This window comes from Niallia sp. FSL W8-1348, from assembly GCF_038006745.1.
In the GTDB taxonomy this organism is placed as follows: domain Bacteria; phylum Bacillota; class Bacilli; order Bacillales; family Cytobacillaceae; genus Niallia; species Niallia alba.
Genome location: NZ_JBBOVV010000001.1, coordinates 3,322,914 through 3,380,584 on the forward strand (window position 1 = coordinate 3,322,914; position 57,671 = coordinate 3,380,584).

Sequence of the window (57,671 nt, forward strand, 5' to 3'; positions counted from 1 at the left end):
GAACAAAATAGGTATATACCTAACCACCCATATTTACCAGCACTTCATTACAAGAAGGCAATGGAAAATAAGGAAGAAAATATCGAAAAAGTTTTTCATTATAATAATTGGAAAAATAGTTGGACGAATGGAGTTTTTCCATATCATCATTATCATAGTAATGCACATGAAGTTCTTGGGATTAAAAAAGGCTCTGCTTTACTACAAATAGGAGGGGAAGGAGGCTCTAAGCTTATTGTAAAGAGTGGAGATATCTTGCTACTTCCAGCTGGAACTGGTCATAAGAAATTATCAGCTTCACCAGATTTTCAAGTCATCGGTGCCTATCCCAGTGGGGAAGATTATAATATCAAAAAAGATGTAGAGGAAGATTTAAACGGTGTACAAGAGGAAATAGAAAACGCAATTTTTCCTGAAGCGGATCCAGTCTATGGGGAAAGTGGTCCACTTGCAAAGATGTGGAGACAAAAATAATTAGCATAAAATGTTGATGGGACCCTTAGTAATGTGAGTATTAAGACCTAATCAGGGAGGAGGGTTCCACAATGATGGGTTTTAAAAAATCTTTACTTATATACATATTTTAGGTAATGTAAAGATAGATAGTTACATTAATTTAAAGGTGGGAGAACAGCGACAATGGTTTATAAACAAATCGTAGAAAAATGGACAAGTTTTGCAGGATTAGAAGCTAACTTAAAAGCGCAACTAACAGAATTACAAACATCTGATAAGTTGCTGGAGGACAGTTTTTATAAGCACCTAGAATTCGGTACTGGTGGTATGCGTGGAGAATTAGGGCCTGGTATTAATCGCATGAATATCTATACTGTTCGTAAGGCAGCTGAAGGATTAGGGAAATACATAGTAGAACAAGGGGAAGAAGCGATGAATCGTGGGGTAGCTGTTGCATATGATTCCCGTCATCAGTCTCCAGAATTTGCATTAGAAGTTGCGAAAGTAGTCGGTAAGCTTGGAATTAAGTCCTATGTATTTGAAGAGCTTCGTCCTACACCTGCATTATCTTTTGCTGTAAGATACTTAAATACATTCGCGGGAGTAGTGATTACCGCTAGTCACAATCCTCCTGAGTACAATGGATTTAAAGCTTACGGAGAAGATGGTGGACAACTTCCTCCTGAGGCTGCAGATATCATTATTAAATATGTAAATGCAGTCGAAGACGAGCTAACGATAGAGGTTTTAGAAGAAAAAGAACTATTAGAAAAAGGCCTATTAACATATATTGGTGCAGATGTGGATGCTGCCTATGTTGAACAATTAAAAACGATCCAATTAAATCGTTTGCCAGAAGCAAAAGATTTAAAAATTGTCTTTACTCCACTACATGGTACAGGAAACAAGCCAGTTCGTGCAGGATTAGAAGCATTTGGATTTGAAAATGTAACAGTCGTAAAAGAACAAGAATTACCTGATTCTAACTTTTCTACAGTAAAATCGCCAAACCCAGAAGAGCATGCAGCTTTTGAAATTGCGATTCGTTATGGAAAAGAAATCGATGCAGATGTTCTCCTTGCTACAGATCCAGATGCAGATAGACTAGGGGTTGCTGTGAAGGATTTAAGTGGCGAATACACCGTTCTTACAGGAAATCAATTAGGTGCATTAATGCTAGAATACTTATTATCCGAGAAAAAAGCGAAAGGGATCCTGCCAGAAAATGGTGTGGTTATTAAAACAATCGTTACCTCTGAGATTGGCCGCACGATTGCTAAGTCCTATGGCATTCCAACAATCGATACATTAACAGGATTCAAATTTATTGGCGAAAAAATTCAAGAATTTGAACAAACACATGAGCATACTTTCCTTTTCGGATATGAAGAAAGCTATGGCTATTTAATCGGTGATTTTGTTCGTGATAAAGACGCTGTTCAATCTGCTATTTTTGCGGCAGAGGTTGCTGCTTATTATAAAGCAAAAGGCTTAACGCTTTATGAAGGATTACTAGAAATTTTTGAAAAGTATGGCTTCTATCAAGAAGGTTTAGAGTCATTAACGTTAAAAGGAAAAGATGGAGCAGAACAAATAGCTTATATTATGGATACATTCCGTAAGGCTCCAATCAAAGAAATAAATGGCTTAAATGTAGTTGCAGTAGAAGACTATTTAACAAGTCAACGTCAAGAAGGTCTAACAGAAACATTGATTGATTTACCTAAATCCAATGTGATCAAATACTATTTAGAAGACGGTTCTTGGTTCTGCTTGCGCCCATCTGGAACTGAACCAAAGGCAAAGTTCTACTTTAGTGTGAATAGCCCTTCCTTAGAAGAAAGTTCTAGTAAACTAGAAGCATTGAAGACAGGCGTAATGGAGCAAGTGAACGCTGTAATCGATGGATATAACAAATAATTCATCAGATTAATAATAAAAAACTCCTTCAAGGAATGTGTTAGTAAAGAGAAGTCATTCTCAGTCTAGACATTCTGAAGGAGTTTTTTATTGGAAAAATTTAAAAATGCAAAAATTGAGTTTTAGAGCGTTTTATTGCCCTAAAGTTCAAAAATCGCCTAGACGAAACTTAAGTTTTCTATATGTAAACACTCCCCAAAATTGAATTTTTGACATTTTCCATTTGCTGAAATTCATAGTATGATTTTACTAATTTAGTAGAGAAAGGAGGGAAAAGATGATTAATCAAGTTACTTTAGTCGGGCGACTAACGAAAGATCCAGAATTGCGAGTAACACAAGAGGGTACATCTATCGTCCATGTTATTGTCGCAGTTAATAGAAACTATAAAAATCAAGCTGGTAACTACGAGGCTGATTTTGTCCAGTGCATATTTTGGAATAAAGTAGCAGAAAATACAGCACAGTATTGTCATAAGGGATCTTTAGTAGGAATCGTTGGAAGAATTCAGACAAGAAATTATGAAAATCAGGAGCAAAAAAAAGTTTATGTGACCGAAGTTATTGCAGAATCTGTTCGTTTCTTGGACCCGAAAAAAGTGGAACAAACCATTCCATAAAGGAGGAAAGAATTGTGAATAATGTGCCAGATGTAATGGTTGCATTAATTAAAATGCAGGCAAAGACAAATGAAAAATTAGAGCAATGCAATGTAAGAATCAAACAATTAGAACATATTATTTACACCGAAAAAATCACTCGTACTTCCTCAGCATCTTAAGACTTTCATTCTATACACTACTCACACTATTATCTTTTCGTTTCAAAACTCCTCTTTGAAACAATCAATCTTTATTAGAAAGAATCAATACACACTCCGATTTATTCCCCATTATTTAAGTGCCTTTGTGGCACTTTTTTGTTTGCTGGTAGTTCAATAATAAATACGGAAAATTCTAGTAAGGATTTAAGGGGAAGGATAATACAGAAGGTTATCAACGTAGAGAAGAGAAAGAAAAAACATCCTTAATAAAGAAATTTCCTATTAAGGATGAATCGCTATAATTATCGAATATTCTGATATTTTACCAATCGACTTTTTCTAGTATTGTTAGTACAGTCCGAACTTCTTCTTGCGTAAAGCCTTGTTCTTTTGCCTCCATTATGAGCGATATCCATTCATTGTCCAAATTACTTTCTTTTGAAACTTTGGTGGGAAACAAATTAATCATGATAATTAACCTCCTTATAGAATATAAGGTGGCCCAGCCATCATAGTATAAATCTACCTTAGACCTGAAGCTTTGCGTCCCACCTTTTCAGATGGTTTGCCTTTATCTGATAATTGTACTATTTAAATTTTATCACTATTGTTCAAAAGTTAACAACTTTTTCATAAACAATGTTTCGACATATTCCAACATATCTATAGTAATTAATTATTTGGAAAGCAAATATAGTCGGCAGAAGCAAAAGAGTTAGGACAAGTCCGCAGTATTCTACTGCTTTTAGAGTAACTATTTCTAGCTCGAATTGTTTCTAGCAGACAATTTTTATATAATAGAAAGGGGCTTTTTTAAAATTTTTTCATTAGGGGATACATAATGGATAAGAAATGGTTAGGAAATGTAAAAGTAAATATTTTAAGCTCGAAGGAAGCTATTACTTATATAAAAGAAAAACTAGCGAAGAAAATAGCTTCTGATATTTTTTTCCTAAATGATCATGGATACAATATTGCGCAAAAGGATTCAGCATATCTTGACATACTGAATAATGCTGATTTGTTGTTAAATGATGGAATCGGTATCGAAATGGGAGCAAAGTTTTTTGGATTTTCTTTTAAAGAGAATTTAAATGGCACTGATTTAATTCCAGCATTATTTCAATCTTTAAACGAAGAGAAGGGTAACCAATATCGTGTCTTTCTTTTAGGAGCGAAACCTGGTGTTGCCCAAAAGGCACAAGAACGCCTTCAAGAAAAATATAATAATATCCTTTTTGTAGGCTGTCAGGATGGATATTTTCCGAAAGAAACCACAGAAAATATAATTGAAGAAATTAATAAGAGTAAAGCAGATATCCTTTTAGTAGGATTTGGAATGCCGCTACAAGAACAGTGGATTAAGGAACATCGATCAAAGCTTGAGAGCACGATTACAATGGCTGTAGGTGCTTTTATCGACTTTTCTTCCGGTGAAATTACAAGAGCTCCTAAAATTTTTCGCGACCTTCGTCTCGAATGGCTATATCGAATGGGAAAAGAGCCGAGAAGATTATGGAAACGAAATTTCGTGGGGCATTTCGCTTTTTTCTATTCTATTTATAAGCAAAGAAAAACAGAGAAAAATACCTGATAAGGAAAACTCCTTGTCAGGTATTTTTCTCTGTTAATTAGCTGTTCGCTTTTTCCTTTTTTGTACTAGAAATACAATTGCCCCAATTAGCAGGAGACTTAACCCAATTAAAAGAAGGTTATAAGTACCTGTAGCAGTATTAGGAAGTGATTCTCCTTTTCCTTTGTTTGGATTACTTGATGATTCTGTGACTTGCTTTGAATCCTCCGAGCCTGGTGTTTTAACATCGTTACCACCAGAAGCAGGCGGTGGTGTTTCCGAATCTGTTTCTCCAGAAGTAGGTGGTGTTTCTCCAGAAGTAGGTGGTGTTTCTGGTTCAGTAGGCTGAGTTGGCTCTTTTTCATCAGCATCGACTAATAGAATAGTTCCACCGTCTTCTCTAGAAGGAAGGCTTATCGTAATTTTATTTTCACTAATAGGATATGTCTTTCCAGAATATAAATCTACTGCTTCCTTAGCAAATGGAACTTCAAAAGTTACTTCATTTGCTGTTTCTTTCGTATTTAATCCCACAAAAACTTGCTGATTGGAGTATTCACGTTTAAATACAGAATAACCTTCTTCATCACTCCCCGTTACTTGAGCACGAGTTCCTTTTGAAAATACGCTGGAGTATTCTTTTCTAGCATTTAATAGTTTTGTATAGTGTGATAGGACATCATTGTTTTGTGTTAAATTCCAATCAATACTATAACGGTTATCATAGTAAGGGTAATTATTTGCTCCTGACAGTCCAAGCTCTTCTCCATAGTAAATGACAGGTTGACCTTTGGAAGTAATTTGGAGAGCTGCTGCAAGTTTAAGCTTTCCTATGTCACCACCAACAGATTCTAAAAATCCATCTTCATCATGACTACCTAAAAATTGGCCTAATGTTCCTGTATTTGAAAGCTTATTATTTCTTTCCTCTAATGCAAGTTGGACACGCTCTATATCGCCATTTGCAAAATCACGTGCTAAATATTTGAAATCGAAATCTAATAAGGAATCCATCATGCCACTATTTAAATAGCCTTGATCATCATTTACCTGTGCTCCCCAAGCTTCTCCAATTAATTTAAAGCTTGGCATAATTTTTGATAATTCATTTTTGAAGCTCATCCATGTTGTATTTTCAACGTGCTTGACTGTATCGACACGGAAGTAATCGATCGTGTTGCCTTTCGCTGTTTTTGATTTTTCAATCCAGCTAGTTTGCCAATCTACAATTTGTTTTCGTACTTCTGGATTTTCGGTTAAGAAATCAGGTAGTCCAGATAGTTCCCCTTGTACAGTATCTGTGCCACCATCACGGAACATTCCAGCAAAACGATTTCGATCTTCCGATGTAGGGAAGTTGGCGATTTTTCCATCATTTACTGCATCACTTGCTTTTAAACCATAGCCGGCATGGTTTACGACAACATCAACCATAATTTTTATCCCACGATCATGGGCTGCATCAATTAGCTCATGAAAATCTTCCATTGATCCAAAATCACTAGTGTTGCGTAAATAGTGTCATAATTTTCAGTTTAATTGTTTACTCTACTTAGAGCCAAAAAAGTAATTACCTTTCTAAAGGCGGCTCCTGTCCATTTGGAAATTTATTTACAATTAGACCTGTGCAACGACAACAATTTGTTGATTAAGGGATGGCTTTTCCTTCAATTTTGCGAAGCCAGACATGTGCTGGTTTCCACAATGATGCCCTTAAATAACGGCTAATTTGCAAGGTTTTCCGCTTACTTTTTGTTTCGAGTTGTACCAGAACATGAAGACAAAAAACAATAAGTGCGATAAACACTTGATTTTGAATCGCCCATTCACTTTGACCGTAGAATTTCTTGATATTGAGATGTTGTTTAATCCATTTAAAAAACAGCTCAATTGCCCATCGTGATTTATACATTTCCGATATTTCTTCGGCGCTTAAGTCAAAACGATTTGTGATTAAATGAAGTTCATTACCTTTTGAATCTATTATTTTTAGAAGTCGAAAATAGTTTTCAGCTCGGTTTTGAGTTGTACCAATCAACACCATTTGATCCGACAAAACAGATGAATCCTTGGGTAGTTTAAAATCATAAACCTCCCGTACGACTGCGTTTTTTCGTAGCCTAGAAAGAAAAAAGTAGCCTTCATCGGTCATGCGATCAAAACGCTCGTAGTCTAGATAACCTCGGTCAAACACATACATGCATTCTTTATCGTCAACCATAATCTCAAGTTGACCACGATCGTGTTCGCTTGCCGTTGTCATCACGGCTTTTTCGGGATAGGATTCTCCCTTTTCCATAAATACAAGGCGTAAGTGTAACTTTACGCCTGCCTTAGTTTTGCGGAACTTCGCCCATTTATGATTGGTCAAATTTAGTGGCAAAGTACTTGAATCAATAATTTTTAACGGCATGACAAGTTTTGTGTAGTGTGTTTTGGCGTGAATTTGTCCGACTAAATCAAGGAAAAGTCTTTGAAACAAATCTGGATTTAGACCATTTAAACGGCGCGAGAGCTGAGAAATGCTTATAGAATCAAGGTCGATTTCCTTTTGAAGATGATCATCAAAAAGGCAATCACTTAACGCATGAAGACTTTCAACTTCTTCTAATTGTGCAAAAAGTAATAGTTTTAGGAATGATTCTGTCGTTAACTTTTTCGTATAGCAATCTAATTTCAATGTTTTCACCTGTTCTTCAAATAATTGAAGATTAATTGGCGAAAACCATTGTCCAAATGAAGTTTTTCGTGTAATCTTGTCCATGAGATTGGTCCTTTTTTAGTGGATTTGGACGGGTTACCACCTGACTTATCCATTATAAAGGACTTTTTCTATGCATAAAATAATAAAAGTGAACATTTCGAGTATTTTTAATAGTGAAATTAAATTAATGCAACACTAGTGATCCAAAATGAGGATTTAACTTTTCAAAATTACTAGCCCAATATCCATGGTACGCATAATAAGGGGTTTCTGGCTCTTCATTGCGAACATCGTACTGGATATTTTCTACTATAGGATTAATCCATATTGTATTGATTCCAAGGTTTTCGAGGTAATCTAACTTTTTCGTTATGCCCTTAAAGTCTCCACCGTGATAGGTTCCAGGTTTACTCGTATCATAGCCAATACCGTACGGATCATTGTTGGATGTATCTCCATCAAAGAATCGATCGGTAAGCATAAAGTATATTCTTGCCTCATCCCAGTCAAAATCATCTTTTCCTACTGAGTGTCTTGCTTTAACGGTGATTTCTGCTTTTTCTGTATGAGTGTTGCCATACTGATCGATAATATATACTGGAATTTCTTTTGGTCCAGTAGTTGTATTTTGGTCAATAGCAATGGTTAGTTCCTTTAATTGTGGATCAATCGCTACTTTTTCTTTTCCACCAATTGTTCGTAAATCAGCATAAACTTCTCTAATAGCTGTATTCTTGGTTGTTTTCCAATCAACCGTTAGTACTGCATTGTCGTTATAAGTAGCTTCTTTTGGATGGATATTCGCAAGTATATTTAAATCTGCTTTTTCATAAGCGAGAAGGGACTTTCCATCGACTGTATTGTAAGGATCAGTAACCTCTGTTTCCATCCCATCAATTGTGACAAAGAATGAATAAGGATGCGTTCCTTCCGGAATATTTTCTATCGTATAGGAAAAACGTTCATTCTTTGTTTCATTCGCCATCTTATAACGTTTTCCATTGTATTGAAGTTCTACTTGCTCGATTTTGTCCATTTCATTTTTAGCATATAAATTTTTGTCTCTGTAGTAGAATGTGGCATTTCCGTTTTCCAAAACAGGACCAGTAACTGCAGGGACAATATAAAGATCCTCTTGACCACTAGTTACATAAACCTTCGTTATTAAATCTGTTTTATTTAGAGGAATATAACGGTCTCCATTACCTTCTTTAATAGCAGTATCCCAATTCTCACCCCTTCGTAAAATAAATCCAACGTTTTGCGTTGCTTCACTTACATTAATCGTTGCAGTCGCCATGCCATGGAGATTTTGATCGAAATCGATTTGATCATCTTTTACACCAGTTCCCCAAACCCATACATTCCAATCCTTGTAATCTGAATCAGGTCGATCATACATAAATTGGATATGTCGTCGTTCATAATTGCCTCCCTTTAACTTATCAATGGCTTTAATAGCTTCTTCCTTCGAGTAAAAAACAGTTTCTAATCCTTCAATTACCCATGCTTCAGTATCTTGTTTGCCATCAGCAACAACAATTGTATTTTGCGCATCTTGTGCTTCCCAGTTTCCTTTGCGGGGGATAATGGTTATCTCGTTTTCTGGAAAAGAATAAGTTCCACTTATAAACGTATAATCATTTGTAACATTCTTCGTAAAAGGAAAGCCATTATCAGGTAGGCCACTGTTAAAAATCCATAAATCCCATTTCGTATAGTCTTCATCGAAACGGTAATAGTTTATATTGTACGTATACATACTTCCAACAATCTCGATTTTCTTTTCTGCTTTTTCCCCATCTTTTTCAGCAAGTAGGGTAAAGGATTCATTTGCTTTTGCATTGTCATGCACTTTTAGTTGTCCATCAACAAGCTCGACACCTTCAACTTTGTCTTTCAGTGACCAAGTTAGCTGCGCAACGTTCTGCACACTGCCATCTTTGTTTACTAATGTTGCTTCTAATGGATAGGCTTTATTTTTTTCAACCTTCACAGGAATTAAGTCAAGATTTAAGCCGGGAACAACGAAGGTACTGTTTCCATTTTCTATCTTTTCATTGGCTGGATCTGTTATCCATTCATTGTCCACGATAAACTTATATTGATAGACACCTGCTGCGAGATTCGGAACGGTAAGCGACCATCGATTATCAGCATCCTGTTCCATTGATAATGCTCCATTTTGCCAATCCGTAAAGCTTCCTGCCACTTTAACTTCCTTTGCAGCTGCATTATCATAGAAAAACTGCACGGACTTATCAGCAGTAAGGGTAGGGGAATCTAGTAAACTATCTGCTTGTGCTTTTTTACTTGGAAGATAGCCTCCAAAGCTGCTGAAAATAAGAAGAAAAATTAAACATAGTGCGAGATAAGGATGTTTTTTCGTTTTCAAAAAACATTCTCCTTTCCATTTTTTTATGAGAAACAGAATGACTTCTGTTGCTACCTATGTATTGCTTCCAAGAAAACGATTGCGCTAAGAAAATAAAGGTATTTATCGGGAAAGTGAAGTCATGATGAAAAGGTCTGTGAAAACGTTTGCGCAAAATAGCAAAAAAAGAAGATGGTTGAATTTAATTGTTGAAAACGTTTTCTGCTGATTCTTTTTAAAGATACTATGTTTTTCGGTTTTTGACAATAGTGTATGAGTAAAATGTTTGTGGGAGATGTTGTACCCTGTTTCTCAATGGATGGGGCGTAGATCCATCCATTGAGAAACAGGTCACCAAACGGAAGTGCGGTAGATGGAAAATAAAATCAAATGAAAAAAGGACTCTCTTCTTGTATAGTAAAGTCTGCGAAAACCACAAATACAAGGAAGAGGAGTCCTATGAAAAAAGATACCATACAATTACCCACATTAAAAGAACTGGAAAAAGATTTATTTGTTATGCTTCAAAAGACATTTGGTGAAGTTCTCACGAAGCAACTCGAAGAAATGGATCAACAGATTGCAGAAAATAGAGATAAAAAGAGATTTTACCTTCAGGATAAGCGAGCCGTAGAGATGGATACTTCATTCGGTTCTATTATCATCAATCGGAATTACTATAGGGACAGGGAAAAGGGTGGATACGTTTATCTCCTTGATCACTATTTAGAGTTTGAGGGGTCAAAAGGTTTCAGTCCCCTAGTTGAAACGATGGCAATGGAAATGGCAGTTCAAGGTACATCCTATCGTCATGCTTCCTCCATGATTGAGAAACTACTAGGTTACAAAGTAATCAGCCATGAGACTATTCGTCAACACCTTCTACAAACAGAAGTTACTTTCGTCAAGCCGACCGACCAATTGAGGAAAGTGCTCTTTGTAGAAGTAGACGGACTATATGTGAAAAGGCAACGTGGAAAACGACGTGGGCGGGAAGAAAAGATTGCTTCCGTACATGAGGGCTGGATAGTCAACGGGAAACGAACATCCTTAATCGCAAAACGTCACTATGTCCACAAAGGTAAAGAAGCGTTCTGGGAAGGATTTGAGCAGTTCTTAATAGATAATTACAACTACAATCCGAGTGAACATCACCTCGTAATTAATGGGGATGGAGCCCAGTGGATTACGGCTTGTCAGGATCACTATAAGAATGCATTCTTTGTCATCGACCGATTCCATGTAGCTCGTGAGGTTAAAACGCTTTTCAAAGGCCATAAGAGATATAGAGTCATTCGTAAGAAACTGGCTCAATATGATGCGAAAGGATTCCTAGTGGAACTTAATAGTGCAGTTGGTACTCTTGAAAACGAAAAGAAAGAAGAACGGTTAGAAGAGTTCATACAACAGCTGTCAAAATATCCTCAGGCCCTTGGAGATTATCGCGAATGGTTGAAGGAAAAAGACATAGACACAAGCCACTATCGTCCAATGGGAAGTGCGGAAGGAACGATGAGTGTATTCGCTAAACGGCTTAAAAACGGCCGCAGCTGGTGCGATAAAGGAATACAAGCATTTATTGACTTTATGGTTGGTATGAAGGATGAATTAGAAATCAAGACGATTTTAGGACGAATTAACCCTAACGATCAAACCGCTTCTGTTTCTCAGCCAAAATATTATGTGGAAAAGTTAAAGAGTTCAGTCGGAGAGCTAACAAGAAATAATTTATCATATTTAAATCGGCAAAAAGGAAAGCCGATATACCATGCTTTACAAGCCTTACGAGGTTTTTAAAAAATGAAGGAAATGAACAAAAACAAAACTAAATTGTTTAGATAACGCTTTCATTTAGGTGGGAAATATAACTAAATAAGAGGGGAGTTTTTCTATCCAAAAAAAACTCCCACAAAAACTTGACTCAATCGACAATAGTTTTTGTAGTTTTTAATATGAGAAAAAGTGATATAATGACTAGATTATTTTAATTTTTATCTGACAGAGTAAGGTATCAATATAGGTTTTTCTTTTTAAGTTATTATATTTAACTTCTTATAAGAATAATAAATGTAAAAGATGTGATAAAATAGGAAAGAGTTTAAATTGTAATTTAAAGGAGAATTATTCTTATGATTTTAGTAGTAGGTGGAGCTGGCTATATTGGTAGCCATCTAGTCAAAGAATTGGTGGAAAAGGAAGAAGTGGTAGTACTAGATAATCTTGCTACCGGACATGAGGAAGCTGTTGATTCTCGTGCAGTTTTCGTAAAAGGTGATTTAGGAAATGTGGAGGACTTAGAATCCATTTTTTCGAAGTATCCAATTAAAGCAGTCATGCATTTTGCTGCTTTTAGTCTAGTAGGTGAATCTGTTCAAGATCCGTATAAGTATTATGAGAATAATGTTGCTAATACATTAACATTATTAAATGTCATGTTAAAACATAATGTTAAAAACTTTATATTCTCATCTACTGCGGCTACATATGGAATTCCGAAGGAGGAAATAATTGTAGAAAAATCAGAAACTTCCCCTATTAATCCGTATGGAAGATCAAAATTAATGGTAGAACAAATTTTAGCTGATTTTCATACAGCTTATGGACTTAATTATGTGGTATTACGTTATTTCAATGCCGCAGGTGCTCATGTATCAGGCGAAATCGGCGAAAATCATGATCCGGAAACACATTTAATTCCGATTATCTTACAGCAATTATTGGGAGAAAGAGAGTCTATCTCTGTCTTTGGTACAGATTATCCAACAGAAGATGGGACTTGTATTCGCGATTATATCCATGTAACAGATTTAGCAAATGCTCATATAGCTGCATTAGACGCCCTATTAAATGGAACAAAGAAAGCAGAAACCTATAATCTTGGCAATGGGGTGGGCTATTCTGTAAAACAAGTAATTGAAATGTGTGAAAAGGTTACTGGTGAAAAAGCGAACGTAATTCTTGGTGATAGAAGAGCAGGAGACCCAGCAAGATTAGTTGCTTCTTCAGATAAAATATTCAGCGAACTTGGCTGGAAAGCAGAAAGAGGCTTAGAGACAATTATTGAAAGTGCTTGGAAATGGCATAATAAATAATACTGAAGGCGAAGGAATCAATACAATTTCTTCGCTTTTTTCTAACACTCCGGTCTTATTTTAGGTTGGATAGCTTGTCTCAGCAATCGTATTTAACACAAAGGGAGCTAAAAAATGTTTAATGTAAATCGTATTCATCATATAGCAATTATCTGTAGTAATTACGAAGTTTCTAAACAATTTTATGTTAATCTATTAGGTTTTAAACCACTAAACGAAGTATACAGAGAAGAAAGAGACTCATATAAGCTAGACCTTTTAGTAAATGATATTTATCAAATTGAACTTTTTTCCTTTCCTGATCCAAAGGAAAGACCAAGTTATCCTGAGGCTGCTGGCTTACGTCATATAGCATTTGAAGTGAATAACATAGAAGAAACTATACAATATTTACAATCGAACAATATTACAGTTGAAGAAATTCGGATTGATCCAATTACAGCCAAAAAGTTTTCCTTTTTTGCAGATCCTGATGGGTTACCAATTGAACTATATGAGGCTTAATTAGCATGTGCTTTTCCCTTATATTGAGAAAGGGAACAAACAGTTTGTAAAATAAATTGCTTATCTTGAGAACTTAGTAATCTCCAGCTTCCAGCTTTTATTTTCATATTTATCATCCTTTCTACTATTTTTTCTTATAGTATATATATACCGCGTTTAATTTCATTGAAAACACTAAAATTATCAACAAAAGCTGACAAGTATTTCCCGAGAAATGTCGGGAGGTGAAAAAGTGGCCTTTAGCAAATTGCAAAGACCACTTTTTTATAAATATTATTTTGTTAACCAGTTATTTATAGTTTGAACTACGTTTTTACTAGAACTACCAACTGAATACGTATTCCATTCTTGATGAAAATCTGCAATTTTTTCTAATTGAAAAGAAGAATGGTGAATGATTTCAACGATCTCTTCGGTTGAAAAAGCAATGGGACCAGGAACAAGTTCATGATAAGGTACCCAAAAACCTCGAGTCTTTCTGTATTCTTCTAAATCATAAGGATAAAAAATCATTGGCTTTTGCAAAAATGAAAATTCAAAAGGTATAGAGGAGTAGTCCGTTATTAATATGTCGGTAATAAATAATAAATCATTCAAAATAGGGTAATCAGAAAAATTATAAACAAAGCCGTTATAGTCACTAAAATCTATCTGATTATTAATGCTAGGATGAAGACGAACAAGAATGATATACTCCGATGCTAAAGCATTTTTTAAATAGGAAAGGTCTATATGAATTTGATTAGATAATTCTGCTTCATTTTCTCGAAAAGTTGGAGCATAAAGAATAATTTTCTTATTTTTTAGATTGGTATACTTTTTATAAAAGGAGCTTGTCACTTTCTCTATATGTTCTTTATCAAAAAAAATATCTGTTCTTGGTATTCCCATTTGTAGTATTTGACGGGAGGAAGCAGAGAAGGCTTCACAAAAGATAGCAGACATTTTTTCTGAACCAGAAAGAATATAGTCAAACTGTTTATAAACAGCAGCGAATCTCTCTTTCGCTTTATTTGAACGATCCTTGACACTTAAGTCTTTCCAGCCAAAAGTTTTAATTGCGCCGTTCGCATGCCAAATTTGTAATTTTTTTACATTTTTCTTGAATGTGATAGAAGATAAGAAACCATAATAATTATCTAATATAATCACTTGAGATGTTGCTAAAAAATATATTCCTTTAAGGAAAGATAAAGGATGTTTTGGAGAGAAGTGCAAAACCGTATCTCTTGTAATCCGTTCTTTAAAAAAAGGATGAGTTTTATCATCTGTTAATAAAATGCATTGGATGTTTGGGTAATTTTTCTTTAATTCCTCATAGAGATGAGCAGTATTTTCAACAAAAGACACACAAAAAACTATTTTCTTCTGTAAAGGAAATAGTTTTGCAATTCCAAATAGAAAAGAAAATAGTTTTAAGTATAAGTAAATGGCTAACTCTCTAACCATTTACTTTAAATAAGTCCTTTTTAATTTTTGTTGTGGAAATCCCAACCGTTCTTGGAAGATAAACCACTTCACAGTAATCCTTTAAGAAGTCAAATTTTCCTTCCCAATCGTCTCCCATAACAAAAATATCAATGTTATGATCTACAACATCTCTTATTTTTTGGTCCCAATCATGCTCAGGAATTACTTCATCAACATAACGAATTGCTTCTAAAATCATTTTTCGATTATCATAAGTATGGTATGCTTGCTTGTTTTTAATTGCATTAAATTCATCACTGGATAGTGCTACTGTTAAGTGATCTCCCAACTCTTTAGCTCGTTTCAAAATATTTATATGGCCCCAGTGTAATAAATCAAAGGTACCATAGGTAATTACTTTCTTCATTTTTTTCCTCCTATAATGATAGACAATTTAATAAGGATAGAATTATTCTAAAGGATGATGATTAGGTAATCCTTCTGCAACACCCTATAATCTGTATTCCATGTTTGAATCATTGGCGTTAAGTAGTAAAACTTTTTTTTTAGCTTTCCCTAATTATTTTATTTTAAAACTTTTTCCGCTTATTGACAAGTATCAGCATTGTTTTGTCATAATATGAAATATATATGCAAAATTTGTTTAAAATAAAAGTAAAGATTTTTTTTATTTATCAAATTTGTTGGATCAATTTTTTTTTAGACAGTGAGAACATCATTTAAAAAAATGCAAAAAGGTAAGGTGATACTTCACTGCAAGTATATGTGATATTAATGCCTGATAGGAGTTTAGCTATATTGATTTTATGGTTGATTGAATTCCAGCACATTGTTATATATAATGTTGGTTAGGTGTTTTATGAGATAATGTTCATAATAAGAAGTTTATTTTTTCTTTTTCAACAATTATACGCTCTTTTTTTAAGGTGTTTATGTAGAGGAGAAGAGATAAACTTATTAATTAAATAACATTATTAAATGGAATTTGCATTTTGGAGAGGGGATTCTTAATGAGTGAATCTGGGTTTAACCATAAACAAATACAAACGATTAGCATTATCCACAATATGATAAGTATTCAATTTGGATTTAAAACGAATATTTTAGAATATAATACAGCGTCGTTTCTTATTCTTAATAGAAGGACAGATGAAAAAAAGTATATTCCGTTTCATACAGAAGAAGATGAAAACAATATTGGCATTTATAAAGTCACAATAGATTTACATAAAGAAAAAGCTTTTTTTGGACAACCTGGCATCTGGGACTTATATATTGAAGTAAAATCAGAGGAAGATGATGAAAAGCGTTATCGTTTAGTAAGTAATCGCCAAGAGTTGAATTTAATTTACTATAATTATGCAGATATGGGAACAGTTTTTTATCCATATACGACTAATAAAATGAATGTTTCTCTGAAAACGACAAAAAAACCTTTTATTGCGAAAGTAGAGGATGCTTTTCTCGAAAAGGATGGTTCATTAAATATTAGCGGATATGTATTAAATACTAATCTTACTGTTAGCAATAAAGAAATAAATAAGACATTAATTATTACGAATCATTTAGATGAAGAGCAATATCGTTTGCCTTTAGAAAATATAAAGAGAACAGATTTAACGGAATTGTATGGGGATGGGATACGAAACTATGATGAGATCGGCTTTAAAGGTACTATTGATTTAAAAAATTATTTGCATACATCTGAATTATTATATTTCCGATTTTATATTGAGTTATCATCTATTGAAAATGGAGAAGAGGTAGTTACAGTTAGTCCAAGATTAACTTTTAATCCTTTTAACCCACTACACTCGAGAAGAGCGAAGGTTATAAAAATTGATGGAATAGATAGAAGGATTTTTATTAAAAAAACAAAGGTAAAGAGCTATCTTTCCGTTAAAGTATATGTGTATAATCGTTCGAAAGAGTGGAAAAGTAGAATTAGAAGGAAAATGACGGATATAAAGAGAAGCAGGAAGATAAAGATACTTTACAAAAAAGTCTTTAAGTTGCTCGGGTATGCTCCAGTTCGTAAAAAATCTGTTGTATTTGAAAGCTTTGCTGGAAAGCAGTTTAGCTGTAATCCGAGAGCAATATTTGAATATATGAAGGAATATAATCCTGAATATAAAATGTACTGGAGTGTTGATAAAAAGTACATGAAAAATTTCGAAGGCAGAAATTTAAATATTGTGCCCCGTTTTTCTATCAAATGGTTATTTATTATGGCAAGAGCACAATATTGGGTGAGCAATAGCCGTTTACCTTTATGGATTCCGAAACCAAAGCATACAACTTATCTACAAACATGGCATGGTACGCCACTGAAAAAATTGGCTGCTGATATGGACGAAGTGCATATGCCTGGTACAAATACAGTTAAATATAAGAATAACTTTTTAAAAGAAGCATCTAATTGGGACTATTTAATTTCTCCTAATGCTTATTCTACGGAAATTTTTAAAAGAGCATTCGACTTTAATAAAACAATGATTGAATCTGGCTATCCTCGAAATGATGTGTTGCATGTAGATAATACGAAAGAAAATATAGAAGCCTTAAAACAAAAGTTTGCATTACCGATGGATAAGAAGGTAATTCTTTATGCACCTACTTGGAGAGATAATCAATTTTATGGAAGAGGCAAATACAAATTTGATTTAGAATTAGATTTAAATATGCTTCGTGAACAGCTTGGAGAAGAGTATATTGTATTATTAAGGATGCATTATTTGGTGGCAGAAAACTTTGATTTAACACCATATACAGGGTTTGCATTTGATTTTTCAAATTATGAAGATATTAGAGAGCTTTATTTAGCTTCTGATATTTTGGTAACTGATTATTCTTCCGTGTTTTTTGATTATGCAAATTTAAGAAGACCAATGATATTCTTTGTATATGACATTGAAGATTATCGAGATAATTTACGTGGTTTTTATTTTGATTTTGAGAAAACTGCTCCAGGTCCACTTGTGAAAACGACAGAAGAAGTTATTGAGTCAATCAGAGATGCAGAAGTAAGTCCTATAAGTGATAAATTCAATGATTTTTATGATAAGTTTTGCTACTTAGAGGCTGGGAAATCTGCTGAAAGAGTAGTGGAAGAGGTTTTTAACAAAAGATAAGAATTCAAAAGCAGAATATTAGAGGCAATAAAAAAAGAGCTGGGTAGGTCTTTTTTTATTGCCTTATTTTTTATCCTACTCTTAAAGGGCAGTAAGACCCCCGTTGATGAAATTCTTCTTTATTGTACGTCCAAATGTTCTTTTAACTCATTTTGAATTTTAGTTTTTTCTGCATCGTCCACAATTAAATACCATACTTTATTAATTGTTTGTCCAGAACCATTGATGGTTAACTGCTCGATATTGCTAGCGGCTGCTTTATATTTAGATTGAATGTCGATCATTTCATCAAAAGTGATATTTGTTTTGATGTTTTTGCTTAATGCTTCAAAAATTGAATCGAAGTTTGTTAAAGAATTTAAGCTAGCTCCTTCTTTAATAACAGCTTGGATAATTAGTCTTTGTCTTAACTGTCTACCAAAGTCACCTCTTGGATCATCATAACGCATTCGGGAAAATTTCAATGCATCCTCGCCATTTAGATTAACAGGGCCTTTAGCAAAGTGAACCCCTTCGTAAGTGAAATCTAAATCATTTTCTACCGTTACCCCGCCAACAGAATCAACAATATCTTTAAAGCCTTCCATATTAATTTGCATATAGTAATCAATAGGTATATCAAGGAAGTTTTCTACTGTATCCATCGACATTGGAACACCACCAAATGCATATGCATGATTGATTTTGTCTGTAGTGCCGTGTCCCACAATTTCTGTACGAGTATCACGAGGTATGCTTAGCATTTTAACAGATTTTTTATCAGGATTTACCGTAAGTACGATCATTGTATCCGATCTTCCTGAGTCTCCATCACGTTCATCCACACCTAACATTAAAACAGAGAATGGCTCTTTGTCCCCAAGGCTCAAAGTATCGGTTCTTTTTGAAGTCTGTCTTTCAATTGGCTCATGCATATTATTCACAGCAGTGGAAAGAGAATGCCATACAGTATACAGATATATTCCTATTCCAATAACAAGGAGAAGAAGAATAATACCCGTGACTTTTAACCATTTTCTCTTCTTTTTTTTCGGCTTATTTCTACTCATTTAACAATATCCTCCATATCTTGACAAAAAATGATAAACTTATTTAAAGAATAGCAGAAATCATCTCTACTGAACATTCTTTTTTAGTATAGGATGAAAAGAACTAATGTTCTTTTTAATAGTAAATAATAGCACTTCTATTTTACATTCATATTCATAAGGAATATTTTGTGATTAGTAAGTGTTAATCATGGATAAACTTTTCCTATACTATTAAATAAAATGAGAGCTCTTGAACAATTTTTATCTTATTATTTGAGGATACATTAAGAATTATCCCCCAAAGCTATTTTTAATAGCATTATTTAGTTAAGCTTAGTTCAAAAGTATTCTATTAATAGATGATGATATACTGATACCTGAATATATAGACGACCTTTTTAAAAGAAAAGTTGCAAAAGATAGCGTTTACACCATTTTTTTCTGAGCAGATAAGATGAAATTGATAGAAATACAATAAAATAGGTCCAATAATAGTGCTTTTCTAATGATTGAAGTATACTAAATAGTAGTAGCAAGTGACGCACTAAAAATTTATTTATAAGAGAGGTATTTTTTATGAGTAAAGTAAAAAAAGCGATTATTCCTGCTGCAGGATTAGGAACTAGATTTTTGCCAGCAACAAAGGCGATGCCAAAAGAGATGTTGCCAATCGTTGATAAGCCAACGATTCAATATATTGTGGAAGAAGCAATAGCCTCAGGAATCGAGGATATTATTATCGTTACTGGGAAAGGAAAAAGAGCTATTGAAGATCACTTTGATAATGCTTTAGAATTAGAAGAAAATTTAATTGCAAAAGAAAAATTTACTTTGTTAGAAAAAGTGAAGGAATCTTCCAATGTAGATATCCATTATATACGACAAAAAGAACCAAAAGGTTTAGGGCATGCTGTTTGGTGCGCGAGAAATTTTATCGGGGATGAGCCGTTTGCCGTATTGTTAGGAGACGATATTGTTGATAGCGAAAAACCATGTCTAAAGCAATTGATGGATCAATATGATCAAACCCTTTCTTCTGTCATTGGTGTACAAGTCGTACCTGACTCGGAAACGCATCGATATGGAATAATAGACCCCTTACCAGATACAGGTAGAAGATATCAGGTAAAGAAATTTGTTGAAAAACCTAAACAAGGAACTTCGCCGTCTAATTTAGCCATTATCGGAAGATACATATTTACACCACAGCTGTTTCACTTTCTTGAGTCACAGGAAATTGGCACTGGAGGAGAAATCCAACTAACAGATGCAATTGAAAAACTAAATAAAATTCAACGTGTATTTGCTTATGAATTTGAAGGAAATCGTTATGATGTCGGTGAACAATTCGGTTTTATTCAAACTACAATTGAATTAGGGTTAAAACGTACAGATATAAATGCACAATTAAAAAGTTATATATTAGAGCTTGCTGAAAGATTAAAAGAAAAGGAAAAAAATAAACTTTCTAAGTGAGTGTTTAGATAAATTAATGAAATAAAATTCTTTTTAATAATAGCGAAAGACTGCCTTCATTATAGGGGCAGTTTTTTTGTCGTCTTTTTATAATAAAGACTTTTAGTAGGTATTTTAAACTACTTATTTTGCATAGTGAAATTTTATGAAAATGAAAATTTTGACAAGAATCGCTAAAAAATAGATAAAATTACCCATTATTTTTTGTCGAATGCTCTTAACATATTTACCATTTTACTAGATAATAGAAATATAGAAAAAATAGTTAGGAGTGAGTGGAAAATAGAAACTCGAATATTTTGGAGAATAGCAGGTACATCTTTGTTTTTATGTTTTCTTTTGTTTATAATTTCACCCCAAATGAACATAAAAGCAGCAGAGAATACATGGTCCTCCAATTTTTACAATAATAAAAACTTAACAGAAACACCTGTTTCCAAATTGTATGACAATATACGATTTAATTGGGGGAAAAACGAGCCTTTAGCAGGAATCAATAAAGATAATTTTTCAGCTAGTTTTGAAAAGAATATAAGTATTTCCGATTCTCAAAAAGATTATTATTTTCACACATATGCTGATGATGGTGTGCGTATGTATTTGGATAATCAAATAAAAATCGATCGATGGACAAGTTCGAGTGGAAATTACTTAGCAGCTCCAATGACTAATTTGTCCCCAGGTAATCATACAATAAAAACGGAATACTATGAGGGAGCTGGCAATGCTGTATTATTTGCAGATATGCTTCCTTTTGGATCATGGATTGGTTATTTCTACAACAATGAAAAATTCAGCGGTAATCCAGAAGATGCTCTAGTATACACTCCAGACAAAAATGGCGATTTAAGCTTTGATTATCAGTATGATAAGCCCAATGTGAAAGGTATTGGATCCAATCATTTTTCAGCTAAATTGTTTACGTATAAAAAATTACCAGCAGGAAATTATCTTCTGCAAACAAAGCATGATGATGGTACTCGTATCTATATTGATGGGCAATTAGTTTTAGATAGTGATCGAGTTTCTCAAGATACTAGATTAATTACAATCGAGAATAACCAAGGAAATGATGTTCATGAGATTCGCATTGAATACGTAGAGAAAACAGGAAAAAGTTATTTGCAATTCTCTCTAAAATCTGTTCAAGACGTATTATCGACATCTACTTGGTTTTCATCTTATTATAATAATACGAACGTTTCAGGAAATGCATTTGTTTCATCTGGAATAAAAGAGATTAAATATAATTGGGGAAATTCAGCACCAAATTCTAGTATTAACAAAGATAATTTTTCAGCCTCATTTTATAAGCTCTTAAATAAAGGAGATTACTTTGTTTATTCATATGCTGATGATGGAGTTAGAGCAAAAATTAATAACTCAATCTTGTTTGATCGTTGGTCAGGAAGCTCGGGTAAAGCAAATAAAGCATTAATCACTAACCTTAATGAAAATAATAACGTCTTTCAATTAGATTACCTTGAAAAGTCAGGAAAAGCTCTTATTAATGCTGATGTTCTTCCATTAGGACAATGGCTAGGCTACTATTATTCTAATAATAGCTTAAAAGGTGCGCCAGCTAATAAAGCGGTAATAAAGGGTGACGAAAAAGGAGCATTTAGTTTTGATTATGGGAAGAACGCTCCGATATCAGCTATACCGAAAGATAACTATTCTGCCAGTTTTACTACTGCATTAAGGCTTGAACAAGGAGAATATGTTATCCGTTCTGTGGCTGATGATGGAATTCGTGTTTATGTGGATGATAAATTAGTAGTAAATCGATGGAGCTCTGCAAATTCAAAGGAAGATGCGTATAAAATTAATATAAGTGATAGAAATGATGAAGCAGATTCATCTAAAAGAAATATTCATTGGATAAGGGTAGAGTATCTTGAGAAAACAGGAAATTCAAAATTGAATTTTGATATTAAACCTATTAATCAAGTAGTTACTAGCCAGGAATGGATGAATATTTTTTACCCAAATACTAATTTATCGGGCACTGGAACAGTTATAGGTGGCTTGAATTCGAAGAATAAGGTTTCAAGCATCCAGTATCAGTGGAAAAAAGATGCTCCTTTAGCTGGAATTCCAAAAGATAATTTTTCAGCATCATTCTTGCGGAAAGTTTCAGGAAGCAGTGATTATTTTGTTTCTACATTTGCAGATGATGGCATTCGTGTCAAATTTGATAATAAAACTTTGATTGATCGTTGGAAAAGTTCTAGTGGTACTTTTGATAAAGCAATTGTAAGAGGGGTAAGCACTGGAGAACATATTACTCAAATAGATTACTTAGAGAAATCAGGGAACGCCTATGTGTTTTCTGAAATTCAGCCGTTAGGTAATTGGATCGGGTATTACTATAATAATAAGAATCTCTCAGGTACTCCTGTGACATCAAATGTTATCAATAATTCTAATTCAAACACGCTCACACAGAATTATGGGAAAAATGCACCGATTTCTAAAGTAAATAAGGATAATTTTTCAGCTAAATTTGTAACTGCTAAGAGAATGAACGCAGGCGAATATATTATTAGGGGATTATCTGATGATGGTGTAAGAGTGTATCTTGATGGAAGACTCGTTATTGATAATTGGAAAAATGGTTCTTATCGTGAAAAAGCAACAAAGGTAAAAATAGATAATGTAGATGGTGATAATATCCACTGGATTGAAGTAAGATATTATGACAACACGTCAACTGCTAAATTCCAAGTTTCTATTCAGCCATACAATGAACAAAATATGCTTGATGGGACTTGGTATGCAGAATATTATCCAGAGGTAATAGATAAAAATCAAGCACCTTCTTATAAAGTAACAGATTCAAAGAGAAATGTTGTCATAGGAGGAAAGGATTCTCTAAATAAAATCTACGATATCGATTTTAATTGGAAAAAAGGATCTCCTGATAATGCAATTCCTTCTGATAAATTTTCAGCTGTTTATAAAAAAGTGCTTAACGTTACAGAGAACACTAACTATAATTTTAAGCTTAAAGCAGACAATGGAGCAGTACTTGAGGTTGATGGTAAAGTTCTAATCGATGCTTGGAATGGTAATATCGGAAAAGAAAATGAAGTAATCGGTTATTATCTTCCAAAAGGAAAGCATACTTTTGTCATTAAATACTATGAGGGAAGTGGCGATGCATATCTTTCTTTTGATATGGAAAAGTCAAAGGCAATTACAAAGACTTATAGCTACTTGAATACCACATTAAATGATGCTGTTAATATTCAACTGAGCAAAAGTGCACAAACTGATAAAAAATATAAAGCATATATGAGAGAAGACGCTTTTAAATATGTTAGCAGTAGTGTCGATTATGGCATTATAAACAGCGGTACATGGAATGTTAGAGGTGGAACTAATACAAGCAGTTGGGTTATAGGTACCTTTAAAGGGGATTATAAAATTACCATTCTATCAAAAACAGCAAAGAAAGATAGTGATGGAATGTTTTGGTATGATATTGACTTTTATAAATATTCTGTACCGGTCGGCCAAGTTAAACCAGATATAACACCAAAATATACGGTGAAATACAATACTTGGGTAAATGCTAGTCCTACGGATATTAGTTACTATATGAACCCAAGTAATTTTGAGAATGATGATAAACAGAAACTACAATTCTTATTATTATCTTCAAGTGCGAATCTTAATTCAAAAGAAGTCAATGATAAAATACTCAAAAATAAGGGGATTTTATCTGGAAAAGGAAGCTCATTCAATGAGGCCGGAGAAAAATATGGTATTAATGAGATTTATTTGATTTCTCATGCTCTATTAGAAACTGGAAATGGGACTTCAAGCTTGGCAACTGGTATTAAGGTATCTTCTGTTGATGGAAAGGCAGTTACTCCAAAAACTGTATATAATATGTATGGTATTGGTGCAGTTGATGGCTCTGCACTTAAGAGTGGATCCGAATATGCATATAAGATGGGGTGGACTACTCCAGAGAAAGCGATAATAGGCGGTGCTGAATTTATAGGGAAGAATTATATTAATAATATTACTTATAAACAAGACACTCTTTATAAAATGCGCTGGAACCCTAGTAAACCAGGTGAACATCAATATGCTACAGATATAGGATGGGCGAGTAAACAAGTAAGCAGTATGTACAATTTATATAATATGTTAACATCCTATCGAATGGAATTAGAGATACCTAAATATAAATAAAAAACTAATTAGACGTGTATTCTATGCAGTATTGTATTCGCTGCATAGAATATTTTTTTATTGCTACGGATTTTTTAAAAAATTTTGGGTAGTAATTGTAATTGAACTAGTAATTTTTTCTATTGAATTAGAGGAAATCAAGCGATTTATTATAAGGTTTGAAATCTATCTTTTTTCTTTATATAATGTTTGATAGATTGTATTGGTTAAGATTGAAAAAAATTAACATTTTAAAATATGTGGAAAGGATGTATAGTATTAATGGCATTGTAATTTATGCCAAAGTATGTTTAATTTTAAACAAAGAATAAGATTAATATTACTGAAAATAAATATATTTAGTGTAATCCCATTTATTTTGGTGAAAAATAGAAATGGGAACAGCTTAAAGAAAGGTACTATAAGATTATGGCTTCTATCGTTAAAGTATTAAAAGAGCAATTTAATCATTTTCATTTAATTAGAAGACTATCCCTTTATGAATTAAAAAGTGCAAATAGGAATAACTATTTAGGGATTTTATGGGAATTGATCAATCCAGCAATCCAAATTGCTATTTATTGGTTTGTGTTCGGTTTTGTACAAAAGAGACGTGGTGTGGAAGGAGCTAATGGAGAGGTATTTCCTTATTTTATTTGGATGCTTGCAGGTATTACACTTTGGTTTTTTATCTATCCTGCCATTACAAAAAGCTCTAAATCTATCTATACACGTTTAAGAATGGTTTCTAGAATGAACTTTCCCTTAAGTGTTATACCGTCTTATGTCATTATGTCTTTACTGTATCCACAGTTATTACTAATGGTCATAGTAATCGTTATTTATCAGTTTATTGGGTATCCAATTTCAATATACTATTTGCAAATTCCATATTTCTTATTTGCGGCAATTATGTTTTTGTTTGCCCTTGCTTTAATAACATCTACAATCTCCACAATTATAAGAGATTTTCAGATGCTTTTACAGTCTTTAATGAGGGTTCTGTTGTATCTTACTCCTATTTTATGGCCAGCAAATCACTTAGGTGAAAAGTTTGAAAAAATTATGCAAATTAACCCGCTTTATTATTTAATGGAAGGTTATCGTTATGCCTTGTTGGGACAAGGGTGGTTTATAACGGAGCACCCAGGAATGACGATATATTTCTGGAGTGTAGTACTTATATTGCTTCTTGTTGGGACGTATATGCACGTTAGATTTAGAAAACACTTTATTGACTTTTTATAATTGGAAGTGGTTTAATGGAAAAATCAGTTATTGTTAAAAATTTAACAAAACGATATAAATTATATGAAAATAATGGCGATAAATTAAAAGATATTTTCTTGCCTAGAAGCTATGGGGAACCATTTTATGCATTAAGTAATATAAATTTTGAAGCAGATCATGGTGATGTTATAGGTTTTGTTGGCGTAAATGGATCAGGTAAGTCTACTCTATCGAATATTATTGCAGGTATTGTTCCGCCGACAGAGGGAACAGTAGAAATTGATGGACAAGCCTCTTTAATTGCCGTAGCTGCTGGTGTGAACAATGAGCTTACGGGCAGAGAAAATATTGAATTGAAATGTTTGATGCTTGGTTTTTCAAAGGAACAAATAAAAGAGCTGGAACCGGGAATTATTGACTTTGCTGAATTAGGAAAGTTTATTGATCAGCCTGTGAAATCATACTCAAGTGGAATGAAATCACGATTAGGCTTTGCTATTTCCGTAAATACGAATCCAGATGTTTTAATTATTGATGAGGCGCTATCAGTTGGCGATAAAGCTTTTGCTGAGAAGTGTTTAGCTAAAATGGATGAATTCAAAAAAAGTGGAAAAACAATGTTCTTTGTTAGCCATTCCATTGGACAAATGAAAAAGTTTTGTCAAAAGGGAATATGGTTAGAACATGGGCAACTGAAAATGGAAGGGAAAATCGATGAAGTTATCCCTGCCTATGAAGAATTTTTAGCCAAGTATAAAAAAATGAGTGATAAAGAAAAAAGGGAATTTAGGGAACAGGGCTTTAAAAAGCAAAGTGACCCTGAATATATTGGTAAAATATAGACCGCCATACAAGGCGGTTTCTTATTTGTGTAAATTTGTTTTAGTTTGGGAAATATGTGGAATAATAATGGAAAATTACTTTTTATTGGTATATGATGAATTGTAGACATAATGGTTAATTTTATTGAAAAATACATATGAATTGGGGAGGTTAATGGAATGACTGAATCCTATAACCGAAATAGCTTTGAAAAAGCAAATGATATTAATTACAATAATGATGGATATTATGTATATGAAAAAAAGGCAAATATCTTAGGGATATTTAAGAAAAAAATGGACAAATTAGTTACAGTTGTTACTCCGGTTTATAATGCAGAAGAAAATTTAAAGAAAACGGTTGATTCTGTTATTAATCAAACTATAGACTTCAATCTAGTTGAGTATATCCTCGTAGATGACGGTTCTACAGATAATTCGCGACCTATCTTGTTAGAATATGCAAAAAAATATCCGAATAGTATTAGAGTTGTATTCTTGGAGAAGAACACTGGTACCCCTGGACACCCAAGAAATTTAGGAATACAATTATCAACTTCGCCATATGTTACATTTTTAGATGCTGATGATTGGTTGGAAGCAGATGGATTGCAAACAATGTATTCCATTTTAAAAGAGACAAATGATGATTATGTTGTAGGAAAAACAATACAAGTGGAAAGTAAATCAACAAAGATTGTTGGAGAGCATGAATCATGTATGGAAAGAAGAAGTGTTCTTCCAACTTCCATTCCACATATCTTCCAACATTTAGGGCCAAGAGCTAGAATGGTAAAGACGTCTTTATTAAAGGAAAATAATATTAAGTATCCAGAGATGAAATTTGCAGAGGATAAGCAATTTTTTATTGATGTCTTAGTCAACGCAAAAGCAATTTCCACTACAACCAAAACAATTTATTACTTAAATCGTTTAGATGAAAATAATGCTTCTCTTACAAAACAAACAGATATTATGCATAAAATGGATACTAATATCCGAGTTATTAATTATGTTAAAGGGAAGCAATTAGATGTGCAGATAGAAAAGATGATATTAAATAGATTATATGAATTTGACTGTATTACGAGATTTTTTAATAGACAGCATTTCTTTAAAAGTAAAAATAAGGGTGCTTACTTTAAAAAATTTGCAGAGGTAGTGGAAACTACTAAGAATTTAAATTATGATATCACTAATCAATTTTTTCATCACATCAATAAAGCTGCTTATCAGATGTACTTAAATGGTGAATATGACCAATTAGCGCAATTGTTTATGTGGGATAAAAGTCAAAAAGTGAAGGAGATTATCGTTAATGATAATTTACCTTATATGATTACTCCTGTTGCTGGGTATGAACATATAAGGATATCCATGGCAGCGTTTTTTGAAGATGGAAGGTTTGAAGAAGATGGTTATAGAGTTAAATTCAATATTTATGGAGACTATACTGAAAATATCAATGAATTAATTTTCCGAAATCGAAGTAATCCAGAAGATCAATATTCTTTTTCTATTTCTAAAGTGGATGAGTATCTCTATGAATCGTTCTTGCCGAACTCGGCATTAATACAGTTAGCAAAAGGAAGCTATGGGATATTTATAAAGTATAATGACTATCAAAAAATTAATATAAACCGAATAGATCCTCATCAAAAGGAGCTAGATAAAAAATCTTTTCATTTTTATACAACCATTAACTCTAACTTAGGGTTAAATGTTAGCAAATAATAATAATAAAAGTGGCTACGCAATAGCCACTTTTTCTTACATGAAAATAAGTTGTTTTGAAGTTGCTAGTAGAAAGAAAATAACTTTAGATAAGTTGAAACCTTCTGGACTTTTTTACGTCTTATATTATGATAGTTAATAAAGCAATTATTTTTTTGTAATATAAATGTAAAAAAAGATAGTGATTAAAGAGACCAAGTATCTCATAAATATGCTATAATAAATTTCGATATTGTAAGGAAAGACAGATGCCTACAAATGTGCGTTTTAAGGGCATTAGGGAGGATCTACATGATTTATATAATGCTTGTTGTATGTTTTATCGCTTCTATCTTGCTTACTCCTCTAGTTAAAAAGCTAGCATTTAAATTAGGAGCAATGGATAAACCAGAACGACGTAAAGTACATCAGAAAGTTATGCCTCGTATGGGTGGTTTAGCAATATATATTAGTTTTGTTATCGGAGCATTAGTTATTAATCCTGATAAGGCCTATCATTATCCGATTTTACTTGGTAGTGCCATTATCATCGTAACAGGTATGCTGGATGATATTTATAATCTTTCAGCTAAAGTAAAATTTCTAGCCCAAACATTAGCGGCAGTTATCGTTGTAATTTGGGGTGGAGTACAGGTAGAATTTATCAATCTTCCTTTTGGAGGAAAATTGGAGTTCGGATTCTTAGATATTCCAATTACGATCCTTTGGATTGTTGGGATAACGAATGCGATGAACTTGATAGATGGGTTAGATGGGCTTGCCTCAGGAGTATCTAGCATCGCTTTATTTACGATCACTGGAATGGCCATGATAATGGGTAATGGATATGTAATAGCGATTTCATCGATCGTGTTAGCAGCTACATTAGGCTTCTTACTCTTTAATTTCTATCCAGCTAAAATATTTCTTGGAGACACAGGAGCACTATTTCTCGGCTATATAATAGCAGTCATGTCATTATTAGGCTTTAAAAATGTTACGTTAATTTCCTTTGTTATTCCTGTGATTATTTTGGGAGTTCCAATTTCAGATACTTTTTTTGCTATCATTCGTCGTTTAGTTAATAAGCAGCCTTTGATGGCACCTGATAAATCACATTTGCATCATTGCTTACTAAATATTGGTTTTACCCATAGACAAACGGTGATTATTATTTATGCAATGGCTTCCTTTTTTGGATTGGTTGCAGTAATATTCTCTCAAGCGAAAGTATGGGGGGCAATGTTGTTAATTGTAACAGTACTGCTAATTATTGAACTAATAGTAGAAAAAATAGGTTTAGTAGGAAAGAATTATAAACCCATTTTAAAATTTATTAATGATATAAGATATTCAACAGAAAAAAAATAAGAAAAGTCGGGAACACCATTTTGTGTAGGTATTCCCGACTTTTTAATTTAAATCCAATTATGTTAAATTGCTGTCTTGTTCAGAGATAGAATCTATTTCCTCCCCATCTTCATCATCAAGATGAAATATATCACTATCATAATGCTTTAAGCTTTCAGGAGTAATTTTATTAAACATCCCTAATTTTTTCACATTTATCCCTCACTTAGCGAAATAATCCTATGCCGATAGTAATAGTATGTACAGAATTACAAAGTTTTAATAATATTTCTATGAGAGGAGAATAAAAAGTTGAGAAAACCTAGGGTTAAAATAATAAAGCACAGAGACAATGGCTCTGTGCTTTATCGTTTTCTTATTTTACATTTTTTACATATTGTGCCGATACATAACCAGTGACTTTCCCATATTTGATTTTATACCATGAACCGCTTTTTGCGTATATGGTTACTTTCTGATTATTAGGGACTGTTCCAACCCTTTTGGAAGAGGGGGATGCCTTTTGTCTTATATTTAGTTTTGAAGCTTTTACAGTCCCTGTCTTCACTTTATATAAGCTAAACTTTTTAGTTGCTGTTTTCTTTAGTTTGCTTCCATTTACAGACTCTACAGAAACTGAATAACTACCATCACCTGTGTTTCCGACACTCCAAGTGAATGAATGAGTTCCTGCATTCAATGACTTATTTACACCCAAGGTTTTCACCGTTTTTCCTTTACTGTTCAAGATTTTTACCGTTGTTGCTGTCGATTGATTGACGTGAAAGCTAGTCTTTATCTTGTTTCCGCTTGTATCATAGCTAGCCTTTATATCTTTAATTGTCGGGGCAGTCGCTTTCTTCAGGGTGAAATTTTGTTTGACTGTTCTTTCTTTGCCGCTACTATTAACTGCTTTAATTGTTAATGTGTACGTTTCATCTTTAACATTACGGACATCCCATTTATAAGTAGATGTTCCAGCAGCCATAGATTTATTGCTAGCTAATGTTTTGACTACCTTATTCTTGCTGTCTAAAATCGTAACCGTTGTTGTTGTCGGTTGATTGATAGAAAAGAATGCATTAATGGTGTTTGCTTTTGCATCATACACTGTTTTGATTGAATTAATAGTGGGTACGTCAATTTTTATGATTTGGAATCCAATAGTACTTGTTACTTTATTGTTCGCACTGTCTGTTGTGATGATTTCTGCTGTGTAACTGCCATTAGTCCAGCTTGAAACATTGGCATTATAAACAAAATTTCCAGCCTGCAACAATCCGTTATTTAAAAGGGTCGTCATTACTTTACCATTTTTATCTTTTATTCTAACGACTGTATTAGCTGTTTTAGTTAGCGTAAAACCAACGTTAACGATATTCTTCGCTTGATCAAACATAGCTTTACTATCTTTTATTTCAGGAGCTAAAATAGCAGCTTTACTATATTCTGTTACTAGTTGTGTTCCAGGATAATAAAACGCTAAAATTGTGGTGTGCTTTTGTCCGGCATTTGCACGATTATTTGCTCCATATTGGCTTAGTCCAACCCCATGACCAAATCCTCTACCGGCTATACTGTGTATGTCAGTAGTAGAAGCGCTTTTGGTTACGAGATAACTTTTAACATAATTCAGACCGATCATTGCTCTTACTTTAGATGCTGCAATATTTGTCTGATTAATTTCTTGCAAAATTAGTTCTCCATTGGAGTCCTTCATATTTTTTACATAAAATTGAATGGATATGGTACCTGAGTTTACTCTTTTCGTGGTAGAAGGATTATTAAAAGCTAATGTAGGAATACGAATAATTTTGATGTCTTTATCTTTATAACCATTTTCGTTTAACCATGTTTTAATATTAGTAATAATAGCAATGTCTTTTTCAGTAACTTTATTCCACCAAGTATCTGGATTTGCCAAATCCTTATCTTTCATATCTATTTGTGTCGTTTGAACGTTGAAGTTCCAAGTATAGCTTGTATCAAAAGGATCTGCGGCATTCATTAAATAGGCAAAATCATTTCCCCATACGTTATTAGCTGAATCCATTAATCCACCATTGCTGGCAGAGAAAACAGTGTCAATTAAGCGATTATTATATTTTAAGACTTGCCCAGTAGTAGCTTCCACTGCAGCATCTGAATTAGGATGAGAATCATTTAATCCGCCGTAAACTTGATGATTAATTGTATCTGTAATGGTCTTGCCGCCATAATTCCAAGAATAGGTACGAGCAGCAACTGCCTGTGTTTTTAAGGCTTCTATATTCCAGGAAGCAGGCATTTCACTGGGAACAACGCCTTTAAGATATTCTTCCATACCGATGGTGTTAATTGGACGAATAAAGTTTGCTCCGTTAATTGTTTCGATAATAAACTCGAATGAACCTTTGTATTTTCTATTATTAATAGTTAGATAATCATCAGGATTTGATGGAGCTAAAGAAAACGATCCTGATTCCAGAACGAGCGAGCTTCCCTGATATAATTTAAGTTTTGTTTGTTCTAATTTAAGGGTATATTCAGTAGTGTTAGCTAAGAAAACTTTTCCATCCTCTGTCTTATATGTTCCAGAAGGTTTCACGATAATTTGTGTTTTGTTTCCTAGGTAATTTTTTAGCATGACATGTACTTGTGGTTCACTGCTACTTGCTGCATAGGAATGATGTTCAAAGGCTGGGAATAGAGAAATAAATAAGAATAATGATATGAACAATGATAGTTTTTTTTTCATTATCATTTCTCCTTTATCTAATTGTCATGGATTATCTGCAATGAATTGGAATAACTTGTTTAAAAGTGAGGAGAAAAAGATTACATTTCTGTCATTAAGAAACTAGTATGATTCTATCATACTTTTATACTAATATTTCGTGGGTAATACTGGTATTTTAAAAGGAAAATAGTTTTGAAATTCAACTAGAAATAAGGATAGATAAATTTTTACACAAAAAAACATACACCAATGAAAATTGGTGTATGTCAGATATAGTGATTAGTTTAAAGTGGAGGAATCCGTTGTTGAATCTGTTTCTGTTTCAGTAGAGTTGTTAGAGTCTGATAAGAAACTGCTATTTAGACCTAAATGCTGCTGAAGGACAGATTTTGTCTCCGCTAATGCTGTTTCATCTAATTGATAAATATATTTACCATCTACACGGCCATCCGTACCCGCGAGTGTAAGTGTTTCTACTTGTAAACCGTTATCGGCAGTTGCATAAGCAATTAAGGACTGCATATCGCTGAATGATAGGTCTGTTGTCATATTGCTTCCGACAGCTTCCATTACTTTTGAATATTTTGTTATCCCTTCAACAGAGATCGCTTTTTTCATGATGGCTTGCATAATTAATTGTTGTCTTTTTCCACGCTCAATGTCGTTATCAATTTTTCTTGTTCTTGCAAGGGCAAGTGCTTGTTCTCCGTCCAATTCCTGATATCCTTGTTCAAGATGGATAGCGCCTGCTTTATCCTTCGAGTTTTGTTCTGTAAATGTCACTGGGACATCGACATCAATACCACCTAAAGCATCAACTACATCCATAAAGGCGTCGAAATTCATTTTTACATAATAATCAATCGGAATCTCTAGTAATTCTTCTACTGTATCTAAAGTAGACGTAACTCCACCGAAATAGTGTGCATGAGTAATTTTATCGGAATAGCCGCGTTCCGGAATATATACATAGGAATCACGTGGGATGCTGAGTAATTTAACCGATTTTTCTTTCTCATTTAAAGTCGCTACCATTAAGGCATCGGAACGAGAACGGGTAGTACCAGATTGACTAGATCTTTTCTCGCTGTCATCTACTCCAATAAATAGGATGGAGACGTCATCGATATTAGGATCTACTTTTGCGTCTCTTTTCGAATCACGATCAATTGGCTCATACGAATCATCTGCAACTGATTTTGCTTTTGAGTATAAGGTTGCTCCATAACCGATGCCTGCTATAAGGATCACAAGTAATGGTACAAAAATAAACAATTTTACTTTTTTTCGTTTCTTTTTCTTTGTATCCTTTATATAAGTTTCTCTTGTATTATTTGCCATAAGTTTCTCCTTTGTGAATTAAGAAATACGTAATGAAATCATAGTTACTATATTACCTCTATCTCTATTCTGCGTAAATTAGCAGTTTATTTCTATTCAAGGTATATTTTTGTAATAATAGTAAATAATTCAAATATGGGTTTCTGCATACAAGGTTTCTTTTTCTTTAATAATACCTTGTCCATTCGTTAAGTCTGTTATCCAATCTTTATATGTCTCCACCTGTTCAGAATCAACAAAGACATCGATCTCGACATTTTCTAAATAATGAATTTCTTTAATTTGATAATTCGAAGATCGTAATTCATTTTCCGTTTTTCCAAGTAATGGATACTCGATGGATACACTAACGATTTGTTTTAATTTTCTTTCAATGATACCCACATTTGCTAATCCTTCGGAGGTAGTTTTTCCATATGCGCGAATAAGACCTCCAGCGCCAAGCTTAATCCCACCATAATATCTTGTAACAACAACTGTCGTATCTTTTAGTCCTTTTTTCTTTAGTACCTCAAGAATTGGCACTCCTGCCGTTCCACTTGGTTCCCCGTCATCATTCGCTTTTTGAATTTGGTCATGTTCTCCAATTAAGTATGCAGAACAATTATGTGTGGCATCTTTATGTTTTTTCTTTATTTCTCCTATGAAAGCCTGTGCTGCTTCTTCTGTTTCTGTTCGAGCGATATGAGCAATAAAACGTGATTTTTGAATAATTAGTTCATATTCCCCGTAGCTAGGCACAGTTAGATAGGAAGGAAGCATAATGGAAAGCTCCTTTCTGTGTCTTTATCCTATACTTGTTATCCACCAAATATCGTAATGAGATTCTTCTGTTCGTTATATAAGTCAGTATTTGTAACTTTTTCTATTTGAAAAAAAATAGAAAATCGATAATTAGTCTTATTTCATTATAATTCGACATTCTTTTTTCTTCAATTATTGTTCTCTTTGTAATCAAATCTTAATATAGCGATTTAGCAAGCGTGATATAATAAGTAAAACTCAATGCTCGAAAAGACCCGCTACATATGTTATGGGCTATATTTCATGGATAGGCTTAAGATTCTTTAATTTCCAGCTTATCTCATCTATTTATTTTCTTTTTCTTTGTTTTTGGTTTAGAATAGGATAAAATTATATTATTGCATTTTTACATACTTTTTCACAGTAATTCTTGTTGGTAATAGGTCTTGAGGCATGGTTTTTGGTGGAGGAAGATGTGTCTAAATAACGATTTTAATTTATTTTACAATGAATTATACATATTATTAACTTTCAAGCTAAAATAAGAATGGATGTTGGAAGGGTTTTAGCCTTTTTGGAGGAATTATATATGTTAATAAGGAAATTTGACACAAAAACGTTAGATTATATTGTGGAACAAATGATTAAGACCGTTGGTTCCAGCAAAGACGAGATTTTTCGTATTGGAGAACAATGTCGACAAGATTATGAAACCCTTACCGAAGAATTAAAAGAAATGAAAGTACTCGTGTTAGATACGATAGAAAAAGGAGACAAGCTAGAGATCCAGTCTCGATTTGCTCGTAAACGCTTATCAGAAGTGAGTAAGCATTTTAATGAATACTCGGAAGCGGAAGTTCGGGAAGCTTATGAAAGAGCACATACGCTGCAAATGGATTTAAGCATGAATCGTCACCTAGAAAAGCAATATCGAGAAAGACGAGATGATTTAGAACGTCGATTGTTAGGACTAGATGAAACAATTGAGCGTGCAGAACATCTGGTAACGCAAATTTCTGTCGTGATAAATTACTTAGTTAGTGATTTAAAACAGGTTGGCGAAGTAATCGAAGACGCCAAGCAAAAGCAGGATTTTGGACTGAAAATTATTGGTGCTCAGGAAGAAGAGAAAAAGAGACTTTCTCGGGAAATACATGATGGGCCAGCACAGATGATGGCTAATGTAATGATGCGCTCTGATTTAGTAGAAAGAATATATAAAGAGCGTGGCGCTAAAGAGGCATTTGAAGAGATTAGAAATTTAAAGGTAATGGTACGAAGTGCATTATATGAAGTTAGACGAATCATATATGATCTTCGTCCAATGGCTTTAGATGATCTTGGCCTTATTCCAACACTAAAAAAATATTTACAAACAATAGAAGAGTATCATGAATCAACGAAAATTGAGTTTGCCATAATTGGAAAAGAAGCAAGACTTCCAAGTAAGTACGAAGTGGCAATTTTTCGCTTAGTTCAAGAATCTGTCCAAAATGCTTTAAAGCATGCAGAAGCATCTAATATTTCTGTTAAAGTGGAACTACGAAGAGACCAAATTATTGTCTTGGTTAAGGACAATGGCAAGGGATTCGATAAAGATCAAAAAAAGGACGAATCTTTTGGTTTAATTGGGATGAGAGAACGAGTACATCTTCTTGATGGGGAATTAACCATCGATTCAAAAATCGGAGTTGGAACCATTATTATGATCAACGTTCCTATTAGATGATATAAGGAACTGTTTTTCATAGGAGAATCCAATCTTTGTAAGATAGTTAATTGAGTAGTATTGACTAAAGCAGATAATCTTGACTTCTGAGGGAAAGGAGGTCCCTAAACTGAAAGGGGCTATCCTTTCTGGATTAACTGTTTGTGTCTGTAATCAAGGACTTCATACATAGCAAAACGTATTATTATTCGAAAAGAGCCTAAAGAAAATAAGGGAGGCGGAGCAGTTGACTACTAAGATAGTTATTATTGATGATCACCAATTGTTTAGAGAAGGGGTAAAACGAATTCTCGACTTCGAATCGAGTTTCGAAGTCGTAGCTGAAGGGGATGACGGTACACAAGCTATTCAGCTAATTGAAGAATACCAACCAGACGTAACAATTATGGATATAAATATGCCTACAATTAATGGAGTAGAGGCAACAAGACAATTGTTAGAGAAATTTCCTGATACAAAGGTTATCATTCTATCCATTCATGATGATGAAAACTACGTAACCCATGCATTAAAAACAGGTGCTAGCGGTTATCTACTAAAAGAAATGGATGCAGATGCACTTATTGAAGCGGTTAAAGTAGTAGCTGACGGAGGTTCCTATTTACATCCGAAAGTAACCCATAACCTAGTAAATGAATATCGTCGTCTAGCATTAGAAAATGCAAACTCTGATGAACACCATGTACAAGTTGTAGAAATTAGAAGACCATTACATTTATTAACTAGACGTGAATGTGAAGTCTTACAGCTTCTTGCAGATGGTAAAAGTAATAGAGGAATCGGCGAGGCATTATTTATTAGTGAAAAAACGGTTAAAAACCATGTAAGTAATATTTTACAAAAAATGAATGTAAACGACCGTACGCAAGCAGTTGTTGTTGCTATTAAAAACGGTTGGGTAGAAGTTCGTTAATAGGAAAGGTGCTACCTGAATCACTAGTTGGTTTAAGGAGCTCCTTTTTTATTTGTCCTTACAGTAGTTTGTGGAATTGTCATAATATTGTAAGTGAATTAGGTGTTTTTACCTAGGATTATTGATAAGATATTGGTAAAGAAGATGATAGGAGGAATTCCAATGAATGGAATCAAGAGACTTCCTGATCACACCCTAATAGAAGCATATTTAGAAGCGATAAAATTAGAACTCGCCGAAGAATTCATCCTGCTCCTCTTTGTAGAATTAAAGAGAAGAGAAATTCCCATTCCGAATCAACCTCAAAAGTAAAAAATCTGTTATAATATTTTCTTGCCTATTAAAATTCCATATAAATTCCTCTTTTTGTGCATTATAATAGAGTTAATATATAATGCAAATAAACTCTTTTTTAGTTAAAATGGAATACAAACGAATAGATAAGGAAGGTAACTAATTGGATGAAAACAGCTATTGTTACAGATAGTACGGCTTATATCCCTAAAGATGTAAGGGAGAAGTACGATATACATATGATTCCATTGACGGTCATTCTTGGATCAGAAGTGTATGAAGAAGAAAAAGAATTAACAGCTTCTGAATTTTATGAAGAAATTAAAACAAAGGAGCTGCCTACTACTTCTCAGCCATCAATTGGAAAATTTGTGGAGCTATTTGAAAAACTCTCCGAGAATTATGATGAAGTAATTAGTATCCACTTATCAAGCGGAATCAGCGGTACTTATCAAGGCGCCATCTCTGCGGGAGACATGGTAGAGGGAATTAATGTATTTGCTTTTGATACAGAAGTGAGCTGCATGGTTCAAGGATTCTATGCCATTGAAGCAGCGAAATTAGTCCGTGTAGGCAAAACAGCAGCAGAAATTATGCCAATTCTAGATGAATTAAAAGAAACAAGCCACGCCTACTTTATGGTAGATGATCTGTCCAATCTCCAACGCGGAGGACGCCTTTCAAGCGCCCAAGCAATCATAGGAAGTCTCCTGCAAGTAAAACCGTTGCTACATTTCAAGGATAAACTAATCGTCCCATTTGAAAAAATCCGCACAAAAAAAAGAGCAATGAAGCGCATTGTGGAACTTTTACGCGAAGCAACAAACGGAGACAGCTACTATGCTGTCATTATCCATGCTAATCGCGAAGAAGAAGCAAAAGAATGGAAAGCAGAACTAGAGCAAGAATTTCCGAATATTGAATTCTCCTTAAGCTACTTTGGTGCCGTAATTGGAACTCATTTAGGTGAGGGGTCTATGGGGCTTGGGTGGATGAAGAAGAGATAATAGGTTGTGTTAGAGAGATCCCGGTTCTTGATGAGAACCGGGGTTTTTTTGATGGGGGTTGGTTGATCATAAGTAAAGGAGTGGGGAGTCGCAAGTAAAAGGTGGAGGAGTTGCAAGTAAAGGAGTGAAAGTCGCAAGGAAAGAAGTGAAAGTCGCAAGTAAAAGTGGAGAAGTCGCAAGTAAAGGAGTGAAAGTCGCAAGGAAAGGTGGAGAGGCCGCAAGTAAAGGAGTGAAAGTCGCAAGTAAAAGTGGAGAAGTCGCAAGTAAAGGAGTGAAAGTCGCAAGTAAAAGTGGAGAAGTTGTAAGTAAAGTGCAGAGTCGCAAGTAAAAGTGGAGAAGTTGTAAGTAAAGTGCAGAGTCGCAAGTAAAAGTAGAGAAGTCGCAAGTAAAGAAGTGAAAGTCGCAAGTAAAAGTGGAAAAGTCGCAAGTAAAAGTAAAAAAGTAACAAGCAAAAGCTATAAAACGGCAACAAAGATTGCTACCACTCATATCAGAAAGCACAGATTATATTAACGTTCGTAATTTTTTATAAAATATGCAGGAATTCAAGCTAAAGTATAGAATAAACAGTATAAAAATGAAAGGAAGTGATCAGTTGATTGTAAAACCAATTGAATATCCATATCGAGCGCTTCAATTAGAAGCTTTACTTTCCAGAATTAGAGCCCATCATCCTAATATTTCTTTAATAAATCAGGATTATCAAAGAAAATTGGCAGGCTACAGGGGGGAGAAAGCTGTAGACTTCCCACTTAGTTTTTTACCAGATGAGGACTACTTTATTCTTCATGATTTACGTCTATGGGATGGAAAACATTTTTTTCAAATTGATGTATTAATTCTTCATGCAAAATATGCCCTAATTCTTGAAGTGAAAAACATAGTCGGTGAACTGTACTTTGATATTGATTTGCATCAAATGACACGAATAAAAGGAGAGGAAAAAGAGGCCTTTCCGGACCCTATTATTCAAGTGAACAGATTAAAGAGACAACTTGAAGGCTGGTTACTAGCCAATCAATTTCCTGCTATTCCGATTTACTCTCTCGTTGTATTTAGTAATTCCAAATCGATTTTACGTTTATCCCCTCCTCAAATTCAAACCTTTAAAAATATCATAATTCATAAAGAGTATTTGCCAGAATTAATTCCTAAACTTACTTTATCTTTTAAAGCATCCTTCCTCCCAGCAGATGAAAGGAAGAAATTAGTCAAATGCTTAAAGAAAAAGAACACTCCTTTAGATACGGATATTCTGCAAAAGTATCAAGTTAATAAAGCAGATATCATATCCGGAGTGAAATGCGAATGTTGCAACCAATTTTTAATGAAAAAACATATGCAACATTGGTATTGCCTTGGTTGCAAACACAAGACAAAACAAGTGATGATCCAAACTTTAAAAGATTATTACTTTCTTTTCGGGGAACAAATCACCAATTCTCAGCTCAGGGAATTTTTACAAATAGATTCTATTTACACTGCTTCCAGAATACTAGCGAAATTAAACTTAAAAGTGACTGGAGCAGGAAAAATGACTGTCCATCACTTACCCTTAAAACTATTTAAATCAGAATTAGGAGGAAAATGATGCGGTTTTATCAAAAGGACAATATATTAATCCCCACTAAAAGTAATCCCCCTCACTCTTTTCGAATTTCGAATGCTTCACCAACTCTGCTCTTAACGCCCCCACTTAATAGAGCTTATCCATTTTATCCCCAACTCCAAGCTACTCTTCAAGGTAAAGCATTACTACTAAATGAACTGCCTTTTTCCGAAGAAGAAATCCAAGCACATTACGAAAATGGATATTGTTCCTACATGCAAGGCATTGATAAAAATACTCGCAATAAATATAGCTGTAAGCGATGTGGTAATGAGAATCAGCAGCTGTTTGCAAGTTTTCCATGTGCGAGATGTCAAGAAACATGTACCTATTGTCGGAACTGCATCATGATGGGGAGAATTAGTGTATGTACTCCATTAATTACTTGGAATGGTCCACAATTAATGCAAGAAACAAATGATATTGCATTACAATGGAGCGGAACATTATCACCAGGACAGCAAGAGGCATCTGATAAAATGGAGGCAATTATCGAAGACCAATCTGAACTACTTATTTGGGCGGTGTGTGGAGCTGGAAAAACAGAGATACTTTTTAAAGGGATCGAAAAAGCATTAAAGCAAAATCAACGAGTATGTATTGCAACCCCTCGTACAGATGTTGTCCTCGAATTGGCACCTAGGTTGCAGGAGGTTTTTCCAGACATAAAGGTTCTTCCTGTTTATGGCGGCAGTGAAGATCGTCATCTATATAGTCCCCTAACGATAAGCACAACACACCAGCTTTTTCGTTTTCAACAAGCATTTGATCTCGTCATTTTGGACGAAATGGATGCTTTCCCCTATTCAGTTGATACATCCCTTCAATATGCTGTACAGAAAGCGAGAAAAGAACACTCGACACTTATCTATTTAACAGCAACCCCTGATAAAGCTTGGCAAGAAAAATGTAGACAAAAGAAGATTCCCTTCGTCACCATTCCTGCTCGTTTTCATCAATACCCTTTACCAGTTCCTACTTTTCAGTGGTGTGGAAACTGGGAAAAAGGATTAAATAAGGAAAAGTTACCTGCCACACTTATTAAATGGATTCATGAACGAGTTCCCGAGAAGAAACCAATGCTTTTATTTGTGCCGAAAATTTATTATATGGAAAAAATAAAAACGCTCTTACAACCAATTATAAGTAGCTTAGAAACTGTTCACGCAGAAGATCCTAATAGAAAAGAAAAGGTCCGGAAAATGCGTGATAAAAAAGTGGACTTGCTTATCACGACAACCATTTTAGAAAGAGGGGTAACTTTTCCTAATGTAGATGTTGCGGTGTTAGGGGCCGAAAATCAAATTTTTACCGAAAGTGCTCTTGTTCAGATTTCAGGAAGGGTAGGCAGGAAAAAAGAATTTCCGGATGGAACGATTACTTTTTTTCATTTTGGAAAAACAAACAGTATGGTTTCAGCACGAAAACAAATTATGAAAAGTAATAAAGAAGCAAGAGAAAGGGGGATGCTTCGATGATTTGTGCGATTTGCTTAGCTCCAGTAACCCCAGAATTTAATTGGACTTATCTTTTCTCAAGAGAGCCAGAATGTTATTTATGTGCAGATTGCAAGGGGAAATTAGAAGTGATTAAAGGGGAGATGTGCCAAGTATGTGGTCGATCTCTTCAAATGCTGGAGACTAGACATGTTAAAGATAGGGTATGCCGCGATTGCCAAAAGTGGGAAGAACTAAATGAATGGAAAGGTATATTGCAATCGAATCAGTCGTTATTTTTATATAATGATTTTTTGAAAGAGACAATTGCTCGATTTAAATATAGAGGAGACTTTCGCTTAGCTTCTGCCTTCGTTTCTTTTTTACCGAAGGATTTAGGGGAAAATAAGATAGTTGTGCCCATTCCATTAAGTGAGGAACGCTTGTATGAGAGAGGATTTAATCAAGTAGAGGCTGTTCTTTTTTATACGAAAATCCCTTACACTAATTGTCTTGTGCGCATACATAGCGAAAAACAATCGAAAAAAACAAGACAAGAACGCTTGCAAATAGAAAATATATTTAAACTAGAGAAGAAAGAGTCGATAATTGCTCAAGATATTCTTCTTGTGGACGATATATATACTACAGGTGCAACGTTACGGAGTGCAGCAAAATTATTAAAGGAAGCGGGAGCAAAGTCCATCTCTTCCTTTACAATTGCAAGATGAGGAGGAATTTTGGTGGCAGAACTAGGGAATTGCCCACAATGTGGCGATATTTATGTGCTAAATAATATTCGCGATGTGTGTCTAAAATGCTATAAACAAGAAGAAGCGGATTTTGAAAAAGTCTATCAATTTATTCGCAAAAAGCAGAATCGAACAGCGCAAATGGATGAAGTAGTGGAAGCAACGGGCGTAGAGAGAACGCTGATTTATAAATTTATCAAAAAAGGCAGAATTAAGCTCGCTCAATTTCCGAACCTTGGCTATCCTTGCGCGCAGTGCGGTACGATTATTCGTGAAGGCAAGCTTTGTAATTCTTGTTTAACGGGGATAAAAAATGACTTGCATGCAGTCGAACAAGAAGAAGAAAGACAAAAAGAGCTTAAAAAAAGGACTACCTATTTTACACGTTAATTCCAAACAAGCGCCGAACTCGTTCGGCGTTAAACCTACAACCTAAAATCCCCTCTAGGAATATACTCACACATATGATTGGGAAAGTAGTTATTTTGACGTATTTTTATAAAAATTAAAGGAAATGATTAAATAAAACGCTAATCATCCGATACTAGTAATAAGAATAAAACTTGTACGGGAAAGAAAGCGAGGAGTACACAATGAAAATTAATAATTATGGAACACAGGGCATTAATCCATATAAAAAAGTAAACAAAGTCGACCAATCTAATAAAGCGGAAGGAACAAAAGGAGCAGATAAAGTTGAAATCTCTGCGGCTGCGAAAGAATTACAGCAAGTTTCCCAGGTTTCTGCTGCGCGCACGGAAAAAATCGATGCATTGAAAAAACAAGTACAAAACGGAACATATGAAGTAAATCCGCAAGATGTAGCAAAAAGCATCTTAAACTTTTATTCCAAAAACTAATTCATTCATAAAAAAGGAGGGCTAACATGTCAGTCACATTATTAATACAGACACTGGACAAGCTTGTGAAGTTACATCAAAGTTTACATGAAGTAGCAAAAAAGAAGACAGAAGCAATTAAGATTGGCGATATGGACGCCCTCAAGCAAATTATGAAGGATGAACAAGCTCATATTATGAGCATACAAAAACTGGAAGAAGCAAGGGTTACTATCTCTAAACAAATGGTTCCAACTATTCCAGATCCTACAGTGATGGATTGCGTAAAGTTTCTTGATTTACAAGATGCAGAGAAAGTATCGGAAATTGCCAATCATCTGAAAGAAATTATCATGAATTTAACAGAAACAAATTCATTGAATCAACAGCTTCTTCAACAATCCATGCAATTTGTCAATGTTTCCTTAAATTTATTAAAGCCGACGCAGAAAAGCATCAATTACGGTAAGCCGAGCGGCAATAATATTCAAACGAACGCAATTGGAAAACAAGGAAACAGCTTATTAAATATAAAGGCATAATGGGGGAAAGAAAATGGCTTCAACGTTTATGGGATTAGAAACCGCAAGAAGAGGAATAACAGCACAACAAGGTGCTTTATATACAACAGGAAATAACATCGCTAATGCCAATACTTTAGGCTACACTCGTCAAAGAGTCGATTTACAGCAATCAGAAAGTTTTCCATCTGTAGGGACAAATGCACCGAAAATGCCGGGGCAAATGGGAACTGGCGTTGTAGCAGGGGCAGTTGTGCGTGTAAGAGAAACATTCCTTGATACACAGTATCGATCTGAAGCGAGCAAGCTCGGCTACTGGGAAAATCGCTCCGCAGCATTAAGCAATTTAGAAACCATTTTGAATGAGCCGTCTGACTCTGGTTTATCTGCAGCGATGGATTCTTTCTGGAAGTCACTTCAGGACATGGCAGTTGATCCGCAAAATGCTGGTGCTCGTGCAGTAGTGCGCCAGCGTGGGATTGCAGTAGCAGAAACATTTAATTATTTACATCAAACTGTTTCTGCAGAAAAAGCAGATGCAAAAAATGAATTAAGTGTAGCTGAAAAAGAAATAAATACATTGCTTTCACAAATTGACCAAGTAAATAAGCAAATTGGCAGTATCGAGCCAAATGGCTATTTGCCCAATGATTTATATGATAAAAGAGATGGTTTACTAGATGAACTATCAAAGTTTGCGAATATCAAAGTAAGCTACGAAGCTCCAGGAGGAAATGCGTTAGCACAAGCAGAAGGAAAAGCAATTGTTACTTTAGTAGATGATAAAGGGAATGCTCTAGGAACATTGGTTGATAAAGATGGTGCTAAACAAGTAAAGATAAACAGTAATGCAGATGATACAGCTGTTCAGTCTATTTCGATTGGAGATACAGTAGTTGATATTAATAACTTTAACTCTACTGGAAAATTAAAGAGTGTAGTAGAATCGTATGGATATGTAGATCAAAATGGCGAATTAGCTGGGACTTTTAATGATATGTTAAAAGAATTAGACAATCTGGCATATACTTTTGCAACAGAATTTAACAAGGTGCATGAAGAAGGACTAAGCCCGAATGAAATTAATGATGGCGACAAAGCGATTTCTTTCTTTGCCGATTCGGAAAGTGCAGATGGTAGCATTACGGATCGCAATGGCTTTGCGAGCAGAATGACGATTTCACAGGATATTCGAAACAGCTTGGATAATATCACAAATGCAGATCCTTCAAATCCAACACTTGGTGATGCAACCTATGTGAGTAAATTAGCAGAAATCATCAATAACAAATATGATTATGGTAATAATTCAGAGCAGTCAAATTTCCGCAACTATTTTGAAGGGGTTATCGGAAGTATGGCAGTAAGCGCACAAGAAGCAAATAAGATGGCTGCCAATTCTGCAACACTTCAGCAAACGGTTGATAATAGACGAATGAGTGTTAGCTCTGTTTCATTAGATGAGGAAATGACGAATATGATTCAATTCCAGCAAGCATATAATGCATCGGCAAGAATGATAACGGTAATGGATGAATTGCTAGATAAGATTATAAACGGCATGGGCGTCGTTGGAAGATAGGTGAATAAATAATGCGTGTCACACAATCAATGGTATCAGCGAATTCCCTTCGCAATATTAGCAGTAGCTACAATAAATTAGCTGAACTAAATAACCAAGTTGCAACCGGTAAAAAAATAACAAAACCATCTGATGATCCAGTCGTTGCTATGAAAGGAATGTACTTCCGTTCCAACTTAAATCAAGTGGAACAGTATAAACGAAATCTTTCCGAGCTTCATTTGTGGATGGATAACTCTGAAGCTGGTCTTGAGCAAGCTACGAGTGGGCTTGACCGTGTTCGTGAGCTTTTACTTCAAGGAAAAAATGGTACAAATGATACGGATGAAAGAGCAGCAATTGCAAAAGAGATTGCTCAGCTTAAAGATGATATAGTGAACGTTGCTAATACGCAGGTTAACGGAAAATATATTTTTCATGGAACAGATGTATCCAATCCTTTAGTAACAACTGGTACACCACCAACAGTTGCAGCTAATATTAATGATCCAGCAATTGATAGTTACGGGGTAGAAGTTTCTCAAGGCATTACCATGAAGGCAAACGTTAGTCCGGCTAGTACGTTTAATCAAGAAATGTTTGATGTATTACAAGAAATTGAAGATAAGTTTAATAGTAATGATACAGAAGGAATGGATGATTTATTAGTTCGTTTGGATAAAGTACTTAGTAATATGAATGGTGAACGAGCAGAACTTGGAGCAAGATCTAATCGTCTTGATATGGTTGAAGCGAGAATAGATGCCCAAGAAGTAATGGCAACAAAGGTACTTTCTGATAATGAAGATGTCGATATGGAAAAAGCGATCACTAATTTATCTGTTCAAGAAAGTGTGCATAATGCAGCATTAGCAGTTGGTGCACGATTGATTCAAACGTCTTTAATTGATTTCTTACGATAAAAAAAGAAGGAGGCAAGCCTGACTATTGTTTTGGTCTGATGGTTTGGCTCCTTTTTTAATAGTCATTAGTTAATAAATGTATAAAAGGATGTGAAAATATGTTTCCGCAAATTAGATTACAATCGACGCCAGCGCGTTTGGATATGTGGGTTGATAAAGGATCATTAGAGATTCAGCAGAAACAAGCTAATTTGGAGATGGAACAGCCGAAAGCAGAACTAACAATTGAAAGAAGACCTTCTCAATTAACAATTGATCAAACAAAGGCTAGAGAAGATGTTGGGTTTAAAAGTGTGCCAAGAATGATTGAAGATGCTGCTGCAGAAGGAAAACAGGCAGTTTTGGAAGGGATCGCAAGAAGAGGACAAGACCGAAATGAATTGCTACAGATTCAAAATGGTGGGAATACTATTGCTGCACAAGCGAAAAGAAATAGTCAAGGAGCTCCAAAGCAATTTGGCCTAGGATGGATTCCGTCTCCAAATAGTGTGCAAATTAGTTATGATCCAGGCGAAGTAAATATTTCAATTGAACCGAAAAAAGCAATTATTAACAGTACAGTAAATAATCCAGAAGTGAATTACACTCCTTCTAAAGTAAATGTACAACTAGCACAGTATCCATCTTTAAAGATAGATTTTGAAAATTTAAAGTATATTGGGGTAAACTATGAACAATACATATAAAGGAATGATATAAGTGAAAATTGCTACAAAGTATCATGGTGAAAAAGAAATACAAGAAAAAGAAGTGATTACTTTTCCACAAGCTATTCCTGGATTTCCTGACGAAAAGGAATTTGTTCTTTTACCTCTTGATGATGAAGGACAATTTATCGTTCTTCAATCTGTGGAAAATCAGCAATTAGCTTTTGTACTTTCGAATCCATTTACTTTTTTTAAAGAATATGATTTTTCATTAGAAGAATATATTGTTGAGTTATTAGAAATTGAATCAGAAGAAGATATTTTTGTTTTCTCTATTTTAACTGTTCATGATCCATTTGAAAAAACAACTGCTAACTTGCAAGCACCAATAATAATTAATAATAAGAAAAACATGGCAAAACAAGTAATTTTAAATGAACCAAATTATCACACAAAACACCCGTTATTTGAAAAATCAAAACCAACATTGGTGAAGGGGTGATTCGATGTTAGTTCTTACACGGAAAAAAGGTGAGGTAATAAAAATTGGGGATGATATTGAAATTACTATTGTTGCAGCTAAGGGAGAACAAGTGAAAATTGGTATTTCAGCTCCGAAGAATGTAGAGATATATCGCAAAGAGGTATACGAAGAAATCATTGCAGAAAATCAACAGGCATCAGCAGATGTGGCTACGGTTATGAATTTGTTTAAAGGAAAGAATTGAAATTATTTAATAAAATGGCGTAGCCTAACTAGGGCTATGCTTTTTATTCGCTCTTTATAACACTATTAAACTATATCTCTAAAATTTTTTTATAAAAAAATAAAAAAACTATTAAACCTTTGAAAAGCAAAGACGATATATAAAGTAAGAGGGGGAAGGGCGGCCGACCTTCCTAACTCCTATCAAACTATCATGTTCACAAGGATGTGAACACCTAAATTCAAGGAGGAAAACAAAAATGAAAATCAATCATAATATTTCAGCACTTAACACTTATAACAAGTTAAACAGTGCAACAAATGCACAAAGCAAATCAATGGAGAAATTATCTTCAGGTCTTCGTATTAATAGTGCAGCTGACGATGCAGCTGGTTTAGCAATCTCTGAAAAAATGCGTGGACAAATTCGTGGCTTAGATATGGCTGCTAAAAACTCACAAGATGGAATTTCATTAATCCAAACAGCTGAGGGGGCTTTAAGTGAAGTTCATTCAATTCTTCAACGTCAAAGAGAATTAGCAGTTCAAGCTTCTTCTGATACAAACGTAGAAGCTGACAGAACAGCTCTTCAAGACGAATTTAACCAACTTTCTAAGGAAATTGGAAGAATTAAAGATACAACACAATTTAACACTATGAATTTACTTGATGCTTCTGCTGGTACAGGTGGAGTTCTTCAACTTCAAGTTGGAGCAAATTCAAGTCAATTAATGGAAATCGATCTTTCAACAGCAGGTATTGATTTAAGTGCATTGCATACAGATGTTTCTGCATTAACACTTGATACAAATACAAATGCAAACGCAGCAATGGACGCTCTTGATACACAAATCGCTTCAGTTTCATCAGGTAGAAGTTACCTAGGTGCTGCTCAAAACCGTTTAGAGCACACTATTAATAACTTAAACACTTCTTCTGAAAACTTAACTGCTGCTGAATCACGTGTACGTGACGTTGATTATGCTTTAGTTGCATAAATTGTAGCAACAAGCACAGTCGTCCTAGCTGGTAACGGCTAGAGATTACTATCGGGTGAATTGCTGGAAAACCCTTAGAGCTTTTCTTACTACAACGTAACTAGAAATGGTAGGCGTGAAAGTGTGAAAAAAGAAAAGATTGGGCAATCAGCAGCCAAGCTCCTTACTTGAAAAAGTGGAGAAGGTTCAACGACTAGGATAAACCATCTAAAGGCTATGCTCAAGATGATGAAATCCATAGGTGAAACAATATCCATCAGTATTGTGAATCCGAAGTGCCCGACCCCTACTTACTAGAGGGTGAAGATATAGTCTAGTCATTTATGAAAGTAAATGTTCGCACGATGGCGAAAGAAATGATGGAACAAACTAAAAACTCTATTCTTTCTCAAGCAGCACAAGCTATGTTGGCTCAATCCAATCAAATGCCACAGGGAGTTTTACAACTTCTTCGTTAATTTGATTCGAAGGGCGTCTTACTTGGTAACGAGTAAGAGTATAACTGGGTGAATTGCTGGAACTTCCTAAAGCTTTATCAACCACAACGTAATTGGAAACGATAGGCGTGATGGTTTGAAAATGATAGAGATGAAACAATGGATAATCAGCAGCCAAGCTCCTGGGAGGAAACTCTGGAGAAGGTTCAACGACTAGAGAAGACGGTCTAAGGTGAAAACTATGATTATGAATCTCGTAGGGTAGTAAATACTATTCGAAGTGCCCAGCCCCTATAAATAGTTAGGGTGAAGATATAGTCTTTTCTGTCATCGAAAGAGGCAGTCGCAAAGCAAGCGAACCAACAACCACAAGGAGTTCTACAACTTCTTCGTTAATTATAACTTTTAAAAAAGAGATTCTAGTAATTCTAGGATCTCTTTTTCTTTACTAGAAAGATCTGCTTAAAAATTACTTATTAGAGGTGTGAAATGGATAAGCATATAAAAGAATATAAAGAGTTTCTTAAAAAAGAATTGAAAAGAAGCAAGGAACATTCAAGAATTTTAGAGGAGATCGATTATAATCTTCATGAAATGAAAGCAATTGCTGAATATGCATTACATAATGAACTGACCAAGGAAGAAATAAATGGAATGAATTCTCAATTGCTCACATTAAAAGAAGAAATTAATGCTTTGGAAAAAAGATTATTTTATATCGTTAATTAAATATTTTATAGTATTGATTGATAAAAAGTGATTAGTCAATTAGAACTATATGTTGTATAGTACATTCCTCTCTAAAATTAACTTCTTTCCTTTTATTCCTTAAATATCTTTCATATTAACCGATATAAAAAATATAAAATTCTAAATGCATTCACAGGGGGATAATTTATGATTGAACGGATTGGTTCCCAACATAATATTTACACACCTAGACAAGCGGAAAATATTAATGGTATCGAAAAAAAATTAGATAGTAAAATGGATCCTCAGTTACAGCTTTATGGTCCAAAACCAAACAAAGAACAATTAAATGAAGTAATTGAAAGTATGAATGCTTTTATGCTACCAACACATACTTCGTTGAAATTTGAGCTTCATGAAGAATTAAATGACTATTACGTAACGATTATTGATGATGATACAAAAGAAGTAGTTCGTGAAATTCCATCTAAAAAAATGCTCGATATGTATGCAGCGATGAAGGAATTTATGGGATTAGTAATTGATGAAAAGATATAAAAGAGGTGAATTAAGATGGTATTAAGAATTGGTGGTTTAGCTAGTGGGATGGATATTGATACACTTGTTGAGCAGTTAATGACTGCAGAGCGTGTACCACTAGATAAGATAAATCAAAAAAAGACATATACAGAGTGGCGGCGTGATGACTATCGGGAAATGAATTCATTGTTGCTTGATTTAGATAATACTATTTTTAATGGAATATCTAGACAGGCTAGTTTTATAAAAAAAACAGTCGCAGTTTCAAATTCCGATGCACTTTCTGTGAAAAATGTAAATTCAACAATAGACTTTTCTGGATCTTTAAAAATAAATCAGTTGGCTACTGCAGCAACTATGCAAAGTAATACAGCAATAGATATTTCTGATTCTTCAAAGACATTATCAGAATTAGGTATAAGCTTGGGGAGTAATACAATTACTATACAGGCAATAAAAAAAGATGGGACGCTTCAAACTGAAACTGAAGCATTTTCTTATACTATAGATCCCTCTAAAGATACACTTAATAGCATAATAGCAACAATAAATAAAAGTTCAGGAGTTACTGCTTTTTATGATTCTGTTTCTAAAAAAATTGCAATCTCAGCAAATAATACAGGTGATGTTGCTGAAACCCCTGAGATAGTACTTAGCGGTGATTTTTTTACGAATACGTTAAAGTTAGATAGTACTAATATAGAAGCAGCTAATAAAAAAGATATCAATGGAATTCCCTTGGGCGCATTAGGCCAAAATGCAGAAATTACCTTTAATGGCTTAACAACAAGTCGCCCATCAAATACATTTACTATTAACGGAGTAGAATTTACTGCAAAAAAAGTTACAACAGAAGCAATTACGTTTTCTTCTACGCCGGATGTAGATGGAATCGTTGATACAATAAAACAGTTTGTGAATAAATATAATGAAGCAATAGAAAAAATGCGTGGTAAAACAACTGAAAAGAAGTATCGTGATTATACACCTTTAACAGACGCGCAAAAAAAGGAAATGTCTGAGGATGAAGTTGAAAAATGGGAAAAACTCGCTAAGAGTGGAACTCTTTATAATGATTCAATTTTAAATTCAGCCCTAACAAAAATGCGTACTAATATCAGCTCACCAGTAACTGGGACATCTACCTATTCCCAACTATCTCAAATCGGCATTTCAACAACTTCAAATTATTTAGAAGGTGGTAAACTTACGATAGATGAAGATAAACTCAGAGCGGCAATTTCTGCTGATCCCAATGCTGTTTATGAACTTTTTCAAAAGGATGGAGCTACGAGTTCTGAACAAGGGATTGCTCGTCGTCTAAGATCAAGTTTAAAAACAGCAATGGCAGATATTACAGCAAAAGCAGGGAAATCCACTAGCATAAATAATACATTTTCATTAGGAAGAGCACTAAATGACTATGCAAGTCAAATCACACGGTTTGAAGATAAGTTGAAAATGGTTGAAAGTCGATATTGGGCTCGTTTCACAGCAATGGAAACAGCAATTAACAAAGCAAATAGCCAATCAACCTATTTAACAAATATGTTCAGTTCTTAATAAAAAGGAGATTTAATAATGGCCATTTCAAACCCCTATCAATCCTATCAGCAGAACTCCGTAAACACGGCATCTGCTGGAGATTTGACATTAATGCTATATAACGGCTGTCTGAAATTTTTACACTTAGCCAAAAATGCAATTAAAGAAAATGACATTCCAACAAGAAACACCAATATTCAAAAATCACAAAATATCATTAAGGAATTAATGGTAACGTTAAATATGGATATTCCGATCTCACAAAATTTGATGTCTTTGTATGATTATATGAACCGCCAGTTAATTAAGGCGAACATTGAGAATGACGTTACGATTATTGAGGAAGTGGAATCCCTTGTGACTGAATTCCGTGATACGTGGAAAGAAGCGATTGTTTTAAATCGTCAAAAACAGCATGGGCAAGGTGGTCAAGCATAATGGAAGCATTAAAGCAATGCTATGCTATTACGAATGAGTTAGTGGAGCTGTTGAAAGGAGAAGCTGAGGTAGATACGGAAAAAGTGAATCAGCTTCTGGATCAAAGGCAAGCTTGCTTAACACTTCTTACTTCTCCGACAACGGAAACGGAAAAGAAAATCGGACAGGCTCTATTGCAACAAGATAAAGAGTTGGTTGCATTGCTGGCAAAAGAAAAGCAATCGATTCAAAAGGAATTGCGTAGTTTAGAACACAAAAAATCATCCAATCAAAAATATGTGAATCCGTATCAATCGTTGCAAACAGATGGTATGTTTTACGATAAGCGAAAATAGTAGTGGGTCAAGGGGCGAGGTTCCTTGTCCCACTTTTTTTATAGAAAAGAAAACCCTGGGCTATGCCTAGGGTTCCAAAAAGCTTACAGCGTGGTATTAAAAAAACTTCCTCGTGGTGCTAAAATATTTTTTGGTTCGCCAACCGAAAATAAATAGCCAGGAGGAAGTCCTTATGTCAAAAGACAATAATAGTTTAGCACACACAACTTGGAATTGTAAGTATCACATAGTATTTGCACCAAAATATAGAAGACAAATAATTTACGGGAAAATAAAGAAAGATATTGGGCAAATCTTACGTACCTTGTGTGAGAGGAAAGGCGTAGAGATAATAGAAGCAACTGCGTGTAAGGACCACGTACATATGTTAGTGAGTATTCCGCCAAAATTAAGTGTATCAGCATTCGTAGGATATCTAAAAGGAAAAAGTAGCTTGATGATATTTGATAGACATGCACAACTGAAATATAAGTATGGAAATCGAAAATTTTGGTGTACAGGATATTATGTAGATACGGTAGGAAGAAACAAGAAGGTAATTGAAGAATATATCCGTAATCAAATACAAGATGATCTAGTCGCAGAACAATTAACGATTATGGAATATATTGATCCATTTACAGGGGAAGAAGTGAAGAAAAAGAAACGAAAAAATTAGGAGAGAAGGCCTTTGAGGTCTGGCCAGTAGAAGTAGTACAATTGGCGAACCTTTCAGTAGCCCTTTAGGGTTTGGTCAGTAACAAAGGCTTTCAGCCGCAGAGAAAAACACCCGTTCTCACGGGTGGTCCTTATTCTGTTCTTATATCTTTGCTGAAATAATTAGGCAGAGTCATTAGTAAGTAAAAGTTATATGGTTATTGTTTGAGGGACAATCATATCCATCTATTATGTAAAGACCCAGAGGAATCTATTTCAGATAAGTTCAGCGTGCAAAGTAAGAAGTCAATAAAACATTTTAGTTTCCTCAAAAGTTGGAAACATAAGAAAAAGAGCTAATATCCAATTAATAGTGAATATTAGCTCTTTTATGTGAAAGTGGGACAAGGAACCTGAACCACTGTCCCCCAGTTAAATCACTCGAGACAACCCAACACGAGTCTGCTTATTCTCAACACTTTCTCCGATCAAAACAATCTCCGAATCAGCATCATCTGGAGCAATAATGCTGTGATCTTCAACCGTTACATTACAGGCCGTTACACTCTTTTCGATGACTACATTTTCACCGATAACGGTTCCAGGAAGGAGTACAGAATCTTTAACGATTGATCCTTTTCCGATAATGACATCATTGAAGATGACGGAGTTTTCTACTGTTCCATAAATTTCGCAGCCTTCACTTATAATGGAGCGTTTTACGGTAGCGGAAGATTCAATATAGGATGGGGCAAAGCACTGTTCGTGGGTGAATACGGTCCAGTCTTTGTCATTTAGAAAGATATTGCTTTCCTTCGATAATAAGTCCATATTTGCTTCCCAGAAGCTGTCGATTGTCCCGACGTCCTTCCAGTAACCTTTAAATGTATAAGCGTGTAATTTGCGGTTATCTGTCAGCATAGCAGGAATAATATCTTTCCCAAAATCTTTTGAAGATAATTCATTTTTTTCTTCTTTTTGCAGATAGTTTTTAAGCGTTTTCCATTTGAAAATATAAACACCCATTGAAGCTAAATTCGATTTTGGGTTAGATGGTTTTTCTTCAAAATCGACAATGCGATTATTCGTGCTATCTGTGTTCATGATGCCGAATCGGCTTGCTTCCGCCCAAGGAACTTCCGTAACTGAAATCGTTGCATCTGCCCCTGTTTTTATATGCTGTTGTAGCATTAGATTATAATCCATTTTATAAATATGGTCACCAGAAATAACAAGAACATAATCCGGGTTATACTGGTCAATATAGGATATATTTTGATAAATAGCATGGGCTGTACCATCATACCAGCGCTCTTCAGTACCACATTGGTATGGAGGGAGGATGCTAAGTCCGCCATCTCTGCTGTCCAAATCCCAATCTTTTCCGTCTTTAATGTAATTTTGCAGTACATGTGGCTGGTATTGTGTCAATACACCAACTGTATCTATACCTGAATTACGGCAGTTGCTTAATGTAAAGTCAACAATACGATATTTTCCTCCAAAGGGTACTGCTGGTTTTGCTAATTCTTCTGTTAGTTTTTTTAATCTTGTCCCTCTTCCGCCAGCCAATAGCATTGCAATACATTTCTTATTCAAAATAGATCCCTCCAGTATGCGTTGTCAAAAGTTCATTAGTTAGAAATTCAAATGAAAGTAATATATTACTTATATTTCCAGAAAGTTTTCAAATTTTAAGAACATCTCTTGGAAAAGCAAATGTTCTTGATTTTTTCTTATCAAGTAGATCTATTTCGGTTTATAAACGATCATCTTCCCAGAGTTTGTAATAGTATTCTTCCTCTTCCATTTCTTTTAATTCTAATTCAGGTTGGTTTTGTAAGATTTTCTCACTCATTCTTTTACCTCCAGGTTAAATTCTTAATGTGTTCATTGTAGCAAATATAAAACAACGAATTGTAAAAATATTTTGATTAATTTCGCTAAATCTCGACATATAATGGATAAGTGCTACTCATAATTCCATTTATCATTAGGAATATAGGCTTCTTCTCATAGATTATGTCGAAATGTTTTTAAAAAAAGGAGTTATTGTATAGATCTTTATATACAATAGACTTCACTAGTGTTGCATAAATGTTGTTAGAATATTCAGTTTAAATATGTCCCCTGTTAAGAGCCAAAAAAGTAAATACCCAACTAAAGGTGGATCCATCCATTTGGAAATTTTTTTACAATTAGACTTAAGAGACGACGACAATTTGTTTATTAAGGAATGGTTTTTCCTTCAATCTTTCGAAGCCAAATATGTGCTGGTTTCCACAAAGCTGCCCGTAAATATCGGCTAATTTGTAGGGTTTTTCGTTTACTTTTTGTCTCGATTTGTGCGAGAACATGCAGGCAAAAAACAATAAGTGCGATAAACACTTGATTCTGAATTGCCCATTCGCTTTGGCCGTAAAACTTTTTGATATGGAGATGTTGTTTAATCCATTTGAAAAATAACTCAATCGCCCAGCGTGATTTATACATCTTTGAGATTTCTTCAGCACTTAAATCAAAACGATTTGTGATTAAATGAAGCTCATTTCCTTTTGAATCAATCACTTTTAGAAGACGAAAGTAATTTTCGGCACGGTTTTGCGTCGTACCAATCAACACCATTTGATCCGACAAAACAGATGTATTCTCGGGTAGTTTAAAATCGTAAACCTCCCGTATGACTGCGTTTTTTCGCAGCCTAGAAAGGAAAAAGTAGCCGTCATCTGTCATCCGATCAAAGCGTTCGTAGTCTAAGTAACCACGGTCAAACACATACATACATTCCTTGTCATCAACCATTACTTCAAGCTGACCGCGGTCATGTTCTTTGGCCGTTGTCATAATGGCCTTTTCGGGATAGGATATACCTTTTTCCATAAACACAAGGCGTAAGTGCAATTTAACACCCGCTTTTGTTTTGCGGAATTTTGCCCATTTATGATTAGTCAAATTGAGAGGCAATGTGCTTGAATCAATGATTTTTAATGGCATCACAAGTTTCGTGTTGTGCGTTTTGGCATGAATTTGTGAAACTAAATCAAGGAAAAGCTTTTGGAATAAGTCTGGATTCATGCCATTTAAACGGCGTGAGAGTTGGGAAATACTGATAGAATCAAGATCAATGCCCTTTTGCAGTTGATCATCGAAAAGACAATCGCTCAGCGCATGCAGACTTTCGACTTCTTCTAGCTGCGCAAAAAGTAATAATTTTAGAAATGACTCTGTCGTTAGTTTTTTCGTATAGAAATCTAATTTCAACGTTTTCACGTTTTCTTCAAATAATTGAAGATTTATTGGTGAAAACCATTGTCCAAATGAAGTTTTTCGTGTAATCTTGTCCATGCGATAGTCCTTTTTAGTGGATTTGGACGGGTTACCACCTAACTTATCCATTATAAAGGACTTTTTCTTTGCATAAAATGATAAAATTGAACATTTCAAGTATTTTTAATAGTTAAATTAAATTAACGCAACACTAGTGAATAGACTTAACTTTTGATAGGGAAAATACTAGGAATGCATCCTTCTTTGCCTATCTAATTTTTTTCAAAGAACTAGTTCTTTTACTAGTAAACCGGCTACTTCGTTTTTTCGTATCGAACTATACGTTTTAATTATGCTGTATATATAACCTCTACTAATCAATTTGAAACATTTTCTGACATAAAAAAATTCTTAGAATAATTTTCCTAGAAATACTCACTAGTAGTTCATTTTTGAAAAAAGTTCACAAATTTGTCGAAATTTATTCTCGTTTTAGCAGGATTTTGAGAGGGTATGCTAGAAATATATTGTATAGTCAAAATGATTTCTTATATGGTATATTTTCATTTACCATTAGGAAAAAATAAGACTTGCACTGGAAATTATAAAGGAGGAGTAACTTATGAACTTCAACATTAGAGGAGAAAACATTGAGGTAACTCCAGCAATTAGAGAGTACGTAGAAAAGAAAATATCAAAATTAGAAAGATATTTTTCTGAAACACCAGATGCACAAGTAAATGTGAACTTAAAAACGTATAATGACAAAACTTCTAAGGTCGAGGTTACAATTCCAATGTCCCAGTTGCTGTTACGTGCAGAAGAAGACCACATGGATATGTATGCAGCCATTGATTTAATCTCTGATAAATTAGAAAGACAAATAAGAAAACATAAAACAAAAGTAAATCGTAAGCATAGAGAAAAAGGAAATCTTAACGAACTATTTGGTTCTTACGAGAGTGCGCCAAATACAGAGGAAGAAGAACAGGATCTAGAGATTGTCCGTCAAAAACGCTTCAATTTAAAACCAATGGATAGCGAAGAAGCAATCCTACAAATGGACCTTTTAGGCCATAACTTCTTCGTCTACACAGACGCAGAAACAAACAACACTAATATCGTCTATAAACGAAAAGACGGAAAGTACGGCTTAATCGAAGCACAATAATAAAAAGCCTGCAGCGGACAAGCTGCAGGCTTTTTATTATTTAAAAACCTATATAATAGGCAAAGTTTGGACTAATAATAAGCTGCCTTTGTTAGCGAAAAATAAGACCAGGATAGATTT

The 57,671-nt window shown here is 34.3% G+C and carries 52 protein-coding genes, 2 pseudogenes and 1 riboswitch (1 of these 55 only partly in view); of the genes and pseudogenes, 40 read left to right on the plus strand and 14 right to left on the minus strand.

Annotated features, from left to right (window positions below; all coding sequences use genetic code 11):
• The 4 genes from NST60_RS15680 to NST60_RS15695 form a co-directional block, all read left to right on the plus strand.
• Positions 1-474: the 3' portion of a cupin domain-containing protein gene (locus NST60_RS15680; protein WP_016202169.1), read on the plus strand. It extends 33 nt beyond the left edge of the window; the window shows 474 of its 507 coding nt (coding positions 34-507); its start codon lies beyond the left edge, outside the window; it ends in the stop codon at positions 472-474.
• A 165-nt stretch (positions 475-639) separates the two neighbouring features.
• Positions 640-2,376, plus strand: a complete 1,737-nt coding sequence (locus NST60_RS15685; protein ID WP_341099352.1) for a phospho-sugar mutase — start codon at positions 640-642, stop codon at positions 2,374-2,376.
• Positions 2,377-2,653: 277 nt separating this feature from the next.
• Positions 2,654-2,995, plus strand: coding sequence for a single-stranded DNA-binding protein (locus NST60_RS15690; protein ID WP_016202171.1), 342 nt, complete (start codon positions 2,654-2,656; stop codon positions 2,993-2,995).
• 14 nt (positions 2,996-3,009) lie between these two features.
• Entirely contained in the window at positions 3,010-3,156 is a 147-nt protein-coding gene (locus NST60_RS15695) for a hypothetical protein (protein WP_341099356.1), read from the plus strand.
• A gap of 304 nt (positions 3,157-3,460) precedes the next feature.
• Here NST60_RS15695 and sinI read toward each other — a convergent pair whose 3' ends face one another.
• Positions 3,461-3,607, minus strand: coding sequence for a DNA-binding anti-repressor SinI (gene sinI, locus NST60_RS15700; RefSeq protein WP_341099359.1), 147 nt, complete (start codon positions 3,605-3,607; stop codon positions 3,461-3,463).
• A gap of 24 nt (positions 3,608-3,631) precedes the next feature.
• Positions 3,632-3,718: riboswitch (cyclic di-GMP riboswitch) on the minus strand.
• Between the two features lie 261 nt (positions 3,719-3,979).
• Between sinI and NST60_RS15705 the strand changes: the two genes are divergently transcribed.
• On the plus strand, positions 3,980-4,732 hold the full coding sequence (locus NST60_RS15705; protein ID WP_341099361.1) for a WecB/TagA/CpsF family glycosyltransferase: 753 nt from the start codon (positions 3,980-3,982) through the stop codon (positions 4,730-4,732).
• A 33-nt stretch (positions 4,733-4,765) separates the two neighbouring features.
• On the opposite strand, the gene NST60_RS15710 is transcribed toward NST60_RS15705, so the two are convergent.
• The 4 genes and pseudogenes from NST60_RS15710 to NST60_RS15725 all read right to left on the minus strand — a co-directional run bounded on the left by NST60_RS15710 (position 4,766) and on the right by NST60_RS15725 (position 9,810).
• Complete coding sequence (locus NST60_RS15710; RefSeq protein ID WP_341099882.1) at positions 4,766-5,245, minus strand: LPXTG cell wall anchor domain-containing protein; 480 nt, start codon at positions 5,243-5,245, stop codon at positions 4,766-4,768.
• Between the two features lie 159 nt (positions 5,246-5,404).
• Positions 5,405-6,202: pseudogene (locus NST60_RS15715) on the minus strand (alpha-amylase family glycosyl hydrolase); the annotation flags it as partial.
• Between the two features lie 157 nt (positions 6,203-6,359).
• Entirely contained in the window at positions 6,360-7,475 is a 1,116-nt protein-coding gene (locus NST60_RS15720; RefSeq protein ID WP_016205139.1) for an IS4 family transposase, read from the minus strand.
• 124 nt (positions 7,476-7,599) lie between these two features.
• Positions 7,600-9,810 carry a pullulanase-associated domain-containing protein gene (locus NST60_RS15725; protein ID WP_341099363.1) on the minus strand — a complete coding sequence of 737 codons (2,211 nt, stop codon included), beginning with the start codon at positions 9,808-9,810 and terminating at the stop codon, positions 7,600-7,602.
• Between the two features lie 438 nt (positions 9,811-10,248).
• On the opposite strand from NST60_RS15725, the gene NST60_RS15730 reads away from it, so the two are divergent.
• The 3 genes from NST60_RS15730 (at position 10,249) to gloA2 (ending at position 13,385) form a co-directional block, all read left to right on the plus strand.
• Positions 10,249-11,586, plus strand: a complete 1,338-nt coding sequence (locus tag NST60_RS15730; RefSeq protein WP_169187606.1) for an ISLre2 family transposase — start codon at positions 10,249-10,251, stop codon at positions 11,584-11,586.
• A 332-nt stretch (positions 11,587-11,918) separates the two neighbouring features.
• Positions 11,919-12,881: a UDP-glucose 4-epimerase GalE gene (gene galE / locus NST60_RS15735; protein WP_341099366.1), complete on the plus strand. Its 963-nt coding sequence runs from the start codon at positions 11,919-11,921 to the stop codon at positions 12,879-12,881.
• Between the two features lie 114 nt (positions 12,882-12,995).
• Positions 12,996-13,385, plus strand: a complete 390-nt coding sequence (gloA2, locus tag NST60_RS15740) for an SMU1112c/YaeR family gloxylase I-like metalloprotein (protein WP_016202176.1) — start codon at positions 12,996-12,998, stop codon at positions 13,383-13,385.
• A 273-nt stretch (positions 13,386-13,658) separates the two neighbouring features.
• Here gloA2 and NST60_RS15745 read toward each other — a convergent pair whose 3' ends face one another.
• Entirely contained in the window at positions 13,659-14,834 is a 1,176-nt protein-coding gene (locus NST60_RS15745) for a CDP-glycerol glycerophosphotransferase family protein (RefSeq protein ID WP_341099369.1), read from the minus strand.
• On the minus strand, positions 14,827-15,222 hold the full coding sequence (tagD, locus tag NST60_RS15750) for a glycerol-3-phosphate cytidylyltransferase (protein ID WP_016202177.1): 396 nt from the start codon (positions 15,220-15,222) through the stop codon (positions 14,827-14,829). Before tagD ends, NST60_RS15745 begins: the two co-directional genes overlap by 8 nt.
• Positions 15,223-15,826: 604 nt before the next feature.
• Here tagD and NST60_RS15755 point away from each other — a divergent pair.
• Positions 15,827-17,947: a CDP-glycerol glycerophosphotransferase family protein gene (locus tag NST60_RS15755; RefSeq protein ID WP_341099372.1), complete on the plus strand. Its 2,121-nt coding sequence runs from the start codon at positions 15,827-15,829 to the stop codon at positions 17,945-17,947.
• Positions 17,948-18,066: 119 nt separating this feature from the next.
• Here NST60_RS15755 and tagU read toward each other — a convergent pair whose 3' ends face one another.
• Positions 18,067-18,996 carry a polyisoprenyl-teichoic acid--peptidoglycan teichoic acid transferase TagU gene (gene tagU / locus NST60_RS15760; RefSeq protein WP_212121697.1) on the minus strand — a complete coding sequence of 310 codons (930 nt, stop codon included), beginning with the start codon at positions 18,994-18,996 and terminating at the stop codon, positions 18,067-18,069.
• Between the two features lie 558 nt (positions 18,997-19,554).
• Here tagU and galU point away from each other — a divergent pair.
• From galU to NST60_RS15790, 6 genes are all read left to right on the plus strand, one after another.
• Entirely contained in the window at positions 19,555-20,454 is a 900-nt protein-coding gene (galU, locus tag NST60_RS15765) for a UTP--glucose-1-phosphate uridylyltransferase GalU (RefSeq protein ID WP_212121698.1), read from the plus strand.
• A gap of 321 nt (positions 20,455-20,775) precedes the next feature.
• Positions 20,776-24,660, plus strand: a complete 3,885-nt coding sequence (locus tag NST60_RS15770; RefSeq protein WP_341099376.1) for a PA14 domain-containing protein — start codon at positions 20,776-20,778, stop codon at positions 24,658-24,660.
• A gap of 408 nt (positions 24,661-25,068) precedes the next feature.
• A complete protein-coding gene (locus NST60_RS15775) occupies positions 25,069-25,887 on the plus strand; it encodes an ABC transporter permease (protein WP_254415725.1) in 819 nt (272 codons plus the stop codon).
• 14 nt (positions 25,888-25,901) lie between these two features.
• Positions 25,902-26,711: a teichoic acids export ABC transporter ATP-binding subunit TagH gene (gene tagH / locus NST60_RS15780; RefSeq protein ID WP_254415724.1), complete on the plus strand. Its 810-nt coding sequence runs from the start codon at positions 25,902-25,904 to the stop codon at positions 26,709-26,711.
• Positions 26,712-26,870: 159 nt separating this feature from the next.
• Positions 26,871-28,424: a glycosyltransferase family 2 protein gene (locus tag NST60_RS15785; protein ID WP_341099381.1), complete on the plus strand. Its 1,554-nt coding sequence runs from the start codon at positions 26,871-26,873 to the stop codon at positions 28,422-28,424.
• Positions 28,425-28,715: 291 nt separating this feature from the next.
• On the plus strand, positions 28,716-29,774 hold the full coding sequence (locus NST60_RS15790) for a glycosyltransferase family 4 protein (protein ID WP_341099385.1): 1,059 nt from the start codon (positions 28,716-28,718) through the stop codon (positions 29,772-29,774).
• A gap of 57 nt (positions 29,775-29,831) precedes the next feature.
• On the opposite strand, the gene NST60_RS15795 is transcribed toward NST60_RS15790, so the two are convergent.
• From NST60_RS15795 to NST60_RS15810, 4 genes are all read right to left on the minus strand, one after another.
• Positions 29,832-29,966, minus strand: a complete 135-nt coding sequence (locus NST60_RS15795) for a hypothetical protein (RefSeq protein ID WP_264196251.1) — start codon at positions 29,964-29,966, stop codon at positions 29,832-29,834.
• A gap of 163 nt (positions 29,967-30,129) precedes the next feature.
• Complete coding sequence (locus tag NST60_RS15800; RefSeq protein ID WP_341099389.1) at positions 30,130-32,490, minus strand: SpoIID/LytB domain-containing protein; 2,361 nt, start codon at positions 32,488-32,490, stop codon at positions 30,130-30,132.
• Positions 32,491-32,751: 261 nt separating this feature from the next.
• Complete coding sequence (locus NST60_RS15805; protein ID WP_016205200.1) at positions 32,752-33,813, minus strand: LCP family protein; 1,062 nt, start codon at positions 33,811-33,813, stop codon at positions 32,752-32,754.
• 129 nt (positions 33,814-33,942) lie between these two features.
• Positions 33,943-34,575, minus strand: a complete 633-nt coding sequence (locus tag NST60_RS15810; protein ID WP_016205199.1) for a YigZ family protein — start codon at positions 34,573-34,575, stop codon at positions 33,943-33,945.
• A 571-nt stretch (positions 34,576-35,146) separates the two neighbouring features.
• On the opposite strand from NST60_RS15810, the gene NST60_RS15815 reads away from it, so the two are divergent.
• From NST60_RS15815 to tnpA, 24 genes and pseudogenes are all read left to right on the plus strand, one after another.
• Positions 35,147-36,286 (plus strand): sensor histidine kinase, encoded by a 1,140-nt coding sequence (locus NST60_RS15815; RefSeq protein ID WP_341099390.1) that lies wholly within the window; start codon positions 35,147-35,149, stop codon positions 36,284-36,286.
• Positions 36,287-36,512: 226 nt separating this feature from the next.
• The gene (locus NST60_RS15820) at positions 36,513-37,199 is read left to right on the plus strand and encodes a response regulator (RefSeq protein WP_016205197.1); all 687 of its coding nucleotides are present in this window, start codon (positions 36,513-36,515) and stop codon (positions 37,197-37,199) included.
• 162 nt (positions 37,200-37,361) lie between these two features.
• Positions 37,362-37,511, plus strand: a complete 150-nt coding sequence (gene sda / locus NST60_RS15825) for a sporulation histidine kinase inhibitor Sda (RefSeq protein ID WP_205835652.1) — start codon at positions 37,362-37,364, stop codon at positions 37,509-37,511.
• Between the two features lie 149 nt (positions 37,512-37,660).
• Positions 37,661-38,500 (plus strand): DegV family protein, encoded by an 840-nt coding sequence (locus NST60_RS15830; RefSeq protein ID WP_254415718.1) that lies wholly within the window; start codon positions 37,661-37,663, stop codon positions 38,498-38,500.
• A 124-nt stretch (positions 38,501-38,624) separates the two neighbouring features.
• Positions 38,625-38,828: a hypothetical protein gene (locus tag NST60_RS15835; RefSeq protein ID WP_341099394.1), complete on the plus strand. Its 204-nt coding sequence runs from the start codon at positions 38,625-38,627 to the stop codon at positions 38,826-38,828.
• Between the two features lie 267 nt (positions 38,829-39,095).
• The gene (locus NST60_RS15840) at positions 39,096-40,091 is read left to right on the plus strand and encodes a nuclease-related domain-containing protein (protein WP_341099396.1); all 996 of its coding nucleotides are present in this window, start codon (positions 39,096-39,098) and stop codon (positions 40,089-40,091) included.
• Positions 40,091-41,587, plus strand: a complete 1,497-nt coding sequence (locus tag NST60_RS15845; RefSeq protein ID WP_445304411.1) for a DEAD/DEAH box helicase — start codon at positions 40,091-40,093, stop codon at positions 41,585-41,587. The genes NST60_RS15840 and NST60_RS15845 overlap by 1 nt, the downstream gene beginning before the upstream one ends.
• The gene (locus NST60_RS15850; RefSeq protein ID WP_254415714.1) at positions 41,584-42,276 is read left to right on the plus strand and encodes a ComF family protein; all 693 of its coding nucleotides are present in this window, start codon (positions 41,584-41,586) and stop codon (positions 42,274-42,276) included. Before NST60_RS15845 ends, NST60_RS15850 begins: the two co-directional genes overlap by 4 nt.
• A gap of 12 nt (positions 42,277-42,288) precedes the next feature.
• Complete coding sequence (locus NST60_RS15855) at positions 42,289-42,687, plus strand: TIGR03826 family flagellar region protein (protein ID WP_101729349.1); 399 nt, start codon at positions 42,289-42,291, stop codon at positions 42,685-42,687.
• Between the two features lie 203 nt (positions 42,688-42,890).
• On the plus strand, positions 42,891-43,157 hold the full coding sequence (gene flgM / locus NST60_RS15860; protein ID WP_101729348.1) for a flagellar biosynthesis anti-sigma factor FlgM: 267 nt from the start codon (positions 42,891-42,893) through the stop codon (positions 43,155-43,157).
• A 26-nt stretch (positions 43,158-43,183) separates the two neighbouring features.
• Entirely contained in the window at positions 43,184-43,678 is a 495-nt protein-coding gene (locus tag NST60_RS15865) for a flagellar protein FlgN (protein WP_341099403.1), read from the plus strand.
• A 13-nt stretch (positions 43,679-43,691) separates the two neighbouring features.
• Entirely contained in the window at positions 43,692-45,239 is a 1,548-nt protein-coding gene (gene flgK, locus NST60_RS15870; protein WP_341099405.1) for a flagellar hook-associated protein FlgK, read from the plus strand.
• A gap of 11 nt (positions 45,240-45,250) precedes the next feature.
• Entirely contained in the window at positions 45,251-46,141 is an 891-nt protein-coding gene (flgL, locus tag NST60_RS15875) for a flagellar hook-associated protein FlgL (RefSeq protein ID WP_341099408.1), read from the plus strand.
• Positions 46,142-46,239: 98 nt separating this feature from the next.
• Positions 46,240-46,827 carry a DUF6470 family protein gene (locus NST60_RS15880; protein ID WP_341099410.1) on the plus strand — a complete coding sequence of 196 codons (588 nt, stop codon included), beginning with the start codon at positions 46,240-46,242 and terminating at the stop codon, positions 46,825-46,827.
• A 13-nt stretch (positions 46,828-46,840) separates the two neighbouring features.
• Positions 46,841-47,290: a flagellar assembly protein FliW gene (gene fliW, locus NST60_RS15885; protein ID WP_341099412.1), complete on the plus strand. Its 450-nt coding sequence runs from the start codon at positions 46,841-46,843 to the stop codon at positions 47,288-47,290.
• Between the two features lie 4 nt (positions 47,291-47,294).
• Positions 47,295-47,516 (plus strand): carbon storage regulator CsrA, encoded by a 222-nt coding sequence (gene csrA / locus NST60_RS15890; protein WP_212117533.1) that lies wholly within the window; start codon positions 47,295-47,297, stop codon positions 47,514-47,516.
• 238 nt (positions 47,517-47,754) lie between these two features.
• Positions 47,755-48,492: a flagellin N-terminal helical domain-containing protein gene (locus tag NST60_RS15895; RefSeq protein WP_341099413.1), complete on the plus strand. Its 738-nt coding sequence runs from the start codon at positions 47,755-47,757 to the stop codon at positions 48,490-48,492.
• A gap of 344 nt (positions 48,493-48,836) precedes the next feature.
• A pseudogene (locus NST60_RS15900) lies at positions 48,837-48,950 on the plus strand (flagellin); the annotation flags it as partial.
• A 468-nt stretch (positions 48,951-49,418) separates the two neighbouring features.
• Positions 49,419-49,658, plus strand: a complete 240-nt coding sequence (locus tag NST60_RS15905) for a hypothetical protein (RefSeq protein ID WP_341099414.1) — start codon at positions 49,419-49,421, stop codon at positions 49,656-49,658.
• A gap of 168 nt (positions 49,659-49,826) precedes the next feature.
• Positions 49,827-50,177: a flagellar protein FlaG gene (flaG, locus tag NST60_RS15910; RefSeq protein WP_341099416.1), complete on the plus strand. Its 351-nt coding sequence runs from the start codon at positions 49,827-49,829 to the stop codon at positions 50,175-50,177.
• A gap of 15 nt (positions 50,178-50,192) precedes the next feature.
• Positions 50,193-51,722 (plus strand): flagellar hook-associated protein 2, encoded by a 1,530-nt coding sequence (locus NST60_RS15915; protein ID WP_341099417.1) that lies wholly within the window; start codon positions 50,193-50,195, stop codon positions 51,720-51,722.
• Positions 51,723-51,740: 18 nt separating this feature from the next.
• Positions 51,741-52,142, plus strand: a complete 402-nt coding sequence (fliS, locus tag NST60_RS15920) for a flagellar export chaperone FliS (protein ID WP_328020508.1) — start codon at positions 51,741-51,743, stop codon at positions 52,140-52,142.
• Positions 52,142-52,477: a flagellar protein FliT gene (locus tag NST60_RS15925; protein ID WP_101729337.1), complete on the plus strand. Its 336-nt coding sequence runs from the start codon at positions 52,142-52,144 to the stop codon at positions 52,475-52,477. Before fliS ends, NST60_RS15925 begins: the two co-directional genes overlap by 1 nt.
• A gap of 172 nt (positions 52,478-52,649) precedes the next feature.
• Positions 52,650-53,135, plus strand: a complete 486-nt coding sequence (gene tnpA, locus NST60_RS15930) for an IS200/IS605 family transposase (protein WP_061800923.1) — start codon at positions 52,650-52,652, stop codon at positions 53,133-53,135.
• Between the two features lie 410 nt (positions 53,136-53,545).
• Here tnpA and NST60_RS15935 read toward each other — a convergent pair whose 3' ends face one another.
• Positions 53,546-54,715 (minus strand): glucose-1-phosphate adenylyltransferase, encoded by a 1,170-nt coding sequence (locus NST60_RS15935; protein ID WP_341099884.1) that lies wholly within the window; start codon positions 54,713-54,715, stop codon positions 53,546-53,548.
• A 627-nt stretch (positions 54,716-55,342) separates the two neighbouring features.
• Complete coding sequence (locus tag NST60_RS15940) at positions 55,343-56,458, minus strand: IS4 family transposase (RefSeq protein ID WP_100525938.1); 1,116 nt, start codon at positions 56,456-56,458, stop codon at positions 55,343-55,345.
• A 544-nt stretch (positions 56,459-57,002) separates the two neighbouring features.
• Here NST60_RS15940 and hpf point away from each other — a divergent pair.
• Positions 57,003-57,551, plus strand: coding sequence for a ribosome hibernation-promoting factor, HPF/YfiA family (gene hpf / locus NST60_RS15945; protein ID WP_016203462.1), 549 nt, complete (start codon positions 57,003-57,005; stop codon positions 57,549-57,551).
• Positions 57,552-57,671 lie beyond the last annotated feature (120 nt).

What these genes read in the sequence shown, in the direction of transcription:
- NST60_RS15905 (WP_341099414.1), top strand. Translation starts at nt 49,419, where the DNA reads ATGGATAAGCATATAAAAGAATATAAAGAGTTTCTTAAAAAAGAATTG.
- tagD (WP_016202177.1), bottom strand. Translation starts at nt 15,222, where the DNA reads ATGAAGAAAGTAATTACCTATGGTACCTTTGATTTATTACACTGGGGC.
- NST60_RS15815 (WP_341099390.1), top strand. Translation starts at nt 35,147, where the DNA reads ATGTTAATAAGGAAATTTGACACAAAAACGTTAGATTATATTGTGGAA.
- NST60_RS15690 (WP_016202171.1), top strand. Translation starts at nt 2,654, where the DNA reads ATGATTAATCAAGTTACTTTAGTCGGGCGACTAACGAAAGATCCAGAA.
- sinI (WP_341099359.1), bottom strand. Translation starts at nt 3,607, where the DNA reads ATGATTAATTTGTTTCCCACCAAAGTTTCAAAAGAAAGTAATTTGGAC.
- sda (WP_205835652.1), top strand. Translation starts at nt 37,362, where the DNA reads ATGAATGGAATCAAGAGACTTCCTGATCACACCCTAATAGAAGCATAT.
- flgK (WP_341099405.1), top strand. Translation starts at nt 43,692, where the DNA reads ATGGCTTCAACGTTTATGGGATTAGAAACCGCAAGAAGAGGAATAACA.
- NST60_RS15755 (WP_341099372.1), top strand. Translation starts at nt 15,827, where the DNA reads ATGAGTGAATCTGGGTTTAACCATAAACAAATACAAACGATTAGCATT.
- NST60_RS15785 (WP_341099381.1), top strand. Translation starts at nt 26,871, where the DNA reads ATGACTGAATCCTATAACCGAAATAGCTTTGAAAAAGCAAATGATATT.
- tnpA (WP_061800923.1), top strand. Translation starts at nt 52,650, where the DNA reads ATGTCAAAAGACAATAATAGTTTAGCACACACAACTTGGAATTGTAAG.
- NST60_RS15730 (WP_169187606.1), top strand. Translation starts at nt 10,249, where the DNA reads ATGAAAAAAGATACCATACAATTACCCACATTAAAAGAACTGGAAAAA.
- NST60_RS15850 (WP_254415714.1), top strand. Translation starts at nt 41,584, where the DNA reads ATGATTTGTGCGATTTGCTTAGCTCCAGTAACCCCAGAATTTAATTGG.
- hpf (WP_016203462.1), top strand. Translation starts at nt 57,003, where the DNA reads ATGAACTTCAACATTAGAGGAGAAAACATTGAGGTAACTCCAGCAATT.
- NST60_RS15845 (WP_445304411.1), top strand. Translation starts at nt 40,091, where the DNA reads ATGCGGTTTTATCAAAAGGACAATATATTAATCCCCACTAAAAGTAAT.
- NST60_RS15940 (WP_100525938.1), bottom strand. Translation starts at nt 56,458, where the DNA reads ATGGACAAGATTACACGAAAAACTTCATTTGGACAATGGTTTTCACCA.
- NST60_RS15705 (WP_341099361.1), top strand. Translation starts at nt 3,980, where the DNA reads ATGGATAAGAAATGGTTAGGAAATGTAAAAGTAAATATTTTAAGCTCG.
- gloA2 (WP_016202176.1), top strand. Translation starts at nt 12,996, where the DNA reads ATGTTTAATGTAAATCGTATTCATCATATAGCAATTATCTGTAGTAAT.
- NST60_RS15880 (WP_341099410.1), top strand. Translation starts at nt 46,240, where the DNA reads ATGTTTCCGCAAATTAGATTACAATCGACGCCAGCGCGTTTGGATATG.
- NST60_RS15790 (WP_341099385.1), top strand. Translation starts at nt 28,716, where the DNA reads ATGATTTATATAATGCTTGTTGTATGTTTTATCGCTTCTATCTTGCTT.
- NST60_RS15915 (WP_341099417.1), top strand. Translation starts at nt 50,193, where the DNA reads ATGGTATTAAGAATTGGTGGTTTAGCTAGTGGGATGGATATTGATACA.
- NST60_RS15865 (WP_341099403.1), top strand. Translation starts at nt 43,184, where the DNA reads ATGTCAGTCACATTATTAATACAGACACTGGACAAGCTTGTGAAGTTA.
- tagU (WP_212121697.1), bottom strand. Translation starts at nt 18,996, where the DNA reads ATGAGTAGAAATAAGCCGAAAAAAAAGAAGAGAAAATGGTTAAAAGTC.
- galU (WP_212121698.1), top strand. Translation starts at nt 19,555, where the DNA reads ATGAGTAAAGTAAAAAAAGCGATTATTCCTGCTGCAGGATTAGGAACT.
- tagH (WP_254415724.1), top strand. Translation starts at nt 25,902, where the DNA reads ATGGAAAAATCAGTTATTGTTAAAAATTTAACAAAACGATATAAATTA.
- NST60_RS15720 (WP_016205139.1), bottom strand. Translation starts at nt 7,475, where the DNA reads ATGGACAAGATTACACGAAAAACTTCATTTGGACAATGGTTTTCGCCA.
- flgL (WP_341099408.1), top strand. Translation starts at nt 45,251, where the DNA reads ATGCGTGTCACACAATCAATGGTATCAGCGAATTCCCTTCGCAATATT.
- NST60_RS15685 (WP_341099352.1), top strand. Translation starts at nt 640, where the DNA reads ATGGTTTATAAACAAATCGTAGAAAAATGGACAAGTTTTGCAGGATTA.
- csrA (WP_212117533.1), top strand. Translation starts at nt 47,295, where the DNA reads ATGTTAGTTCTTACACGGAAAAAAGGTGAGGTAATAAAAATTGGGGAT.
- NST60_RS15805 (WP_016205200.1), bottom strand. Translation starts at nt 33,813, where the DNA reads ATGGCAAATAATACAAGAGAAACTTATATAAAGGATACAAAGAAAAAG.
- fliS (WP_328020508.1), top strand. Translation starts at nt 51,741, where the DNA reads ATGGCCATTTCAAACCCCTATCAATCCTATCAGCAGAACTCCGTAAAC.
- NST60_RS15775 (WP_254415725.1), top strand. Translation starts at nt 25,069, where the DNA reads ATGGCTTCTATCGTTAAAGTATTAAAAGAGCAATTTAATCATTTTCAT.
- flaG (WP_341099416.1), top strand. Translation starts at nt 49,827, where the DNA reads ATGATTGAACGGATTGGTTCCCAACATAATATTTACACACCTAGACAA.
- galE (WP_341099366.1), top strand. Translation starts at nt 11,919, where the DNA reads ATGATTTTAGTAGTAGGTGGAGCTGGCTATATTGGTAGCCATCTAGTC.
- NST60_RS15810 (WP_016205199.1), bottom strand. Translation starts at nt 34,575, where the DNA reads ATGCTTCCTTCCTATCTAACTGTGCCTAGCTACGGGGAATATGAACTA.
- NST60_RS15895 (WP_341099413.1), top strand. Translation starts at nt 47,755, where the DNA reads ATGAAAATCAATCATAATATTTCAGCACTTAACACTTATAACAAGTTA.
- NST60_RS15830 (WP_254415718.1), top strand. Translation starts at nt 37,661, where the DNA reads ATGAAAACAGCTATTGTTACAGATAGTACGGCTTATATCCCTAAAGAT.
- flgM (WP_101729348.1), top strand. Translation starts at nt 42,891, where the DNA reads ATGAAAATTAATAATTATGGAACACAGGGCATTAATCCATATAAAAAA.
- NST60_RS15800 (WP_341099389.1), bottom strand. Translation starts at nt 32,490, where the DNA reads ATGAAAAAAAAACTATCATTGTTCATATCATTATTCTTATTTATTTCT.
- NST60_RS15925 (WP_101729337.1), top strand. Translation starts at nt 52,142, where the DNA reads ATGGAAGCATTAAAGCAATGCTATGCTATTACGAATGAGTTAGTGGAG.
- NST60_RS15745 (WP_341099369.1), bottom strand. Translation starts at nt 14,834, where the DNA reads ATGGTTAGAGAGTTAGCCATTTACTTATACTTAAAACTATTTTCTTTT.